The organism is Dulcicalothrix desertica PCC 7102 (genome assembly GCF_003991905.1).
GTDB classification, from domain to species: domain Bacteria; phylum Cyanobacteriota; class Cyanobacteriia; order Cyanobacteriales; family Nostocaceae; genus Dulcicalothrix; species Dulcicalothrix desertica.
On record NZ_RSCL01000017.1, the window covers coordinates 1 to 57671 of the forward strand.

Consider the following 57671-nt stretch of genomic DNA (forward strand, 5'->3'; position numbering starts at 1 on the left):
AGAATTAAGCTCAAAAGGGTTTATCCTACACCCCAAAACTAATGACATGGAACACTAGTGGCCTGTGTCATTAATTTTGGTGTGTTGATTAGCAACGGATCAGAGCGGATGTAACGGATAAGTTATTGGTTACAAACGCTCATCTAATTATTAAAAATCAACCATTCGTTACATCCTAGAATCATCCGTTGCCAATTTTCCTACACCCCAAAACTAATGACATGGAACACTAGGACTATAAGTCCCCAGGCTAAAAGCATAAGTCTTCTTATAGAGGACTATAGCAGCGATTTATAAAGGTATTTTTTGTTACTAACTATTGCAAGTTTAAGGATTTATGCTTAGAGGTGATTGAGATAACCCTTTTTTTGCAAAGGTGTTGTTTAATAAAAGTAATACGATTTGAACAGAACAGTTACCCATGCGCGTCTTACTGGTTGAGGACGAACCTGGCATTGCTCAATTTATTAGTCAGGGGTTGAACGAAGCGGGTTATGCAACAGATGTAGCAACTGATGGTGAGGAAGGACTTAATTATGCTTTGGTAGCAGAGTATGACATCATTATACTCGATATAATGTTGCCTAAAATTGACGGTCTACAGCTTTTGCGGAAATTGCGAACGCAAGGTCTTAAAACCCCTGTACTGCTATTAACCGCGCGCGATGCAATAGAAGACCGGGTTCAAGGTCTAGACGCTGGCGCCGATGACTACTTGTCTAAGCCTTTTGCTTTGAGCGAACTATTGGCGCGTTTGCGTGCTTTACTACGTCGTCCCCCAATGCAACAGGATACAGTACTGCGCGTTGGAGACTTGGAGATGGATGTTGCGACTAGGGAAGTACGCCGCGCGGGAAAAAGTATCAACCTCAGCCCCCGTGAGTTTACGTTGTTAGAGTATTTTATGCGTCACCCTCGTCAGGTACTTACTCGTAGCCAAATAACCGAACATACCTGGAATTTTGACTTTTACGAAAATTCCAATGTTATTGATGTTTATATTGGCTACTTGCGACGCAAGATAGACCACGGTTTCGATAAGCCCCTCCTGCACACAGTACGTGGTGTAGGATATTGCCTCAGCGCACATACTGCAAATGATTAATTTGAAGTGGCTGAATCATATTCCTGTACGTGTAAAATTAACTGCCTGGTATCTGCTGTTGTTGGCGCTGACTCTAAGCGGGTTCACGGGCTATTTGTATCTTCGACTTGAGCGTAAAATAATTAGCAAGGCGGATACTGCTTTGCAAATAGCAGGTTCTCAATCTTTGGTTTATTTAAAGGATGAGGGTAATGCTCTTGCTTTTGTGGACAAGCCAAGTTTACAAAATACTGCACAAGGTTTGGTAGAAGCTGGATTTGCTGTACGCCTGATTACTCCCCAAGGTAAAATTGTGGATGGTTTTGGCAAATACCAAGAAGTGCCTCTGTGGATACCAAATATCAGTGGATATACAAGGCTGGCAACAAGTAAAGCTGACTGGCGCCTAATTAGTCAACCAGTAATTCGTCAAGGTGAGATTATTGGCTGGTTGCAAATAGCAAAATCTCTTCAGGCATTGACAGAAATATCCCATGAATTACCTAGGGAAATGTTTTTTTCATTGCCATTGATACTGATTGTTGCTGCTTGTGGTGGTTTATTTCTCTCATCAAGAGCATTGCGACCTATCAGTCAAATTACCCGAACTGCCCAAGCTATTAGTGCTATTGACCTCGCCCAACGTTTAAACTACAAAGGGGCAAAAGATGAAGTGGGACAGTTGGCAACCACCTTTGACCAGATGTTAGAACGTTTACAAGCAGGTTTTGAGCGGGAACAACGATTTACGGCTGATGCAGCCCATGAATTACGTACTCCCCTGACGGTTATTAAGGGACGTATAGATGTAACTCGCAGTCGGGAGCGCACAACTGAAGAATACGAGCAAACCTTACAGGACTTAGAACAAGAGGTAGATCGGCTAATTAGACTTAGCAATGGTTTATTGTTACTAGCAAGGATTGACCGAGGACAGTTGCCTTTTGAGCCATTAGCTGTGGACTTAAACGACTTGTTGGAAGTGATTGTAGAACAAGTGCAACATGCTGCAGAATCACAACAAATTAAGTTGTTAAATAATTTGACCCCTGATTTGTGGGTGCAGGGTGACCCCGACCAGTTGATTAGTTTGTTTTTGAATTTGGTAGACAACGCTGTTAAATACACGCCACAAGGGGGTGTTGTTTGGGTGCGCTCCAATTTGTACTTAAATGTAGTGCAGGTGATGATAGTTAATACAGGGGTAGGTATTGCTCAATCGCATCTACCTCACTTATTTGAGCGGTTTTATCGGGCAGACTCAGCGCGTAACTCCGGAAAAAGCGGCGCCGGTTTGGGGTTAGCGATTGCTCACGAAATTGCTCGCTTGCATGGTGGTAATATTACTGCTGACAGCATTCCTAACAAAGAAACTACTTTTACCGTTACTCTACCAACTGCTCAAGTTAATATTGATAAGCTCTAATACCGCTTCGGGGCGCCTCTCATTGTTTTCTTAATCTCGTCTTGTAACTTGAAAATATAGCGAGTTGCAATGGAGTTAGACCATGAAAGTAAGTGAAATGAATTTGGATGCGGATTTATCACAGCAAATATCTGAACATATAATATCTGAAACTCAAGGTAGTGAATATATTATTGATTGCTATCCGTATGCAATGAAAGGATTTTTGTGGGGTCTTGTCTTCTCTGCTGTCCTTTGGATGGGAGTGATTGGCGTATTATTGCTAGTGTTTTAATAGTTGATAAATTGTAGGGAGCGCGTAGACAGATGCAACGACAGGCGCCGACCTACAATTATTTATTACTCTCATCGTATTCTTAAAAAGTCTCTCTAAGATGAAGTTGTGAGCCAATAAATCAAAGGTTAAATCATGAGGTTTAGTTATGACGATTAAGCAAACAATAATGGCTGCTTGTGGAATATTAGCTGTGATGCTTGGAGCCAATTGGTTTTTGAGAACTCAACCGGTTCAAGCTTCTACTGACGACACAGTACCTGCTATAACAATGGTTGAAGCCGTAGAAACTGTTCTTGCTGCTAACCCAGGTACTAAAGCAATTGATGTCAATTTAGAGCGTGAAAATAATAATTTGGCATGGGAAGTTGAACTAAACAATGATTTAGAAGTGTATATTGATGCCAACACAAAAGAAATTATTAAAACTGAGCAAGGCTGGGATTTGAAAGATGTTCCTTTCTTAGCAAACTGGATGCCTAATTAGCCTAATTAATTTATAACCCTGTAATTGGAGTTTACTCATGACTAGAGCTGTATCTACCCATCAAGTTCGGAAACAAGTTAGCCCAATGCAAGACAAGCTGCTTGCAAATTGGCATTCTTTACCTGTAGAAGAAACAGGAATGTCTCACTGCCGGACTGTTATGTAATGACTCTCACTTGGAAACTAAAAATGAGAAATGGGTAGTTGTTGGCGACCCTACTGAGGGAGCTTTGATTACCTCTGCTAATAAATCGGGGTTAATTAAGCCGCTTTTAGAACAACAAATGCCGAGACTGGATGCAATTCCTTTTGAGTCTGAGTTTCAGTACATGGCGACTTTGCACGCAACTCCAATGGGTAAGGCGATTTATATCAAAGGTTCACTAGAGGCAATAGCCAAGCGCTGCACCTTTATGTTAAATAGCAAGGGACAAATCAGACCTATTGACTGCGTCGAGACTTTAAATACCTCCTCTATCGAGCGGGAAGTCAATATTATGGCACGCCAAGGCTTACGGGTGTTGGCGTTGGCAAAGAAGCTTGCACCAAATGAGCAAACTACGGTAGATCATCCTGATATTGACAGTGGGTTGATTTTCTTAGGCTTGCAGGGGATGATTGACCCGCCACGCGAAAGTGCGATGAAAGCAGTGAAAGCCTGTCAAGAAGCAGGTATTCAGGTAAAGATGATTACCGGCGACCATGCTGTAACAGCGCAGGCAATTGCAACTCGTATGGACATCAGTAAAAATGGGTCAGTGCTGGCATTTACCGGCGCCGAACTTGCTCAAATGAACCACCAAGAACTCGCACAAGTTGCAGAAGATGGCGTTGTATTCGCGCGCGTAGCACCAGAACAAAAGCTGCGTTTAGTAGAAGCTTTACAATCAAAAGGTGAAATTGTCGCCATGACGGGGGATGGAGTTAACGATGCACCCGCCTTGAAACAAGCCGATATTGGTATTGCGATGGGTATGGCAGGAACGGAGGTAGCAAAGGAAGCTGCTGATATGCTACTTACTGATGACAACTTTGCCTCAATTAAAGCAGCCGTTATAGTTTATTTAAATACAAAGTACTGTATTTGGTTCTCTCATCGTTTTCTTAGAAAGCCTATTTAAGATGAAGATATAAGCAAATCGCACACTTGCCTAACTTCATTCAGGTTTAATTATGGTAATTAAGCAAGAAATTGTTGGCGCCGTTGGAGTAATAAGTTTGATTCTGGGAGGAAGTTTATGGCTGGAAACCAGACCTGCTCATGCTTCTCACCATGATAAAGTGCCTACTGTGACAATTACCCAAGCGATTGAAACAGTTCAAGCCGCTAACCCTGGTAAGACGGTGACTGACATCAGTTTAGAGCATGAAAATAATAAGTTGGCATGGGAAGCAGAACTCAACAATGGTTCAGAAGTTTACGTTGATGCTAACACAAGGCAAATCATTAAAACCGAAGAAGCTAGGAATTTAGTTGACTTTAGCTTCATCAAGGACTGGATAACTAATTAATTTTTCTCCCATTACCCATTACCTGTTTTTTCGCTTGCAGCTTTGGTTCTCAATTTCACCAACCTAATTAGAAGGTATGTTATGCAAGTAAAGACTGTGCAACCTCCCCTGCAATTTATTCCTCCTGTTTTTAATACATCAGTACTAAATACTAGTCAGAAAGTGCTTCCCTTTTGGTTGCGGTATCATCGGAAAATTAGCCACATTCAAGCTAATGATGTAGAACGTTTAGCAAAACTTTATCACCAATTTCAATCAGGCAAAACCCGTTTCCTTATCGCTTTTCGCCATCCAACTTTGGATGACCCTGCTTGCTTGCATTACTTGCTTGCCCATATTTTACCGCAAGAGGCTCACAAGCATGATATTCCACTACGCCACCCCACCCATGCCCACTTTATCTATGAACGTGGTATTCCTCTTTGGGCTGGTTCGTTTGCAGGTTGGTTTTTCTCTCGAATAGGCGCCACACCCATTCACCGAGGCAAAATTGACCTTGTGGGATTGCGTTCGGCACGGGATTTATTTGCTAATGGTTCTTTACCAATGGCAGCGGCGCCAGAAGGTACTCTTAATGGTTGCAGTGAGCGGATGAATTGCCTTGAACCTGGTGTTGCCCAACTTGGATTTTGGTGCAAGTCAGATTTGTTGAAGAAAGGAGAATTTGAGCAAGTGGTGATTTTGCCCGTTGGTATTAAGTACTACTATGTTCAACCTAATTGGGAAGCTCTGTCTATGCTAATAAGCCAGCTAGAAACAGATTGTGGGCTGACTATTGTAAGGGAGCCGACGAGATTAAAAACTAAGCAAAGTCGGGACAAAGTACTCACTTCGCGGTTAATTCGATTAAGCTATAACATATTATCTATGTTAGAAGACTTTTATACTCGCTTTTATCATCAACCTTTACCAGAAGTCGGTAGTTTAAATGAGCGGTTACATGCTGTTCAAAATGCAGCACTAAATACAGCAGAACGCTATTTTGGCTTACGACCTCTTGGCACTTTTATTGAGCGGCGCCATCGCATTGAACAAGCTGCTTGGGACTGGATTTATCGCGAAGATATTGACAAAAAGCAAGTTTTACCCGCAGTGGAAAATGGTATTGCTAATCACATTGTAGAAATGACCAACATCCACTTATGGCACATGCGTTTAGCTGAGAGCTTTTGGGGATTACTTACCGACTATGTTCAAGAAAAACCGACATTTGAACGCTTTGCTGAAAGCACTTTGCTGCTGTGGAATGTAGTTAATAATCTGAAAGGAGGTAAGGCAAAACAACCTTATTTGGGTCAGCGTTGGGTTGAAATTACCATAGGTGAAGAAATTTCTGTTTGCCAACGTTGGGATGAATACTGTAGTAATCGCCGTCAAGCTGTTAATAATTTAACGCAATACTTACAGAAAGCTTTAGAAAGTATCATATCTCCGACTTACCCAAATCCACAAAAAGTTTCTTTGGTAAGTTAACTTTTTACTAGCAAATTGTAAATAAACGAAAGTTTCATACTTTGAAGGAAAATACTTTATCAAGATTTATTACTAAATTGCTTGTGGTAGGTGTTACAATGAAATTTTTACGACGTTATTTTGAGCATAATTCCGAACCAAGTAGCGATATCTCCCCGGTTAAGCCTTCGGGTAACAACGAAACTAAAAAAAGGTTTTCTTGGCAAAAGACAGCTACTCATTTATCTTTAGTATTATTAGGAAGCGGCATTACCCTTTCAGGTGGCTATTTGTTAGCACGCAATCCAATATCACCACGACAACTTGCTTCTCAAGAAGTTTCTGTACCAAATAGTAAAACTGCTCAAGCTAACTTACCAGGTGTTGCTAATAACAACTTCGTTACTACTGCTGTAAACCAGGTTGGACCTGCTGTGGTCAGGATTGATGCTTCAAGAACTGTAACGAATCGTGTACCAGAGATTTTCAACGACCCATTGTTTCGTGATTTCTTTGGATTGGAGCCAATGCAACCGCGCAGACGAACGCAAAGCGGTACTGGTTCTGGTTTTATTGTTAGTTCCGATGGTCGTATTCTTACCAACGCCCATGTAGTTGACGGCGCCGAAACGGTGAGAGTCAGGTTGAAGGATGGACGCTCATTTGAGGGTAGGGTGTTAGGAACAGACCCAGTAACCGATGTCGCAGTTATCCAAATTCAAGCAAGAGGTCTACCAACTGTTCGGGTAGGTAACTCAGATCAACTTACACCAGGGGAATGGGCAATAGCTATTGGTAATCCTCTCGGTCTTGATAATTCTGTTACCACTGGTATAATAAGTGCCACAGGACGCTCTAGTAGTGCTGTTGGTGTTGCCGATAAACGTGTGAGATTTATTCAAACAGATGCTGCAATTAACCCTGGTAACTCTGGTGGTCCATTATTAAATCAACAGGGTGAAGTGATTGGCATAAATACAGCGATTATTCAAGGCGCCCAAGGATTAGGCTTTGCTATACCTATTAATACTGCTCAACGCATCGCCAATCAACTGATAGCTAACGGAAAGGTAGAACATTCTTTCCTGGGAATCCAAATGTTGACCATTACCCCAGAACTTAAACAAGAAATTAATAGTGACCCCAACCGTCTAATGAAGGTAGATACTGAAGCTGGTGTTTTAGTCGTCAGAGTTGTGCCTGATTCTCCCGCTGCTAGAGCCGGGTTACGTGCTGGCGATATTATTCAAAGGCTTAATGGTAACTCAGTAACAGACTCTCAAACAATACAACAAACTGTAGAAAATAGCTCTGTCGGTGAGAATTTACGCTTACAATTGCGGCGCCAGGGAAGAAATATGGACATATCTGTGCGGACTGGTGCAATTCCTTCAAATAGAGCAATGAACTAAATTACGTGCCTCAAAGCGCGCGTTCAATTTTTGATTTTTTAAACCTTTGTAGCTTTGCATTGAGGAAACTATGCCAATTCAATACAGAAAAATCGGTAATAGAAAGAAACTTCGCTTCACGAGACGCACTTTTATTCTATCCACAGCAGCAGTTGCTCTCGGTATCGCTTCATGTCAACCACAAGCGCAACAAACTCCAACAGGAGCGACAACCCCTGCTGCCTCTCCCGTTGCAGATGCTGGTGCTAGTATCACTCTTACTGGCGCTGGGGCAAGTTTTCCCGCTCCTTTGTATCAGCTTTGGTTTGCAGAGTACAACAAGAAAAATCCCAATGTGCTGATTAACTATCAATCTATTGGCAGTGGTGCTGGGATACAACAGTTCATTAAGGGTACAGTTGATTTTGCAGCGAGTGATGTGGCAATGACAAAGGAAGAAATTGCCAAGGTCGAACGAGGTGTTATTTTGCTACCGATGACAGCTGGCTCTATAGTAGTCGCTTACAACATCCCCGATGTCAAAACAGGTTTAAGGCTACCAAGAGATGTCTTTACCGATATATTTCTGGGTAATATCAAAAATTGGAATGATGCCAGAATTGCAAACGCGAATAAGGATATTAAATTACCAAACTTACCAATTAATGTTGTGCATCGCTCCGATGGTAGCGGTACCACCAGTGTTTTTACTGAACATCTGAGTGCTATTAGTCCCCAATGGAAAAGTAAAGTTGGCGCCGGTAGAAGTGTAAGCTGGCCAGCAGGTAGTGGTGCTAAGGGTAACGAAGGTGTAACCGCTCAAGTTCAACAAAACCAAGGCGCCATTGGTTATGTAGAGTATAGCTTTGCTAAAAAGAACAATCTTGCAATGGCTGCTTTACAAAATAAAGCTGGTAACTTCATTGTGCCAACACCAGAAGCTGCGACTAAAACATTGGCAGCAGTAGAATTACCTGAAAACTTAGTTGCTTTTATTACTGACCCAGAAGGCGCCGAGTCTTACCCCATCGTTACTTACACCTGGCTTTTGGCTTACGACAACTATGAAGACCGAAAGGAAGCTGAAACCCTCAAGAGTGTAATTGAATGGGCATTAACCGATGGGCAGAAATTCAGTGCAGAACTTGGATATATCCCCCTGCCGGAAAAAGTTGTGGAAAAAACAAAAGCTGCTGCTAATCGTATTGTCTCATAAATACGTGATTGGATTTTACATAGTTTGACGAGCAAAACCATTACTTCAAAAGCTGTTTTGGTAAATGATTGAATGATTCTCAATAATTCACTTATGTTTTATACCGTAAAGTATGGAGACACACTACCAAAAATAGCCGAACAATTTTATGGACAGCCCAGTATGTGGAGATTAATTTATGAAGCTAATCCAGATATTATTTTCATCACTCCTGGGATAACACTTTATATCCCCCTTCCTGAATCTATTAATGAGAAAGAAGTAGAGAAAAACCAAAACTTGTACAAACCTACAGAAAAGTAATAGTATGACTAAATCTCAGCACTCTATCAAAAATAATTTTGTGCGTTTCGGAGCAATTAGTGGAAGTTTATTAATTGGGTTAACATCATTTGTTATACCTATTTCCTTAGCACAAAGCGCCCAAGCTCAACAAGTGCATAAGTCTAATAATGATAATTTGTTTGTTATCCCACCTATGCCTGAAGGACTGCAAACTCCAAGCGCTACGGTTGTACCTGTAAATGGAAAAGTCAACGTGAAGCTGACTAACAAAACTAACGCTGCACTTACATACGAAGTCATTGGACATACCAACCAACGCACTCTTTTAGGGAAATCAACTGTCACCCTAAAAAACCTACCAGTTTCTGTAGCTATTAGCTTCCGGCGCCGGGATAAGGGACTGCTTACCGTTAAACCTCAAGGGGAAACAACACCTGGACTACTAGAAGTTAAGTTAGATGAAGGGACTTATTTTGGTAACGATAAAATTGCAATGCGAGTTGAAACAACAGGTGATGTTTTCTTGAACTAATTCTAGCAAATGAACCTTAAAAAAACCTGGCTGTATTCTTTAAACGGTTTATTAGCCATACCTTTATTGCTTTTGCTTAGTTCATTAATCCCTAAAAATTTGGGTATTAGGTCATTTACTAGGACTAGTCTTTCTTTTCTATTATTGATTCTTACATCAGTTGTTACTCTAGTTTCTTTTACGGGTGTATTATTATCTATATCTGTTACTTTATCTGTTACGCTAATTTTATATGCGATTATAGGAACAGTTATTACAGTTTACATAGGTCAAAGATTAATTATTATTAACTTCAACCAGCTTAAACAAGAAGCTAATTTTCGTTATGGTCTTATTCATGTTCGAGATAACGCCGAGTCTGTTGCCTTTTATCAAGGTGAAGCCCAAGAGTCAGTTCAATTAAAACAGCGGTTTATAGGCGCCATTCGTAACTTCGATTTGTTGATTAACTGGCAGCGAAATCTTGGCTTCTTTACCGTCAGTTACGATTACTTTGTTTCTGCGCTACCATATATTATTGTGGCGCCGATCTATTTTGCGGGTAATGCGGAATTTGGGAAATTTACCCAGGCAGCAATTGCATTTCAGCAAATTTTCCGAGCTTTATCTATTATAGTTAGCCAGTTTGAAAGTTTGACGGCTTTTGCAGCAGGAGTTGAGCGTCTGGATAGTTTGCATAGTGCTTTAAAAACACCATCTCCAAACGCAACAGGAATGACAACTATCGATATGACGGAAAACTCCAAATTAGCTTTACGTCAAGTTACTTTACTCACCCCCAATTATCAACGTACTTTAATTCGTGAACTCTCCGCCACCATCAACCGAGGAGAAGGAATGGTCATTGTCGGGCACAGTGGCAGCGGTAAAAGTTCTGTTTTACGTGCAATTGCAGGTTTATGGAATGCGGGAACAGGTCATATTATTCACCCTTCCTCGACAGATATGATGTTTTTGCCGCAACGTCCCTATATGGTACTGGGTTCTTTGCGAAGTCAGTTGCTCTATCCCAATACCGACCCTAATATCAGTGAAAGTAAATTGCATCAAGTTTTGGAAGAGGTAAATTTAAAAGACTTACCAGAACGAGTTGGAGGGTTTGATGCAGAACTCGACTGGGCAAACGTCCTATCCTTGGGAGAACAACAACGTCTTGCTTTTGCCCGTCTGTTACTAAGTGCTAGGAGCTATGCTATTTTAGATGAAGCAACGAGCGCGCTAGATATTAACAACGAACGGCGCCTGTATCAACAATTGAAAGCTACTGGAACTACTATAATTAGTGTTGGGCACCGCTCTAGCTTATTGCAGTATCATGAATATGTTTTAAAGCTGGATGGTGACTCTAATTGGCAGTTGATGCCAACCAGAGAATATAATTCTGCTGAAGTTTGTTAAATATTATCTATTTTTTGTGTTGTAGAGATGTGATTAATCACGTCTCTACATTTGTGTTTGTGGTTACAGAATAATTTAATACATAAACATTTCTAAAGGAAGAAGTCAGAGCGTAATTACTGAAACTATTCTTAAAAGAGCCTGTAAACTATTACATGCTGCAATATCTCAAGTTTGCTTTTGTCGGCTGTGGGGATTGACCCCCTATCTTATTATTTTATAGTTAGCAGGAGTTTGTTTAACAATTAATTGGTATAAAGTATGAATAATCAAACTACATGGAAATACGTATTTCAGTTAAAAGCTGTGATAAATTGGGTCGAATCTGTGTTTTTGTTATTATCAGACCAATGGATTCGTAAGTCACTTAATCTAGAACCTCTAGTAAATTCTGAATATTCACATCTATTTCTAGCATTAGTATTTGTTATTGGGATTGGCTATTGGTGGGTTGGTCAAGATATCTCTGAGAATTTCAGCATTGTAAAACTAGGAATTTACGCACAATATTCGGTTTTTTCTATCTTGGCTTATCATACTATTGTAGGCAATATTCACCCATTTTATTTGCTCCCAGGTGTTATTAACCTAATTTTCGCCATTTTATTCACCATATTTGTATATTCCTCTGCTTCACCTAAATCAGCTATATCAGAAGTAAAATAACCAGGTTAATTTAAAATGCCACTACAACATGGGCCTTGGACGATACAACAAACAAAAGTAAAGTACCACAATTCATTTATTAGCATTCGTGAAGACCAAGTGGTTCAGCCTAATAATATACCTGGAATGTACGCCATTGTTAAAATGAAACCAGGTGTTGCTATTTTGCCAATAGATAATGATAACAAAGTATATCTGACCAAACAATTTCGTTATGCACTGGGTAAAGAAAGTATTGAAGTTGTATCTGGTACAGTCGAGGAGAAAGAGCCAAGACAGTTAGCTGCACGAAGAAAACTAAGAGAAGAAATTGGCATTATCGCCTCAGAATTAATTGATTTAGGCGTAGTTGATTTAGATACATCGATTGTACGTTGCTGTGTGCATATGTTTTTAGCGAAGCAGCTAACAACAGTCGAAGCACATAAAGAAGGTACAGAAATAATAGAAAAATTTCATGTTCCTTTAGATACTGCTGTGCAAATGGTAATGGATAGTAAAATTACCCACGCTCTTAGTTGTGCATTGATTTTGAAAGCTGCCAAACGTTAACTATAAATACTTTTCTATTATTTATTTTGCTACACTATCGCCTGACAAAGAGGGCCATCTAACAGTCAGAATAGTACAATCAGATTCAGCCTCCCAGGTATGGGAAACACCTGGGCGCCACAAAACATAATCGCCTTCATGAGATAGTACAATTTCTCTATCTTCAAATTCCAGCCGAAACCGTCCATTTATTAAAATAGATAGCGTAGTGGCTTCATTGTTTACTGCCCATTGCGTTCTATTTTCGCCTGCTTTGTGAATAGCCCATTTCACCTCAAGTTCTTCAGTGTAACGAGCGTCATCCGGGTTGATAAAGTGACCAATAAACCAACCCCCACGACTTGCACCTTCTTTTTTCGCGTTACCAAAAATAACTTCATTCTGGCTCGATTGCATTACCGTAATCCAATTTTTTATATAAACAATTTTAAAAACAATTTTAAATTATTTGTTTTCGCTATTTACATAAAGAAACCTGGTTTCCACGCAAATCGTCATTTTTATTACATGCTATCAACAAAGAAACCAGGTTTCTAGGTAAAATTTTAGTACGCAACGCATCGATTGATTTACAGCCTGTAATTTCCCTGTTCTGTATTGTATAAATACTTACGTGCTTACCTTCGTTAAGTAATGTTAAGAGCCTCTGTAAATTAACTATAAAGACAGGAATAACTAATTACAATTGTCAATTTTTGATTCATGTGCTAATTTATAACATGCGTGGATTATATCGTATTCTGTAGTATTTGCTTCTATCGCAAGATAGATAATAAAATGGCACGCGAGATTTAAGAGGAGCGCAAAAACACTCTGTTTTAATAAGGCACCTGGTTTAAAGCGCTGAAGTAAGCTCCTTTACCCTCTTGCAATATTGGCTATAAATATGAATTCAGAAGTCAGAGACGAAATTTCATTTTTAACATGTCCTATAACCTTTGAGCAAAGTCATCAAAGGATATTAGCAGAAAGCGTACTTGTTGCAGAGAAGCTTCAAAAAATTTCTAAACCAGAAATTAGGTCTAGCCTTCGAGCATCAACTATTGAAGGTGTTTTCGCGACCCTGTTTTACAGCATTATTGGCGGCGTATTACTAAGTAATTTCTTGCTAGATTTGGGCGCCAGTCCGGTGTTTATTGGTTTGCTTGCTTCTATTCCTCAACTTCTAAACCTATTTCAACCACTAGGAGCTTATTTTGCAGATAAAAGTACTAGCAGAAGAAGGTGGTCGATAAGCATTTTCTTATCGTCGCGGTTGCTATGGTTGATTGTTGCGCTCGCTATTTTTTGCGGTAACGAGTTCCATCTGATTGACCATGTTCTGTTGGTACAGTTGACATTGGCAATTATATTACTGACTAATATCATTGAAGCTTTTGGTCGTGCTTCTTGTGTTAGTTGGATGGCTGCTTTAGTACCAGAGCGTTTGCGAGGACGATATTTTGGCTTTCGCAATAGTTCCATTAACTTAATGAATCTTTTGGCGGTACCGTTGTTGGGATTAGTGGTATCAAAATATCCTGGTGGAAGAGTGCAAGGCTTTGGGGTGGTCTTGATTATAGGAATTGTGTTTGCGCTAATCAGTCTGGGCTATCAATTTTTGATGACTGATGTAAATCCGATAGAAGAATCTTTATCAAGTAAAAATACAGTTCCGTTAGAAGGGTGGGAGACTGTTGCTAGCTTCCTCAAAGATACTAATTTTTTGAAATTTCTACTTTACTCTGGTTTATGGAGCTTTGCTGTTAATGTCAGCGCTCCTTTCTTTAACCTTTACCTACTGGAAAAACTGTCTATAGATGTTAGCGTGGTCACGATTTATAACAGTTTGGGAACAGGCGCCAATTTACTCATGTTAATTTTCTGGGGTAAGCTGGCCGACCGAGTTGGGAATCGTCCGCTTTTGGTAATGGTGGGAATTTTGGTAGCGCTAACACCTTTACTGTGGCTGTTTGGTGGGTGTAACGCAGTTTCTCTTTGGATTTGGTTCCCATTATTGCACTTGCTAGGTGGCGCCACTTGGGCGGCAATTGACTTGTGCAGCGGCAATCTTTTGATGGGAGTGGCGCAAAAAGCGAACAGGTCTATTTACTTTGCACTTGCAGCAGCAGTTCCGGGTGTCACTGGAGCAATGGGAATCATTGTTGGTGGTGTTAGCACAACTCTTGCTAGTACTGATGGTTGGGACGTGCTATTTTCTCTCTCTGCTGGTCTGCGGCTTTTTGCACTGCTACCATTGTTATTTATTTGGGAGCAGCGTTCTATACCTTTGGGTCAGCTTTGGCAAGTGCTATTTCCACATTCTAAAAGCCCGTTGCCATAAGTTGCTTGTCTCTACATATCAACGTTCTTGATAATCTTCTGAGGACATAGGGTCTAATTCCCATCTACCAGAATCACGTTCATCCAAAATATCGATTGTTTGAAGCGATACCCCGTCATCATAATCTAAACCAACAGCGGCGCCGAGTTCTTGAACAATGTTTTGATCGGGAGTCGCAACAGTTCCCCCTACTGCTTCGTCACCAACTGCTTCAGCCTGGTCCCAACGAGCATCGATATCACCTCCTGTTAGTTCTGGACTAGTCGATGTGTACTGCTCCATACGGTCATGCATGGTGCGTCCGCCAATTTCTAGCCCAGGTTCTACGGCAACACCCGTTCCAAATGATTCAGTTATTGCTTGGGGTAAATCTGAAATAATCTCTTTGTCTGTGTCTTCTACGGGTATATCAGAAACAAGGTCAATATCTTCGTCGATGGGTATATCTAAAATATTGCCCTCGACCCTTGTATTTAGTTTCTTGTCTGTTTTGCTAGTCGAGTCAGCCATAATGCTCCGAATCATCCAAATACCTATAAATGCAAAATATCTAAAAATGAAATCATTAAAATCCGCTTTGAGGATGAAAATTTATTAGTTGATATGAGTAAAGTTTAGGCGCCTACTAATATATTTCCGGTGTAACCAGCATGATTGTATTGTTCAAGGACTTGTTCAGCAATATTTTTCTCTTCTCCTGCTGCGACCAAAGCAACAGTCGCACCTCCAAATCCGGCGCCTGTTAACCTGGCACCAAAGACTCCCGGAGTTTTCTGCAATATATCGACTAATGTATCGAGCGCAGGTACAGAAACTTCGTAATCATCACGTAAGCTAGCGTGCGAAGCATTCATCAATTCCCCAAATTGTTGTAGAGACGAGACATGTCGCGTCTGTGTCTCGACATTTTGTAATGCCTCTAAAACACGATTATTTTCTGTTACAACATGACGCGCGCGTCGTCGCAACGGTTCTGGTAACGTTTCTACCAAGTTGACATCAGTAATATCTCGTAGAGCTTTCACTCCCAGTAATTGCGCTGCTTGTTCACACTCTGCACGTCGTTCGTTATATCCACTACCAGCTAAAGTACGAGGGACACCGCTCTCTATCACCACAATCTTGGCGCCTTCAGGCAAAGGTAAAATACGACGTTCCAAAGTACGGGTGTCTAAAAACAGCATGTGTTCAGTATCAGCCAGACTCGAAGCCATCTGATCCATAATCCCACATTGTACATGGGCATACTGAATTTCAGCCTTTTGTGCAAACTGGGCAATTTCTACATCATTGATAGGCAAATTAAAAAGTTGACGTATTCCTCTAAGAGTTGCTACCTCTAATGCTGCACTACTGGATAACCCCGAACCTAGGGGAACTGAGGATTTAACGTACAGATTTATAGGTGATATTGTATACCCAACTTCTTTTAAAACTTGAATACAACCAAAAATATACCTTGCATATTCCTCTTGCATCTCACCTGCTCTAAAAGACTCTTCTCTAATATCTACTCGCTCATCTAAATTTTCTGAATAGAAGTGGTACATTCTATCATCACTTAATCCAATTTGTACTATCGTTTGTTGAGGAATTGCTGTAGGCAGAACGAACCCGTCATTGTAATCAGTATGTTCACCAAGTAAGTTAACTCTTCCAGGCGCCAACGCTTCAACAGATGGTAATTTTTGATTAAATATTGTTTGAAAATTCATAGTTTCAATAGTAAATTTGTAAAAGAAATCATACTAAATATTAAACTTCTAAAACAAGTGGACGTAATCTTCCTTCTACTTCGACGCTAGGAAAGTTGGCATCATAAGTCAAATTCTCCAACTTCCCATCGGCACTAATTACAAAAGTATCCTCAATTTTTGCACCTGCGAGACTTGGATTCCACGCAACAGCAATGTTTTCTTTCAAAGTATCAGTTGTAGTGGGATTTGCGACAATTTCTCGCGCTAGGTATCCAGTCGTTCCTCCCTGATGATGTTCGCGGATTGCATTGGGAAAATTGTGTTGTTGATAAGCGTAGAATAAAGTTTGGTAAACCTCATTTAAAGCAGTTCCTGGTTTACACTTATTTAATGCTACGCTTTCAACTTCACGACAAACACGATGCAATTCGTTTTCTTGATGTGGAATTGTACCAAAAGAAACGAAACGGGTTAGATTTGCATACAAACCATACCCCCGCGCGCAAAATACCATCATTGCTTTGACTCCAATCGGTTCGTTTGTTGGTGTAGCGTGACGATATAGCGGTAAACGTCTTTCTCCTGCTACAAGTGTTAAAGCTGGATGTAACCCTCTTGCCCATAGCGCTTCTGCACCTGCACCCGCTAATTGATATTCTGTCCAAGTTGGTTTTGCTGCTTGTAGTACTTCTGTCATTGCTTCGCTTGCTTTGCATCCTACTTCGCGATAGCGCTCTAACTCAGTTGGCATCATTACTCTTTTATATTGTTGTAAAGATTCAGGTAATGGCTTTTGTGTTTCAGTCGGACGGTCGCTTAATACTTTTCCATCTCCAGTTGCATCACGTATAAATGACTTACGTGCGTTAGTATCTGCCCAAGGATAGATGTGTAATTTTAAGTTAGATGGTAATTCCTCGTCTTGTAAACGTTGTGCCTCAATTTCGTCTGTTAATACCCAAGCATCTTCAGGTGTTACCAATACAGATGCTATGCCAGTTTCAGCAGTAAGTAAAACTGTATTCGAGGCGCCAGCAGTTGCCCAAGCAAACCAGTCTGTACCAGATAAGTACACACCTTGGGCGCCAGTTTCTTTAAGAGTTTGGCGGATAAATTCGAGTTTGGTAGATACTTCGTCATTATACCGATTCATTTTTTTACACCCTTTTTACAAACGAGATAGTTCTTCGATATTTACGGAAACTGCTTGTAACTCTTTGGCTTTCTCTTCTGGAAGTGCATCATTAGCAAACATTCCCGCAGCAAGTTCCGTTCCTGCTAAATACTTAAGTCTTTCACTTGTGCGATATGGTGGATAAAACTCGGCGTGTAAATGCGCTTCGGGATGTGCTTTTCCATCTGTTGGTGCAGTGAACCAAGCCATTAAATAAGGAAACGGGCGCCCAAACAAGCCATCATATTTAAGCGTCACTGTTTTTAAAGCTTTAGCAAGTGACCACCGCTGTTCTGAACTTAGGTAATGAAAAGTGGAAACTGGTAAAATTGGTGCCAACCATACTTCATATGGATAGCGCGCGCATACTGGCACAAAGGCGATAGCGTGTTCATCTTGATAAATAATGCGTTTGTTATCAGCTATCTCTTTTTGTATCAAATCCGCTAATAATCCCTGTTGATGTTCCTCATAAAATCGCTGCTGCATTTGTTGCATTCGAGCGGGAACGGGAGGAACGAATGGATAAGCGTATATTTGACCGTGGGGATGGTGCAGTGTCACCCCTACTTCTACACCTTTGTTTTCAAAAGGTAGAACATACTGAATTTCTGCATTTGCACCAAGGCAACGTACACGTTCACCCCAAACTTGTAGTAGTAAATCTAAATGGTATAGTTCTAATGAACTTAAAGACGCTTTCGGGTCTTGAGTAAAAACTACTACTTCACAGGCGCCATTAGCAGGTAAAGTATCAACAATAGATTGTGGTGGGTTATGTGCCGTTAAATTTAAAGAAGGAAAGCGGTTATCAAATACTGCAACATCATAATTTCCTTCAGGAAGCTCTGTAGGAACTTTCTCATCTTTAGTCGGCGCCAAAGGATTATATTCTGGAGGTGGCATAAAAGTACGCCCTTGACGGTGACTTGCATAAGCTACCCATTCACCTCGTAATGGGTGCCAGCGTAGATGAGGGTTTGCTTGCACTGGTTCATTACTAGGACTTGGAGCAGTTATTTCCCCTTCAATTGGAAATCTACTATATAACGTTAAGTTACGACCATCAGGCTTTATCAGCTTTTGGGTATACATTTTTTCAATACAACTTTTACAATTTTCTATGCTTTTCTTGTGGAACGGGCATCCCTGCCCGTCCTATGTCTACTGTCTATTGTCTATATCTAAGTACCCTATAACTAGGTACCTTATATATGAGGCGGGCAAGGATGCCCGCTCCACAATACAAGCTCCACAATACAAAACAAATAGATAGTTTATTTTTTGGAAACTGATTGCTTACCATAAAAGTTGTATCTGAATTAGAGCAATAAATATCTCTATCAAACGATGTAGAGACGCGATATATAATTCTGTTCGCCTAATATCTGGTATTATATATTACTATTTTATCTAAGTGTAGTTCAATCCAACTACTGTTAAAAATCGATTTATAAATACGGTTATGCACTTTTAAACAACCTTGGTGCTTAATCAAAAGTCCTGATAAAAGCAATTCTCTTTCTTCTGGACTGTCAACTGCGGCAACTTCGACCTGTTGCAATACTTGTTTATAAATTTCTAGTAGTCGAGCAGGTTGGTGTTCACTTCTCAGGATGCGGTCGCGAATAGTTATTAGATGCTCTGGCTGGTCTTGGCATTCCCAATTATCTAAAATCGACTCCTGCACTAAGTTTTGAATCCATTCTGCTTCTTGATTTGTGGGAATAGGAGATGAAGAATTGCGAATCAGCTTACAAAGTTTTTGAGTTAGAAAAGGCTGACCATTTGTCCAAAGTAAAACTTCTTTCAGCACCACTTGTGGATTACTAACTTTCTGTGCTAATCCATGAAGCAAAGGTTGAGCTTCATGGTCTTTAAAACCTTCTAGCTGAATTGCTTGACCAATATTAAAAGGTGTTCTTTTATAATCTACTATAAATTCTGTTGGTGTTGCTACTCCTAATAGAACAAAGGTTAAACGCCGATATTCCAGATTAATGGTACGTTGGTTGTAGCAGAAGCGGATGAAAGCAAAAAAATCATTAACTGGAAAATTTGAACCTAAAATACTATCTATTTCATCTATAAAAATAAAAATTTTCTCACTTTTAACTTCCTGAAGTAGAATATCTTCGATAAATAGACTCAAGCACTGGACGGGTAATAAATCTTGGTGTGAATTCCACCATGCTTTAAAATTTACCTTTGAGAGCAATCCAAAACTTCGCCATAACTCTACCGCTAACCCTTTATACCATTGGTTAGGGGTTATATTTTCACTGCCAAAACGGGTTAAGTCTATTGCCCCACAGCTAAACTTCTCTTGCTGAAGATGGTGCATCATGCGTACCATGAGACTTGACTTACCCATTTGTCGCGCATTTAAAATGTAGCAAAATTCCCCAAGATTTAATGCCTTATAAAGGTGACGGTCTGCGGCACGCACTACATAAGTGGGAGCGTCCATTGGTAAACTGCCTCCAACTTGGTAATCGTAGGTCGAAGGCTGTTCTGCATTTCTGAGCAAATCGTTTTCAAATACTAGTTTGGCTTGGGTGTCTTTAAGCACTTCTAGTGTTTGCGAAAGTTCTTGGGTACGCTCAATAACTTTTTGTTCTAAAGTTTGGTTGGACTCGGCTAATGCGAGATGTGCTTGCTGCAAGTTTATACTAAGGGCAGTTTTCTCTTCGTAAAGTTGAGCATTTTTTAAAGAAATAGCTGCTTGAGAAGATAATAGTTTTAATACTTTTAATCTCTCAAGTGTAAATGCACCTTTACTTAGACTATTTTCTAAATAAAGTAAACCAATGAGTTGACCTTGATTGATAATAGGTACACATAAAATAGATTGTGGTTGATTATTGATAATGTAAGGGTCGTTTGTAAATCTTCCTTGATGGACTGCATCATTTAAAACTACATCCTCCTTAGTTATTTCTACGTAATTAATTAAGGATATGGGTAGCTGATAATTTTTATTTATCTCTGTTTGAATGACTATAAACTCATCTTTGTTTATATTACCTTGAGCGGCAGTAAGTAATCGTTCTTGCTTTTTCAACAGAATAAAACCAGTTTGGGCGCCTGCATTTTCAATGACTATTTTCATTAAGTTTACCAGCAGACTGTCTAGCATAATCTCGCTAGAAATAGTTTGCAAGGCTTTCATCACTGTATCGAAATCGAGTGCATTAGAACTTTTAGTTAGTGATGTAATCGTCGATATAATTGGAGTTGTTGCTTCTAACTTTCTATTGAGTAATTGTGGGTATTTTTTATCTAAATCTTTTACCTTGGCAGCGGCGCCCCAAATTAAATAATGATAGCGAGCATTCTGCATATAAGCTTCAGCAATAGTAGTTTTGCCCGCATCTAGATAAAACTTTGCCGCTAACTCGTAGGCAAGAGCTTCTTCATGAATATATTTATTTTCTTGGGCAAGAGCAATCGCTTTGTCATAACAATCTGCTGCCTTAATTTCTCGTCCTAAAATTCGATACCGCTCTGCCTCTATAAGAAAAAACTTGTTTAAATGGTTCATTGGGGCATGATGCGCCCATTTTTTTATTTTATTTTGGCTTGCTTGCATTTTTCGATATAATCGCTTTTGCTCTACTTTGGAGGCATTCGTATATATTGCAAGTTGAATAAGTGAAGTGTAAAAATGATATGCTGGAACACATAGAGTTCCGACTAAACCATCTAAATATTTTTCAGCTATAGCTGCGTATTCAAGAGCTAGTTGGTACTTTTCAAACAAGTAACAAAGCATCAACTTATCAAAGTATAGCTGAAAAATCATGTTTTGGTTATTCTTTGCCTCAAGTTGACTCAGTGAGGTTTCTTCTTCATTATAAACTTGACCAACTAAACGATATGGACAATCAGAATATCCCATTAGATTTAAAACAGTTTGCCAAGTCATTAATATACTTTCATAATATAGCTCCTGCTTAAATTTATGAATAAATTCGTTGAATTTTGCTATTTCTTGAGAAACAAACCCTAACTCATTACCTACATAATAGAAATAGAAAGAGTGATTAAATCCACAATAACTAGCATATTGTAAATCTCCTATTTCTATTGCGCTGAAATAACTCTCAAGTAGAGATGGTAATGTTTGCCTAACATGTGAGTGCCAATGTTTGACAAAGCCATTAACTATATAAGTTACTTTAGGTCTAATTTTTTGAGCATTGAACTTGTCTAACAATTCTAATGCCAAATTACCGAAGTCAGAGCCAGTTCTAATATTTCCTAATCTACCGCAAAGAATTAGACCGTAACACGCATACGTCATTGCTGATAAATTTGTATTACCGTACTTAATCGATAAATTTACTCCTTTAAAAATAACTATTGGTAACAAGTTAGGAGTAGCGAAGTAAGCAGCAGGAGTAATAGCTGATAGAATCCGCATTATTGCTAGTGCTATCTTGTCGCTCATTTGGGGCAAGTCAATTAAATCTTCGATTCGTTTTCCGAGTAATGCTAGCTTTGTTTCTAATAGGTAAAGTAAAATATCAATTTTGCTGGGTTGTTTCGGTAAACTCACTCCTAAAAGCTTCAATGCTATTAGTCCCGTATCGATTGCTTTTTGTATTTGATTTTGTGTACTGTAAGCAGAAATTTTAACTTCATAGACTTTCACCTTGTCGAGCGGTATACTAGTTTTTTGTAGTACGACTGAGGCTAATTCCTCCATTTGGTCGAACTGACCGCATAAGTAAGCTGCCTCCACTGCTTCTACATACAGTGCTAAGGTTAAGTCATAAAGTCTTTGCCAGCTTTCTCCCAACAAGTTTATTCCTACCATCAAGTATCTTAATGCCCCTTCATAGGCCGTCGATGCTTTTGCTTTTTTTCCTGCCTTGAGATTTAATTGAGCTAAATTGTCCTTTTCTATTTGCTGTATAATGCAATTGCAGCCTAAATTCAGGTGGTTAACTATATTAAAGATTTTCTGCTCTCGTTGGAATGGTGTGTTTTCTAAAAGCAATCGCCCTACTTGATAATGCACGGCTTGCTTTTGGGCGCCAGGAATTAATGAATAAGCTGCTTGCTGAATGCGGTCGTGGGCAAACTTGTATTCGACGTTAACATCTGTTGCCAAACCTTGAATATCAAAATCGATTAATTTATAAGTATCGCTTAAAGGCAAAATTAGACCTTCTGCTATTGCTTGCCACAAGTCAGATGCAGTTTCTCTAGGAGATTTTTTATAAACAATTGCCAAGGTTTCGAGGTTGAAAGAGTTGCCAATACAAGCAGCTAGCTTCAATACCTCTTGCGTTTGTTCTCCCAATTGCCGCACCCTGCTAGCCATTAGTTCAACAACATTATCAGTTATTTCGCTGATCTGTATTTGTGCTAAATTCCATTCCCAGGCGCCACTTTGATAGTCAAATTTAAATAACTGTGTACTATAAAGTAACTTTAAAAACTCATTGATAAAGAATGGATTACCATGAGTTTTATCAAGTACTAATTTTGCTAATGGTTTAACCTCTTCAGTAGAAGCATTAAGAGTATCAGCAATTAACTGCGTAATGTTGGGTAAACTTAAATTGGTAAGTAATATGTCATTAACAGTTGCTCCAAGCTTCTTTATTTCATCTATCGTCAACATCAATGGATGACTTACACTAACTTCGTTATCTCGATAGGCGCCGATAATCAAAAAATAGCGATTGCATGAAGCTGTCATTAACAGTTCAATCAATTTTAACGAAGCAATATCGCTCCATTGTAAATCATCTAAGAACAGAACAAGTGGGTGTTCTGCTTGGGTAAATACTTGGATGAAGTTTTGAAACACCAAATTAAAGCGATTTTGAGCTTCTGCTGGCGCCAGTTCTGGTACTGTTGGTTGTTGACCAACAATTAATTCCACTTCAGGTATCACATCAATTATCACTTGTCCGTTGGCGCCGAAAGCAGTTAACAGCTTTTCTCGCCAAGTATCAATTTTGACTTGGCTTTCTGTAAGTAATTGTTGAATTAAAGAACGAAACGCTTGAACGAACGAACTATAAGGAATATTTCTTTGAAATTGATCGAATTTACCCGAAGTAAAGTATCCCTGCTGCTTCGTAATTGGTTTATAAATTTCCTGCACTAGAGATGACTTGCCAATGCCAGAATATCCTGTCACCAGAATCATTTCATTACCCTGACTAACGCGCTCCATCGCAGCTAACAAAGTGTTAATTTCTTGCTCTCTTCCATAAAGCTTTTGGGGAATTTGAAAGCGTGAAACATCATGTTGACCCAGCTTGAAGGAGTTAATTTTCCCTGTATGCCATTGCCTTCTACATTCCTCCAAATCTGCCTTAATTCCATAAGCACTTTGGTAGCGGTCTTCGCCATTTTTTGCCATTAATTTTAGTAATATCTCAGAAATTACTACAGGAATGTCTATATTGTGATTGTGCGGCGCCACAGGTTGTTTAGCAATATGGCAATGCACCAATTCCAACGCATCTTGAGTAGGGAAGGGTAACGTGAGAGTTAGTAATTCGTAGAACGTGACTCCCAGCGAGTAAAAATCTGTGCGATAATCAATAGCGCGATTCATCCTTCCAGTTTGCTCTGGAGAAATATACGCGATGGTTCCCTCTAGTAAATTTGGATTGCGGAAAGTTGAAACTTCTTTGGGAAGAACTGTAGAAATGCCAAAGTCGATTAGTTTAAGTTGACCTGTTTTCTGATTCCAAACAATGTTAGATGGATTGATATCTTTATGTATAATATTTCGCTTGTGTACCTGACCGAGAATGTCAACAATTTCAATAGCAAGCGGTAGAAACTCGTTTAAAGTAAATTGTTTACCTTGCATTAATCTTGTCAGGGATTGACCACCAAAATCTTCTAATACCATCAGCCATTGGTGCCGCTCGCTTTCTAAGCTGTAGACATCTATGGTATTTCTTAAGCTAAGATTTTTAGTTATTTCATACTCGCGTTGGAACTGAGCTAGTATTTTTGGGCTAGGATAAGCGGGTTTGAGAATTTTGAGAATAACTTGCTGGTTATCTACTTTTCGCTGCGCGCGGTAAATCAACGAGCTTTCGCTTTCGTAAATTATTTCCCTACAATCATAACCTAAAATATCCATGTACTTTAATACTCTAAATTGTAGGGATGCAATTTCTAATCAATACTACTCAGTTAATAATTATAATCCCCCCAACCCCCCTTAATAAGGGGGGCTTAAACTAGCTCTTTTCCCCCAAAATGCAGAGCTTGAACTAGCTCTTTTCCCCCCTTATTAAGGGGGGTTAGGGGGGATCAGTCATGATATAAAAATTTTAAACGAGCAGTATTTCATTTTTATCATATCAAAATTTTGTTCATCAAAATATTACTTATTTTTTTAAATAATATAAATAAAATATATTTACTTTTCAATCGCTATATGCTTCTGGAAATATTGCCGATACAGATGACAACTAAGTGCGGCTTTATTTTCATATAACTTAATCACGCCCATACTTTTTAACTTATAAGCCAAAATTGGTTCTAATTGTACGGGTTGGGGGGAATTTATGACATGATCAAGAGCCAGAGCCAAGTTTGGCTGTTCTTGCAAAATAGCCCAAAGACGCTGTAAATGGTGGGAATAAATTCCGGTACATGTAGGAGCGGTTTCCAAAAGTTGTGCTAGATTGATTTCGCCAACACTAAGATGATAGATTGCTGTATGTATTAGTGAGGGGTGTCCTCCAACCATTGCCATCAAAAGCTTTGCTTCAAGGTCTTGCTTCCAGTTAAGTTTATAACGTTGGGCTAACTGCTGTACCTGTTCTAGATTGAACTCATTCAAAACAATTGGTAGTCCCACATTAAAAGGCGATTGGTTCAGCTTTAAGGGAATATATATCTCGGTTGACTTGACTATAATTATACGCAGCTTTTGCCATATCGGTAGCCTTTTAGCTTCTTCGTACCACGAGCGCAATAAAGGTAAAAAATCTTTGGCTACCGTAGGATACTCAAATATTTGATTCACCTCATCCAAAGCCAATACGATAGGAGAATTTATATGCTCTAGGAGATAATCTTGAAAATATAAGGTGCTGCTTAGTTTGCTGCCTAAGTCTTCATCCCAATATTCGTCTAGTTTTGTTTCGAGTTGCAACTGACGGGTGACACTAGCACATAACCAGCGCAAGAAGCGATTTGGTTCGCTCAAAATTGTTGAGTCAACTTGCTCAAGGTTTAAGCTAACTGTATGGTAATTGATGCTATTAGCATAGCCTAAAATTCTCAGCAGTAGTGAGGTTTTCCCCATTTCTCTAGGCGCCCTAATTCTGATTAAGGCGCCTCCTTTAATAATCTCTTGACAAATAATATCTTTTAGGGCAGAGTCTTCAATATAAAAAGGAGAGCCAAGAGGAACTGAGCCACTAGGGAAGCAAGGCAACATATCTTGGCTTACATTTTCAGAAGAGCTTGCAGGAAGTTGCTCATTGGGCAAAGTCTCCGCATTTAAACAAGCGGCATAGTTCTCTAACAAGAAACGACAATTTTTTTTGGTAACGCGCCTGTCAATAAGTGTAGACAGTCTTTGCCACAAAAGAGGCGCCACAACATTAGAAAGATATCCAGGGCTATAACCCCCCTCAGTAGCCATTTGGTTATAGCTCCAATCGTGCCAAATTCCCTGCAAAACCAAACGTTCTGCCGAATTAAGAGGGTGGCTTTGGATAGTAATTAGCCTGCTGTTAATAAGTTCAAGCAGAGAATCGAGATTCATGGAAGCCACAGGATATTTTAATTCCAGATATTTATATGAGATTTATATGAGATTTATATGAGATTTATATGAGATTGATGGATACGGCAATTGCTATAGTAAAGATAATTAAAAAATCATTAAGTTGATCTCGGACGAGCTACTCCCAGTTCAATCCTAATAATTTTAAGGTAAAAAAACATGTCTTGTGATGCAATCAAGGTAATTTATAGTATACAACCAGATTTACTGGTAGAGGCTGCTAACATCGCGGCTTTAGCATTCCCCGAAACTGAGTACAAGTTATTGTATCGACAAGCTAGCTGTTTAGATGCAGCTTTTATGTTTCCACCAAATCAATATAGCTTGTTGGCTCAAAAAATTGGTAGTAATAATTTATCTATAACTTTCAAAAAAGAAAAAAATATAGGCAAAAACGTTAATTTCAGTGTGTGCTTTTTCCCAAAAATTAATACGATGACCTTATCAGGGTACTACTCTAAAGGAATGGCTCATTTTATTTATACGCCATTTAATAATCATAATTGGTTGAATGGCAAAGGATATAAAATTAGTACTCCTGATTGTGTTGGAGAGAAATTCGAGTTTTTGGCGCCGAAGTTTTACGCATTTTTGGAAGAATTTTTTATTGGGTAAAGCTGAACACCTTTATTTAAAGTATGAAACTAGAATATGCCTGTAGTATAAACCAACGTTGTATTTTGATGGTACGTGCGGAGGCGGGAGCGATTGCACATCCTAATTTAGGTGAGGAAATATACACTGCTTGGGTAGAAACAATGGACTTAGCAAGTCCTAATCATGTTGATTTGAACGATTGGATTGATGTACTAACTGTTAAATATCAAGTTAGTCCAATCAGTCTGCGCGCGCTGTTTGAGGCAATTAGATTGATTATTAATTGGTATGGCCAGGCATGATGTAGAGACGCGATATATCGCGTCTCTACAATACGTATGATTTACATACAAATTAGGCTTTTACCTACAACCATCGCTACCGCAATAAGCAGTTTCTTGCACTAATGTTGACTCCAACCAGTTGGTTTTAGCTGCCGAGTATTGCTGGTCGTTACCAAGAGTTGCACTAGCAATTGCCTCAATTGGAATTTTGGGTGTACGGTCAATATATAACAACCCATTTGCTTCTTGGAATGTATCGGTAAGCTGGGTGTAGCAGAAACCACTAAACATTTCAACGCGATTTACTACTGTTAACAGCCCACTGTACCGCATTTGTAGCTCAGAAATATTTGAACTTCGAGCATATCCCCAGGTGCTATTAGTTTCATGTTCCTGGGTGTAAGCAATGCCACCAAATTCTGTTAACATTACTGGCTGCCCGTTGTGAGCATAGTTATCTAGAGTGAGAACTCTTCCTCCAGGACGTTCGCGGTTTAACAAGTCAGATAACTTAACTTCATCCCCATAACGTTTTGCCAAGGTCGTTGGGTTATTGTCATAGTCGTGAATAGCAAGAATATCTGTGTCGGTGCTTTCCCAACCATCGTTACCAATTACTGGACGAGTTGGGTCAAGGGTCTTGGTTAAGTGATACATTGACAAGACGTAATTTCGATGAGCTGCTGTATCTGTTAAATTAGGAACTCCCCAAGATTCATTGAACGGAACCCATGCCACAATACAAGGGTGACTAATATCTCGCTTAATAACTTCAGTCCATTCGCGCGTCATGCGTTCTACAGCTTTTGGTGTAAAGCGGTAAGCACTTGGCATTTCTTCCCAAACTAATAGACCTAGTACATCTGCCCAATATAAGAAACGGGGGTCTTCAACTTTTTGGTGCTTACGTACTCCATTGAAACCCATTGCTTTAACTAGTTCTACATCACGACGTAACGCTTCATCACTCGGCGCCGTCATTAATGACTCTTGCCAATATCCTTGGTCAAGAACCAAGCGTAAATAATAAGGGCGCCCATTGAGCATAAAGCGGTCACGCTGAATTCCTACCGCGCGCATTGCTGTGTAAGATTTTACTTCATCTAAAAGTTCATCCCCATCCCAGAGTTGAATGGAAGCATCAATTAAATTTGGTTTCTCTGGACTCCACAGCAGCTCGTTCCGGTAATCATCAATACCTGGGTCAGATAAAGCGATACGACGGTGGATTTCTCCCTTAAATACTGTATATGTATCGTTTACTAGAACATTATCACCGACGCTGAGTTTTACTTTGATTTGTAAATCGTTTTGGCGCTCACCTTGAATAAACGCTTCAAAACCAATTTCCCAGCGCTCCATGTGGGGTGTCCACTGGATGCTATCTATATAAGTGGCGCCTACACGTTCGAGCCAAACTGTTTGCCAAATACCACTCGTGCGAGGATACCAAATACTATGGGCGTCCAGTTGCCAGTCTTGTTTACCACGAGGTTTCGCTAAGTCGTGGGGGTCATCATGTGCCCAAACTGTTACTTTTGTGATGCCACTGTCTGTAAGCATGTCGGTGATATCAAAAGAGAAAGATGTATGTCCACCTTCATGCTCTCCCACGAACTCGTTGTTTACCCAAACGCGCGCACGATAGTCAACCGCACCAAAGTGTAATATTAGTCTTCCCTCGGAAGGAGGAGTTTGAAATTCCCTCTCATACCAGCAATTTGGATGAAAACCCGTATCAGCAATCCCACTTTTGATAGATTCAGGTGCGAACGGAACTTCGATATTATTAATCCACTGCTTGATATTATCCGGCTTCGTGCATTTCCCTTCATCGTCAAATGCGAATTTCCATTGACCATTTAGGCTTTGCCAATGCTGTCGCTGTAATTGCGGACGTGGATAAGCAGTTTGTCTTGGGTTGAAATTTATATTTTTATCGCTACTCGAAGTGAGCTTCACTTCTTGTTCATGCAATTCTAACAAGTTCATCACTATTTACTCCTAGTGGTGATAGAACAAATGTTTTAAATCTAGATAAGCGTGATTTCTTGGACAAAATCACGTTTTTCTGTTTTTACAAGCTTTAGTAGTCTGCCATGTCCATTTTGGTTTTGATTAACAACCGCAAAGGACGCTTCATAGCGCAAAGGAAGTGAAAAACTCGTTGATTGTTGGCTTTGAATGCTTTGTACGGCGGAGTACTAAGTGATGTTATTGAATACTACATTTATACAGCAGTGCCAAAAAATAAATTATCGAGTACGTGCGTGCTTAGAAGCGCTCGTGGCGCCAAGCCAAAAGTCGGCTTTTGTATTTTAACCCTTTTGAAGGGTCAATAGTTCCAAACCTGTAAGCCTCACTTACCCTGTATAGTAATTTATTTAATTGCTTAACTCGTGACATTATTACACACAAATACACGAATAGTTATCAAAATCTGAGAAAATTAAATTAAAATTTTGCTGCACTCATTTTTCCTTTGCCCAATTAATAATTGTATTGTGGGAAACACCCGTCTGCCGCTCTATTTCCCGAAATCCTATACCTCTATTGTGCAGTTCCAAACACTGTTGCTTGATATCATTGCTATAACCTGACGGCGAATAGCTTTCCAGAAATTGCTTTCCGCAGTCTTTACAAAGATACCGCTGTTTGCTATGCCGATGTCCGTTCTTGGAAAGGCGCCGGGAATTACAGTGTGGACATATCATTACCTTCATTACTTGATTGTGCAAATCATCCATCAACTCATCCCCAGCATAAGGACGTAGATAAGCAATCATTAACTCTTCAATTTGCTGAAAAATCTCTTCACGACGTGGTTCTGGGTTGCGAAGGGCGACTACAAGTAAAGCATTTGCAGCTTGAACACATATTTCGGCAACCAACTGACACTTTTCTAAGCTTAACTTTGGGTTACGTGCGTGTAGTAGCTTTGCCTGGAAATCTATACCTTGTTGCGTCAAACTATCATCGATGGTTTGGAACATCGCGTTAGAAGTAAAATACTGAATGAACAGTAACCGTGATGTAGGCTCGTCAAAGATTTCTTTGAATATCTTTAACATCGTTTTGATAAACGTTTCGAATGGCAGTTCGGCGATATTAAGGCTACTAAGTTTTGCCCAGGCAGTATGAACTCGTTCAAGATGACGCAGTTCTAAAGCTTGAAAAATAGCTAGTTTATCGGGAAAAAACTGATACACGGAACCGATAGCCGTTTGTGCGCGTAAAGCTATATTATTCATCGTCGCAGCATCAAACCCAACTTCATCAAATACTTCTACTGCTGCATCTAAAATTCGCTCAACACGTTCTTGACCACGCTTTTGCTTAGGTTGGCGCCTCATTTTAAGGTTTTCTTGGGGGTCTTGAGGAGGTAGGTTCATGTCATTAAATTTGATGAGTTGGTTTGCAACGGATACAACGGATAGGTTAATCTTTACAAACAAAAGTATGGTGCGTGGAGGCTACAAAATTTTAAAACGAAGCGCAGTACTGGCAGCCTTCACGCACCCTACTCATTTTTTGTGTAAGGTATTGACAAATGTGAGTCATTACTCATATTTTAAGAAAGAAGCACCGTAGCGTCATATTTTAAATCTTTTTTATTGCTCGTATTAAACACGGAGTAAATATTTATGCCGATGTTAGAAGGCGCCCCTTGGTTATTGGCACATAAATCAATGCTGCAAGTCAATAAGCCATTTAAGGTATCGTTGTATGGTAATGACTATGTACTATGGAAAGATGGTTTTGGTAATATCAATGCTTTACCTAATGCTTGTCCACATATGGGCGCCATGTTGAGTGAAGGATGGTGTGAGGTACAGGCAGATAAAACGAGTGTGGTAGTTTGTCCGTTTCATGCGCTGGAGTTTGATGGTGAAGGATGTACAGTTTTACCTGGTTCAAATAAAAAGACTTTACCGCAGTTGGCACCTTTAGAGTTAATTATCCAAGGTGATTTTATTTGGTCGTATGGAAATACTGAACCAAAACAGCCTATACCTAATATTTTAAATGAGATAGCCGCAGAGTATGAATTGATTGGATGTACAGCAGATACCAGCATTGAAACTAACTTAATGTCGCTGTTGCTAAACATGCACGACTACAATCACCAAAACGGTACGCATCGTTCATTATTCAAGATTCAAGAAGTCAATTTTGAAAAGTTTATAGATAATGGGCATCATTCACATGCTTACTTTAGTATGCCCGTTGCGCTTACCGATTTAAAAGAAAAACTCAGCAACCCTGGTTTATTCATGTTTCCCAAAGTACTTAATGCTCACCTTGAAAACTATTTTCCCTCACTTGCAGTACTTCATGGTGAAACAGGCGCCGGGAAATTCAAACAAATTCATGCGTTTATTCCAGAGTCACCAACAAAGTCACGCACTTATGCAATAATGTTTGGTCTAGCAAAAAACCCAATATTCAAATTGCTTAAATTCAAATTCCTAGATTTAGTCAAAGTCGTAATTGAACAAGACTCAGATATCTTAGGAAAAATTTATCCCAACACACCACAAAAAATAAAACTCAATAACGAAGTTGGCATGGACTGGGTACGACGTAACTATGATAACTACCCTCACATCGTCGAACCCAATTTATCTAAAAAATAAACCTCTTGTAGAACAGTCTTGTGGAACAGTCTTGTGGAACAGTCTAGTGGAACAGTCTTGTGGAACAGTCTTGTGGAACAGTCTTGTGGAACGGGCATCCCTGCCCGTCCTTTCCATCAAGGGACAGGCAAGGATGCCTATCCCACAAGAGAATGTAGCAAACATAACTAGTAAATCTATCCGTTAAATCCGTTAAATCCGTTGCCAATCTTCTTACAACCCTATTTAAACTCAACAATCAAAGTAATATAAATCACAAACATCATCTAAAAACACAACTAAAAATTTAACCGGAATGTTCAACTATCGCGTGAGGAGTTACTAGACAGATTTAGCTAATCGTAAATACTTATATACTATCTAGAGTGAGTTTAACACTTGCTGCGGATAGTATAGCCCACGTTTTTATTTACTTATAGATAATCGACCATATTTATAATAAGCAGCACAGGCGCCTTCATTAGAAACCATACAAGTACCGATTGGGTTTTCTGGTGTACAAGCGGTGCCAAAAACTTTACATTGCCAAGGTTTGAGAACTCCTTTGAGTATTTCTCCACATTGACAAGCTTTATGGTCGGCAACTTGATTGTTAGGAATAGCGAATTTTGCTTCGGTGTCAAAGCGTGCGTATTTAGGACGAATTTTTAAACCTGAACTAGGAATATAACCTAAACCTCGCCATTCAAATTCAAAGCGCACCTCAAATACTTCATTCATTGCTGTAATTGCTTGAATGTTTCCTTGTGTTTGTACAACACGACTGTATTGATTTTCTACTTCGCAGCGATTTTGTATTAATTGCTGTAGTAACATCCAAATTGATTGGAGAATGTCTACTGGCTCAAAGCCGGATATAACAATAGGTATATTATAGTCTTTAGCGATAAAATTATACGGGTTACAGCCAATTACCATGCTGACATGACCAGGTCCAACGAACCCATCTAGTTGTAAATCTGGGTTATCGAGTAAAGCTTGTAATGCCGGAATTACTAGTACGTGATTAGAAAATAAACTAAAATTATGAAGATTTTCTGAGAAAGCTTGCTTAATTGTGTAGGCAGTGCTAGGAGCAGTAGTTTCAAAACCAATACCAAAAAAAACAATTTCTTTATTAGGATTATCTCTGGCTATCTGTAAACTATCTAATGGTGAGTAGACCATACGAATATCGGCGCCTTCTGAAGAAGCTTGTAATAAACTACTCTTAGAGCCGGGAACCCGCATTGTATCACCAAAGGTTGTAAATATGACATTTGGGTGTTTAGCTATAGCTATAGCATCATCAAGTTTTCCTTTTGGCATTACGCATACTGGACAACCTGGGCCATGAATTAATTCGATTGTTTCTGGTAAAGCATCTTCAATACCATATTTAAAAATGGAATGCGTATGTCCACCACATACTTCCATAATTTTTATACGTCTGTTTAATTTTTTTGATAATGTTTCGATTTCACGGAGTAATATTTCTCCCTTTTGGGGTTCTCGGTATTCATCAACGTACTTCATATGATTTTGAGTTTTATATTAATTTAATAGTCTAAGTTGTTTGAACTTCGATATGATTAGCCTTAGCCAATTAATTGCTAAGTGCTGCTTGCGCGGCTGCTAGTTCTTGCAAGATTTGCAAGGTTTCAGCCGCTTCTTTCTCATTAATTCGATTCATTGCGAAGCCTACATGTACTAATACCCAATCTCCAACGCAGTCAGCAGGGGAGTGATTTTCGTCAACTATACAGGCAATATTTACTTGGCGCCTGACTCCACCAACATTAACAACAGCTAGTTTATTATTAGTATCAGTAATTTCAACTATTTGACCAGGAATTCCTAAACACATAAAGACCTTACTTACTCCTTCATTAATCGTGCAGCGGCAATTACTGCTTGTCCCAACGATATGCCACCATCGTTACAAGGTACTAAACTATGAGTAATGACTTTTGTATCAAATTTTGCTAATTTGTCTTGAAGCTGTTCTAACAAGATAGCATTTTGAAAAACTCCACCTGTTAAAGCAATTTGATTAAATTTATATTCCTGTTGTAGATGGTTTACCATCTGAATTACAATATTAATCAAACCTTGGTGGAATTTAGCAGCAATAACTTGGTTTGGTATATTTTGCTGCAAATCATCTAAAAGTTGAATCCACATGTCGCTCGAATCAATATAACTAATATTATTTGATTTTTCGATATCAAAACTATAGCTTAGTGATTCTTTATTATTACCAGCGTTAACTAGTGCTTCCATTTCAATTGCCGCTTGACCTTCGTAACTACATGTGTCGCGACAAATACCAATAGCAGCAGCAACAGCGTCGAACAGGCGCCCAACAGAAGAAGTTAGAGGTGAATTAATTTGTTTACTTATTAATTGATTAAGTAGTGATATAGGTTTAGTTTGTAAAAACTGGAATAATTCTAAGCTTCTATACTTAGACTCTAACTCTTGCCATTTTGTTACTAAGTGTGCATAAGTGTTACGCCAAGGTTGATGAATACTTAAGGCGCCTCCTATCATTGGAACAGGTTTGAATGTTGCGACTCGCGTAAATTCTCGATAGTCAGCTAAAATAAATTCTCCCCCCCAAAGTGTCCCATCTTCACCATAGCCTAAACCGTCGAAAGCAATACCCAAAATAGGCGCCGTATTTATATCTAAATTATTCTCTGCCATACAAGCAGCAACATGAGCATGATGATGCTGTACTTCAATTAACTGGTTACTAGCTGCTAATTGTTTGCCAAGCTTTGTAGATAAATACTCTGGGTGCAAATCTGTGGCAATTGCTTCTGGTTTATGCTCAAATAAGTTTAAATACAAATCAAGCGTTTTCTGGTAACTATTAAACGTTGCGACATTTTCTAAATCTCCTAAATGTTGTGAAATAATAGCTTTGCCGTGACGCAATAAACAGAAGGTGCTTTTTAACTCACCCCCCATCGCTAAAACTTGAGGTGAAGTAGCGAAACCAGAGGGTAAGTTAATAGAAGCAGGTGCATATCCTCGTGCGCGTCGAATAATTCGAGTTTTATTACCAACGACTCTAACCACCGAATCATCCACACGATTAACTATATCCCGGTTATGGAGAAGGAAATAATCGGCGATATGTCCTAATTTTTCGCGCGCTTCCTCATTATCAATACACTGCGGTTCATCAGATATATTGCCGCTAGTAAATACAATCGGACGATTCATCCGTTTGAGAATAAGATGATGTAAAGGAGTATATGGCAACATGAAACCAATAGTACTTGAGGAAGGCGCCACTAATGGTGAAACAAAATCCCCTTCTCCTTTATTAATTAAAACAATAGGCGCCTGGTGAGATAAAAGTAATTCACGTTCTTTGGCATTAGGAGTACAATATTTTTCAATAACAGTAATATCACGCGCCATCAACGCGAAGGGTTTGTGGTATCGTTGTTTTCGTTCGCGGAGTTTTTTAACTGCGGTTTCGCTTTTAGCATCGCACGCCAAATTAATTCCACCGAGACCCTTGATGGCGACAATTTCCCCTTTTTGTAACAAAGTGCAAACGGCATCAACTTCATCTAGCATTGAGAACATAGAAGCTGTAAAAGGTTTGCCATCAGCACGTTCTAACCATGCCTTTGGACCACAAACATGACAAGCTGTTGGTTGAGCATGAAAGCGACGATTTGTAATATCGTTGTATGACTCCATGCACTCTGGACACATCGCAAAGCTTGCCATGCTAGTGTTGTTACGGTCATAAGGTATAGAACGAATAATGCTTAGGCGTGGTCCACAATGGGTACAATTGGTAAAAGGATAACGAAACCAGCGACTATGAGGGTCGAAGATTTCGCTTTGACATTGTACGCAGGTGGCAGTATCGGGTGTAATTTCGGTATTAACTACATTATTAATACTTTTAGAAATTACAAAATCATCAAAGTTAAATTCACTATCAGATATATGTTGTGTGCGTGTTATTTCATTTATTTTTGCCAAGGTCGGGCATTCTTGCTGTAATTGGCGAACAAATTTTTCTAAAGATTCTTTACTTCCCAATGCGCGAATTACAACTCCTTCACCGTCGTTATAAACTTCACCGCGTAACCCATTCGCTACGGCAATACGATAAACTGTAGGACGAAACCCTACTCCTTGAACTGTACCCCGTACTCGTATTTCTTCATACATATAATAGGCGCCATAATAAGATACGATTATTACCAGAATCAGAAATCACAGCAATATCACCACATATATTAATGCCATAACACCAATTAACGCTGTTTCGTTTTGGTAATCCAAAGTCACCATTTTCTGATTTACTTTTAAAATCCTTTTGTCCCATTAATCCATCTGCATCTACCCCAGATGATGTAAAATTATTCCATCCCAACAATCGCGAATTTGCAGTATCAGCCACAATTAACCAATCACCAAAAGCATCAACACCATATGGCATACTGAGACTACTAGCATTAGGAAAATAAACACCTTGATTTAACTCAACAAAATCAAAGCTTTTTTGTCCTAAAACTACGCGACAAGGAGTATTATTTTCTGTTGGCATTCCTTCCCAAATCATAACGCGGTTATTACCAGCATCAGTCACAACTAAATTTTCTTGCCAAAATGTAATATCATGACACCAACGCATACTCGAAGCTGATGCAGTCCCACCACCATTCTCATTCCGAGAAAACATATCTGGTTGTCCTAAGACTAAATCAGCAGGTTGACCATTCTCACTTGGTAACTCATTCCAAACCAATACCCGACGATTACCAGTATCAGCAACAAACAACTTTCCTTGATGATAAAAAACACCGTAACACCAATTAAGAGTTTTTGCGTAAGCTTCTTGCTCATTTCTATTTGGTCGATTATCGGTAAAATTATTTTGCCCTAGTACAATATCTGCCGGCACATTGCTATCTTGTGGAATTTCCTTCCAAATTAAAACGCGATGGTTCCAAGCATCTGCTACAGCTAAACCGCCACCACAAACACAAATACCTGTCGGTACACTTAGTGTTGTGTTTCTTGGTGTACCTTTAGCATTTTGTCCTTCGTGAAAAAAATCAGGTTGTCCAATTACCCAGTCAGCAGGTTGACCATCTTGAGTTGGTAAGTTTCGCCATCCCAATAACCGATGGTGTCCTGTATCCGCAACCCATAAAGGGCCACTTTCTGATGTTAGACAGGCGCCACGCGGGGCGAACATAGATACTGCACTAGGCGCCAGTGGTACTGCAAATTCTTCACGTGTACCTAATATGATATCGGCGCCTAAATTTGAAAAGGGCAATTTTGGAATGAACATTACCTATACTGCAACAACTTTAGTAATTTCAGGACAGTATGCTTGAATAGTCTGCTCAATGCTTTGAGACAAAGTAAAATTAGAAGAGGGACAACTTTTACATGTTCCAATTAATCTGACTTCCACCACATTCGGTAATTTAATTGCTACCAATTCAACATCACCATTATGACTTTTTAAACTAGGACGGACTTCTTCAATAGCTGTTTGTAAACGTTTTTCAAGTGAAGGTAATGGTGGTTTAACTAATTCATGGTAAACTAGCACACCATATACTACTTCATCTTGAACAGCATTACGCAATGCCGACATTGATTGAAGCTTGACACTTTTAATTAAACGCGCAAGTGCTTCTTTATGTAATGTTTCAATTGCCCTTTTCAAGCCAACAGCAACACCACGCTCTCGTTCATCCCAATCAGCTATAATTGCCTCAAAGCGACTAATTTCCGTAACAAACTCTTCCAAATCACTTTGATATATCATTTTATTACATAAATTAATAGCTTTTACGCATCGACTCAGAATTGTAACAATATCGTAAGTTATGCTTGTTTTCAGTGTAGCTATTCCATTATTAAATAAAGTATATATTCTTACTTTAATTAAATTGTCAAAAGAAACTTGGGTTACAAATAAAAATTATAATTTGTTTGTGGAAATGGCGCCTCTATAAAAATAACCGTAAATATAACGATGTCAATTCAAGTTTAAGTAATTATAACTATATAAACAAGCAAATATAACAAAACCAATACAATATAAAAAATTGCGCTCAGATGAACAAAACTATTTTACGCTTTGTTCCCTATCGACATTGCAATCTCTATGTACCCCTTTCTCTGAAAGAATTACAACAAAGACTAACAAAATTGTCGATTAATGGAATTGTAGAGAAAAATTATGGCTTCCTGTTTGGCGGAAATATACTATATTCAATAACAATCATAAATGATAATTATTTCCAAATTGATGGACCTGTGGGATATAAGAGATTACGCCTTCTAACCCAAGGTCAAATAAATTGTGGCGCCTCAACAAATAATCAAGTCAATTTAGAACTCAAAATGCAGGTGGCCAATCAAGAAATATTGATGCTGACAAGAATTTGGCTGCTTTTTCTTTGTTTTTACATATATGCTAGTATTTTTATTGCAATTAAATTTGCTTTAATAGGTTTTATACATCTGATATTTTTATCTCTCATTTGGTATTTGTCAGTACAAATTAATATTCGAGTTGAGACTAACAAAATTATGAATATATTGAGACATCAATTGAAATCTTAATAATGATGGCGCCATTTCATTATTAAATAAAGTACCTTGAATTACTTTTAATAGAATTACCAAAAATCACTTTAGCTACAAAAATTCACAACATTGGAAGCAATAACACTTTAGTGGCGCCATACTATCAGGGCGGGAGCAAAGAAACCTGGTTTCTACGCATTCATTGTCGTTTTTATTACAATTTATCGACATAGAAACCAGGTTTCTCTAACTACTGGACTGGCGCCAGTATCTAAATTGGTAGGTTACAAAAATAACAGAGGGAAGCTAATTAAATTAACCTATACCCCCCCTCCCCTAGCTTTGTCTTTAAAAAACTACTAGTACACCTTAAAGTATTGATATACAAAGCTGCAACAATACCGAACAAAATACCGAACAGTACACTAAAAATACCGAACAAAATCAAATCGCTCAAGATTGTTCGGTTTCTTGTTCGGAATCTGAAATGCTACCTACGCAATGAATACAGCAGATACCGAACAAATTGGACGATAAAGACAAGGGGGGGTATCCATAATTTCAGCAATCACAATATTGAGTATTTAAAATATCAATTTAATTATATAAATATACGTATAAAAGCCAAGTGAAACATCGGCGCCGAATATTGAGCCATCAAAGCCAAATAACGAATCATCACACCTCGGAGGTAGCAATATGTTTTCAAAGTGTCAACACTTTTTAGTCATCAATGCTTGGACTAATAGCCGTAATGCTTACAATTGGTGTTGCTATCAGCCTTTAGGGCGTTTAATGTGGTGAGTAACAAGTGTTGATATTTTATGTTTTATGCCTACCATTAAAAACCGAATTACATTTCAGGCTAGCGACGAAGTAAAGGACGCTCTCGAAGAGTGCGCCGATAACAGGGAACAGTCTGTAAGTGCCTTAATTGTGGGAATCTTGCGAGAGTACCTTATTAAGGAGGGGTATATAGAGAACCCAAAAAAGCGAATGGTAACAGCAACCCGTTACAAAACTTAACTAAAAATAGTTTGACTTCTGTTCCCCACAGTGACAAAGATAATGGTAATGTAAAAATTATTGTCACGTTCCCCACAGGAGGGGATATGGTAAAATTGGCGCCTGTAAGTAGGTCATCCGATGGAGTAGAACAAATTAAGGTGTTTCTCAAAGCAGAGGAACGCGAACAACTCAGGCAGATGTGTCAAGAAAAGGGCATTACAATGACACACCTAGCTCGACAGCTTTTAGTCGCTTGGGCTAGCGTGCAAAACGATAACCAATCAAAAGCATCTTAACCGCAGTTTCCCCACTATGGGCACTGCGGTATAGGTGCAGCAAAGAATCTCCCTAGGAATCAATCTAGATACCATCCCACTGCGATAGTATGTGATAGCTGGGAGTTATTAAACTTTTGTAAATATTGGAAGACTGGGACAAAGATAAAGTACCCAGTGAATAAAATAAAAATCATTCTAATCATATGAAGAATCTAGTACAAAGTCAACCAGAACAAATTAACTCATCAACTGCTAACAAGCCTCAGTACCCTATCCTGTGGGTGTCTAATGTTATAGATGCATCCAACAGTCACCTCAGTAATCTTTTTGACATCAGAGGCTTTGAAGAGATTGGTGATTACACTGCGATTGATGCACAACACTATATTGTGGATGTTGGCGCCAGTGAAGAAATTATCAAGGCTATTGCTTGGACAATAGGGGAATGCAGTATATGGCACTGCGAGTCTAAGTTACCTCTTTCATATCTGGCGCCGGACCACGCCACATCTATTGAGGTATTTGACAATATTTTCAATCACTCAAAACCGATTGAAGATTGGTTGAAAGCAACCAACCAAGAGTTTAATAAATTACAACATCAGGATGCGGTTAATCTTGCACAAGTAGCAATTAGGTTGTTGAAAGGCTCTCAAAAGACTACGGAGCTTGATATTCTAAGGAGAAGGTGTAATGAAAATCCTTTTAATTGGAACAATCTCATGAAAGAGCTAGAGAGCGAATTTCAAGAAGAGTTAGAACGTAGGTATATTGCTGCTAAACAGCAAACCAGGCGAGATAGATTAAGACTTGAGTTATTAACACTATCTGAAGAAACCGATATTCTTGCTTGGGATGACACGCTTAACGATATTGCTCAAAGATACGGTAAGAAGGTGTCTAGACTTGAGTCAATGCTCGTTCAGCTTATTGATTCCACATCAAAGCCAAAAGCTAGACACCTCACATCTTCAGAATTTCATGCAACCCAAACTTCGGACGTTGAATGGCTAATACCTGGATTAATGCCAGCAACGGGTGTAACTCTGATGGTCGCTAATCCGGGTGTAGGTAAAACAACACTTGGTTATGACCTTGCCGCTTCGGTCATTTACAACGAAAAGTTTTTAGATGAAAAACCTCTAAAAACTGGAAAAGTAATATTTGTAAATAGTTTCGGTGAAATGTCCGATAACGAGATGCTGTCTTCATTCATTGATCGGCGTATAGGTGTATCAGATAAATATGAATTGTTGCTTGATTGGGATATGACGCAATTGCCAAAGCTTGAAAAAATGATTGAGGAGTTGCAACCGACACTTATAGTGATTGATAGCTATAGAGGCATTACAGGTTACTTACCTAACTTCGATGAAAATAACTCGAAAGCAGGATTGCCTATTCGACGATTACAAGGCTTGTGCAATAGATACAAAACAGCAATGCTTGTAATTCACCATAACAAGAAGTCTCAAGAATATGCAGAAATAGCAAAATCAGCGGGTAACTTTTCTATCGCCGCTAGTAGTAGCGCTGTATGGCAACTAGATAAAGACTTGGTTAGTAACACTATCAAACTATCAACAGCTAAGATACGTGGTGCCGAACGCAGGGAACTTAAAATAACCCTAGATGGATTTGACAGACATTTTGATGTAATTAGCGACAGTGCAAAGCAGAACGAACAACAGACTAAAGCCATCAAATCTAAAATAATTAGCCTTTTAAGCTTAAATCCAGATGACGCAATGCCATTAAAGGATATACCTGGATTGATTGAAGAAAGCTATGATTCTACTCGTATAACAATAGACAGATTAATTAAAGAGGGTATTGTCTCTAAATTCTTAGGTGGCAAAGATAACAGAGAGAAGCTCGTTAAATTAACTCATACTCCCCCCTCCCCTTACTCGGTCTTGAAAACTACTAGTAGTACACATCAAAGTAATGATATACAAGCTTTTGACAATACCGAACAAAATACCGAACAGTACGCTATAAATACCGAACAAAATCAAATTGTTCAACATTGTTCGGTTCCTTGTCCGGAATCTGAAGTTCAGCCCACGCAACCAATACAGCAGATGACAAACAATCTTGAAAACGAAGACAAGGGGGAGGGCGCCAACAATTTCAGCAATCATGATACTGAGTCTTTAGAACATGATACCTACCAAGTAAATACACGTAATTGTTCAAGTGAAACTTCGGTGCCGAAAGTTCCTTCATCAAAGGCGCCAACCCAAACTAATAAGGCAACCCACGAAACAATAAAAACGGATAGTGATAAATCACTTGATATTTTTCCAGTAGGAGCAAAAGTAAAGTCAAAACATCCTGGTTATCAAAAAGATAAGATAGGCAAGGTGATTGTGAATAAGAATGATGTGCCTACTCCTGGTGTTGCGCGTGTTCAGTGGTATACCCCTGAAGGTTATAAAGCTGAGGTGACAACAACCAATACCTGTGCTTTAAAACTAACTGATGATTCGTAGTGAGTCGCGCCTGTCATCGCACACGCATTGAAGATTTTTCCTATGAGGGAAAGCAAAGAGCAGGAGATGTTTGGCTGCTACCTGCGGGTATTTCAGGGTATTTTCGTTGGGACGACCCAGGAGAGTTATTGATGTTTATCTTCGACCCGCAATTTCTTCGACAAGTGAGCCTAGAAACAAAGTGTCTTAACCCCGATAAAGTGGAGCTTCGCCCAACGCTATACAAACAGGATTCAACGCTAAAAGCCTTAGCGCGCTCGTTTCACCATGAAATGCAACACAATCTTTTGGGTGGCAAACTTTATATAGAACCCTTAGCAAATCAGCTTGCAATTCATTTGCTATGAGAATACTGTGTTTTGGGCGCCTAAAGTGCAGACTCCCAAAGGTGGACTTTCTCAAAAGAAGCTTAATCAAGTCATTGATTACATTCAAATAAATCTATATCAAGAGTTAAGACTTGCTACAATTGCTCAAGAAATTGGTATAAATCAATCTTACTTCTGCACACTATTCAAGCAATCTACAGGTATAACACCCTATCAGTATACATTACTACAAAGAATTGAACGAGCAAAACAGTTACTAAAACAACCTAATATAACGATAGTAGATGTAGCAATTCAGTCTGGATTTGCAAACAAAAGTCACTTTACCAAACACTTTAGTCAATTTACAGGGGTTACTCCCAAAGTCTATCAAGAGCAAGCCTGATGTAAGATATTAGACATTATTATAAGTAGTTAAAAAAATTGTCAGTTTGATATGAAGCTCAAATGCTGCCTGGAGCCATTGCCTATTCACGTGCTTACAATTTGCTTAAAATAAAGCTGATAAATAAATTTATGTAATATTCTACCTTGCTTGCACCATTACTTGCTAAAATATTAGTTGTATAACTAAAGTACGATAGAAATAGTGTATGTATAAAGTTACAATGCATAGACGTGCGCGAATAGCGTTAGATACTCTTTCTACAGAAGAAAAGAATAATTTGACACAAGCTTTAAATAATTTAGATATTTCGGCTATAGGTAACGCGGTAGCAGAAAATATTAAAAGAATGGATACAGAAGAACCTTTATATTTCCTAAAAGTTGATTCTGAGCTTAGAGCAATCATACAAATTAATTCACCCGAAGAGATAGAAGTTATGGATATTTTCACACAAGAAAGGTTAAAATTATTTTCTACAGCTAAAAAATAATTTTAAGTTTGAGTATGAAAGAGTTTGCAAAAGTAAACTTTGACCCTGTGATTTGTCGTTTTCAACTAGAGGAATTTAAAGAGTTACTACAACAAAAACAATCACTATCTGAAAAAAATGATATTTTACCTTTCTTTCGAGAAAGGACTCAATTGTCTGTATTTCTTGGCTCGTACCATAAAAATATAGAAAGGTTGAACCGTGTTGCATTTGAGTATGATATTTTTGGAGATTTTGCAGCGGATTTAGTAGTTGGAGATTCGAGAAAAAAATCTTATTGCTTTATTGAATTTGAGGATGCAAGGTTGAACAGTGTTTTCGTCAGCAAACCAGGGAGGTATTGTCCTGAATGGTCGCCAAGATTTGAAAAAGGTTTCAGCCAAATTATTGATTGGTTTTGGAAAATAGATGACTTAGAAAGAACAGATGACTTTGAGAATCGATTTGGCAGTAGAAGGATTGACTACATAGGAATGTTGGTTATTGGTAGAAATGATTACTTGGAACCTAGAGACAAAAAAAGATTAGTTTGGCGCCAAGAACACTTAGTTTTAAACTCAAAACATGTCTACTGCTTAACTTTTGACGATTTATATAATGATTTACTGTTTCGTATTAATAAGTATTACCGAATAGAAACTGATGGTTAACTTTCGGGAGAGGCGCCTTTCTTTTCGCCTCTCAAAAGCTTACAATAAATGCTATCTAAATTTGAACGTTTTTTATCAGGTAAGATTAATTACGCTTCAGTTTCCATAAGCGTATAATACTACCACGATTACCTTCACCACTTGCAAGTAATTTTCCATCTGGACTAAATGCTAAAGCTTCTATTTCTTGCTGATGAGCTTTAAAACTATGAACTTCTTCCATTTTGTTTATATCCCAAATTTTGATTGTGCCATCATGATGACCACTTGCTAAAATCGCTTCTTTGGGATGAAAAGCCAAAGTTAAAACAATTTCAGGCACTGATAGTGTCTGAATCTCATTATGTTCTTGAACATTCCACAGTCTTAGCGTTAAATCCCAACCTCCACTAGCTAATATTTTATCGTCTGGGCTAAATGCAATTGCCTTGATATAATCTGTGTGACCAGTAAGATTACAAATCAAATTTTTAGTATGTAAGTTCCACAATGCAATTTCTTGGTTATACCTAGCCGCTAAGATTTTTCCTTGTGAACTTAGTGCCATTAAATAGCTATATCTAGAATCTAATATTGAAAAACTTAGCTCTTGTCCAGTTTCCAAATTCCATAGCTGAACAGCTTGTTCATCAAAACGTCTTGCAAGTACCTTTCTGTCTGCGCTAATTGCAATATGAGCCTCACAAGAATAGCCTCCATCACCTGAAAAGTTGTAATCACTACCATTTTTTCGGCTTGAGTTTACATTTTTACGTTCAAAATTACCACAGAAATCGCTAGTTACTAAAATTTGATGTGATTTGTTGTCAGTATCAGTAAAAGCAACATAAGGGTAATAGCTAGTAAAAGATTGTAAGTAACCATATATTTCCTTTCTGGTTTCTATTTGCCACACCTTTGTATCTTCAGCACTTTTACTGGCTAGAAGTTTACTATCTGGGCTAAAAGATAAAGACTGAACAGCTGCTTTATGTCCATCAAAAATATAGATTTTATTTCCAGTTTGTTTATCTATCAGTTCAATTTGTCCATTTGTGTCGGGTGCGCTTCTAGCAATAAAGCAACCATTGGGGCTATATGCTTGAGTTTGAATACCACTTGAGTAACCTTTGAGAGTACGTGTTTCATGACCAATATCATGTAGTTCAAAGGGTTCTCCTGTACCTACTACTCCTACACCTTTTCCATTGGAATCAAACACAAGAGAGGTAAAATTAGCAGAATGATGTTTGAGGTTACTTATTAAATCTCCTGTAAATGGATTCCATAATTTTAATTCGTTGACGTAGAAGCTATGATATATAGTTTGACCATTAGAACTAAAAGCCACCGATACAACTGCTTCTCTTGGAATATTTATCTTATTTATTTCCTGGCTAGAATGTAAATCTATAATAACAATTTTTCTATAATTATTGTAATAAGCAAATAAATTCCCATCTTGGCTAAATGTAAAATATTTTCCTAGCCCGTCTTTAAATTCTATATGCAAACTGTGTTCTATGATTTGATTGTCAAGTTTCCCCAATATAGCTAATTCTATATTTGCCTGTTTTGCATCATCAATTTCTGCTCCCCGTAAGTCAGTTTGGGTTAAATTAGCTCCATCTAATTCTGCTTTGGTTAAATCAGCTTTTTGCAAGTTGGCGCCTGTAAGGTCAGAAAATTGCAATTTACACTCGTACAAATAAGCTTGTTTAAGACTTGCTTTTTTTAGATTTGCTTTTCGTACTCTGGCTCCTGAAAGGCTCACTTTATCTAAAATACATTCTTCCAGATTAGCTGCTGTAAGTTCAACATCTCCTAATTTTGCTTCTTGAAGATTAGCTTGAAATAATTGGATACGAGGCATATAAGCAGAATATAGATTACTTTTGATTAAAGTTGCTGCATTTAAATTTGCGGCATCTAGTTTTGCTTTTTTTAAATTTGCTTCATTTAAATTTGCTTGCCTCAAATCAGCACATTGTAAATCTGCCCTTTCTAGATTAGCTCCACTTAGATTTCCGTTGTTAAGTTTTGTACCCACAAGTTTTGCTTTACGCAAATTTGCATTACTTAGGTTAATTCCTGATAAGTCAAGTTGACTGAGGTCAGCATTCTCTAAATTAAGTTGAGCAAACTCACGTTTTCCACACTGGTATGCTTCTAAAAGGTTTTTCACTGATTCTGTAATAATTGAATTATTTAAGTTGTTTTCTAGCATATAAGAATTTTTTGTAGCTAATTATGAATTTAGATTTTAAATCGTAATTTTCAACTTATCTTTTTAATGAATGTTTGGCAGCAGCACAAACTAATTGATTACTATCATGTGTGAGTTTCTTAAGAGTTTCTAAAGAAGTATTTAAATTTTGAGCAACAGCAAAACGTTCAAGCCAGGAAATCGATAAACTTTTTTTTTGTAGTATTTCTTGAGAGATTTGGGGTTGAAGTAATGCAATATAAGTAACTATATATGATTTATAGTTTGTGTAGTAATTTATGACTAAATTTAAACAACTTGGATTATTAAATATAAAATATGGATTGATTTTTAAATAATCTGCTGCGTATTCTCCGCAAAGAATGCGTTGTATAGAATCTTTAGACAAATTAGGATTTATCATTGCTTTCTCGCGAAGTTCGTTTTCTCTATTTTTAGCAAACTCTTCAAGAACTACAGTCGAAGTATTTAGATTTTGCGTTACTGCTAGACGGACTTTATATTGTTTATCATTGGCTAAGTCAGCAAGGCTTTCTACAGGAGTATTGGGATTTTTAGCAACAGCTTCACGCACTTGATACTCACCAGTTTGAGCTAGTTGTGTTAGTAGATCGGTAGGTAAATCAACTCGACTAGCAAGGAAGGTGCGAGCGGTTTGTTCTCCCTCTTGTATTAGTCTTTGCAAAATTGTTTCTAGAGAACTAGTACTTTCTTCTGCCAAAATATCCAAAATACTATCTTTTTCTGCACGTTCATACTGCTTTGACATTTGATAGCCAATAGTGTCCAATACCGATGTATCTCTTGCTAAATTCTTAAAAATAGTCTTTATTGGTGTGTTTGGATTGCGTGCTATTTCCCATCGAACGCTCCAAGAGTCATCGTCAGCTAATTGTTCTAAAATGTTGGTTGGTGTATTATAATTTTGAGCAACAGCTTTACGAATTTTTTCGTGAGGACTTTTAGAGAACTCTGAAAGCCATTCAGGTAAAGCGTTAGGATGTTCTGCAACGACTAAGGGTTGTTTTTCTATAAATTTTTGTAAGATAAAGTGTGATGTATTCTTATAACTCAGAAAATCCACATCATACTCACACTGTTTTGCTTTAAATGTCCTAGTTGCTATTTGTGCAGTTCTTGTATCTGTGCCGTTTATTAGTTCTTGTATAAAACTTAGGGATGTATTTGGGTTTTGAGCAACTTTTTCCCTAGAAATACTATAGTTTTCTTCTGCTATGCTCTCTAAAATATCTGAAGGTGTATTTGGATTACCTGCAAGTCCAGAACGAACACTTCCTAATCCAGGGACTGCTTGACAGTCATTTATTAGTTGCAATAAAACATCTGTAGGTATATGACAGTTTCTAGCGACATCATAGCGTATTCGTGAATTTTGATGGCAGGCTAATTGCTTTAAAATATTAGGAGAGGTAGCAGGAGAATTTGCTAATGTACTGCATAAATCTCCATAACCCGAATTTTTCACCCAATATTCGATAATATAATGTGGAATATGGCAAATCTGAGCTAAAACAGCAAGGACATTAAGAATATTACGTTCGTCTCTGTAAGGCAAAGACATATTTCCTTGAATAACTTCTCTTGCTTTTTCTTCATATCCTGTTAACTCTCCAGCAAAGTTGACGTGCAAACGAGCAGATTCTGCAACTTGGGCATCTCGGCTTTGAGTTAATCGTTCTAAAACCTTTTTGGATGTTTGAATATTATTCGCTAGTGCCAATTGTACTTCCACATCAGCTTTGTGTGCTGCTTGCTCTAAGATAAACTGTGGCACATTATCCAGCCTCAAAATACTTCGTAGTGTAGGCAGGGGAATTTCTGCAACCAAGTTAGGATTTTCTAGTAACAACAGTGAAAATACGGGGTTTTCTACTAACTGCGTTGGAAATTCGGCGCCCAATCTTAAAAGTACATCTGCTGGAGTATTGGGATTTGCTGCAACTGCTCTGCGAGTATCTTTGTCTTGAGAGCGTGCTAATTCTTGCAGAAGTTCAGGGTCGGTGCTTACATCTTCTGCTGCTATTCTTGCTTGCTCTAAATTATTGGCAAGATTCGCGTTTACAAGCTGAGGAGTAGTTTTTTCATCCATTTTTGGAGTTAGATTGCAAGGTGGATGCTAGCCTGGTTAGTGTTTATAGTAAGTTCAGCACACGGTAATAATTGCCACTCACTTCTTAACGCACGTGCAAGCTCTAATCATCTATACTATTGCTCTTTTTGCCTAACAGTCACCTTGGTAAACACGTAAATACGCTCTGACTCTTAAGCTAGCGTAGCTCAAGCAATTTATAAGTAATTACCGCTAAAGCACGCTATAAGTTTTTCGTAATTACGGCGCCTCTTAAACGCTTAGTACAAATGCTATCTAAATGCCGCTTTCAAATCTAATTGATTTAAAAAAGCTTCTAGCTCTAATTTAATTACAACTTCGCCTGATAAACAACCATTATATTTTACTTCATACACACCTTCACTTACTTCTCGAAAATGTATTATTTTACCTGCGCGTTTTGCATTGGATAGTTTTTGCACTTCGGGTGGCGTTATTTCTATTACATGGCGCCGTTCTAATGGAGTAAGTACTTCCCAAGCTTGATATTTATATTGGCTGTGAGTATTGAGTGCTTCGCTAATCTCCTGCCAAGTATGTGCTGTAGTCAATGTCTCAACCAAAATGTCTACGGGTGTTTTTTCGGCTACAGATAAGGAAGGTGAAGTTAATATCTGATAATTTTCTATTTCGTCATCTTGTTCTGGTTCTGGCTCATTCCAAGCATCTTGAACTAAGTTATTTTCATTCTCTAAACCATTGACTGGCGCCTCGGACAAATAGATAGTAGCTTCTCCAACCTCTTCATCTTGCTCCCATAAGTCTAAGAACTCTTCTTCTCTCATACCCAACTCCGAAGTGTAAACCAATTGCCCATCCTGACGCGCTTTTCTTAATGCTACAGCATCTCTAATAATTTCCTGAAAAGTTAGACCTTCGGCATCAGCCATTGCTTGAAGGGTTATTCCGGTAAGTTCATCTGTTTCATGAATAGGAGGTATTTGTGCAAATCTACCACCCTCTGGGATTCGACGCCAAATACTATTTTTATCTTCTTGCTTTGTTTGTCTTGGCTTTCGGCAATTAGCGATGAGTCCACGCACTGCATCTTGGGTAATTTTCGGTAGTGTCGAAAGCCGCTTGATAACTGACTGATATTTTTTGACGTTTCCAGCTAGTTGGAAAATTGTGCGGGGTTCAATTAAAGCAAGTTCATGGGCTTGATAATTTTGAAAAGCATCTGCTACCTTGAGGTAACGCTTTTCTTCGCCTTTCCATCCAAATTTACTTAACAACTGCTTGAACTCTATTTTCGTAAGCAATACTTTTTGTTCGGCAAGCCAAAAAGCAAAGTCTAATAAACGCGCTGTAGCACCAAATATATTGGCGCCAGGAGTTACCGCACGGTCTGTAATAAAAGATAGATATTCGTAGAACTCGGTCTCGATATTCGAGAGAAAGTTAAAATCGGAGGTGCCGAAACCCTGAATCTGTGTCATCATGGCTGTATAGTTTTTTGATTGGGTGTCTACTTAATCCTTAGAGGACTATTGTGGACACTTTGTTTTTCGTTTGCTTGATATTCGATGCATAACCATCTAATCAAGCGCAGAGCTACATGTCTGTTACACCAATGGTATAACAATTACGTACATAAGTCAACAATTTTGCGCCAAATGATTAAAATTAAGAAGTGGAGTAAAAATTGTTTATTTAAGGATTTATGAAAAAGCAAGAGATGATGAAGCTAGATGAACGCATTGCAATCAGAATCGACAAGCAAACGAAAGATGAATTTATGCGGCGCCTGGAGGAAGAAGGGAAAAACGCCTCCGATATTATACTGAAGTGGATAAAATCTTATGTAGCTTCTGAACCAAAGGCAGAAGTAGATTTGCAGAAAATCAGCGAGGAATTGGAAAGCTTAAAGCGGCAAGTAGCTGATTTGGAAAGGCTTAAGCAGGAAGTTGCGATGATGCGTAGCGAATTTATTGCAAAATCAGCAGCCTGAAAAATATATTAATGGCTAGTAATTTTATTGCGATTGATGGCACAGGGAATATATTTGTGGGTAATAACGCTACTTTGGTAGTTATATGAGCCAAAAATGTGCCATTGTTTTTGAAGAAAAGCCTGATAGTGTATTTACAGACGCTATTCAAGAAGGAATTAATCAGTTTAACCAAGAGCAAGCTGGAGACTATAACTATAAAAAGTTGTGTCTGTCACTTCGAGATGCTGAACAGAAAATAGTCGGTGGGTTGGTTGGAGAAACGTACTGGGAATGCTTTTATATTGAACTTTTTTGGATTAGCGAGCCATACCGTAAAGATGGGTATGGGAGTACTATTTTACAAATGGCTGAGGATGAAGCGCGCAGCAGGGGTGTAAAACAGGTTTTTCTCAATACTTTTAGCTTTCAGGCGTCTGATTTTTACCAAAAATATGGTTATCGAGTGTTTGGCGAGTTACCAAATTTTCCACCTGGTCATAAGTGTTATTTCTTAACCAAGAACTTGTAAATGCTGTTGGTTGAGGGACAAAACCCAATATTTCCAATACTTTAGTTAGGTCTTGTTCCTCGACACCAACGGGAGCGCCAACAATTACCGCATGTTAAAACTTGACAGGGAATGATTTAAATCCTTTAAATGCAATAGTTTGACGCTTTGAGATTGGTTGGTTATTAGCGTCAAAACTTATATTGGGCATTCTTCTAAGTAACGTTTCAAAACAAATTGTCAGTTCCATACGAGCCAAAACGGCGCCTAAACAAAAATGTATACCTTTACTAAAACCTAAATGCTCGTTATTTGTGCGTGTAATATCAAATACATCAGGTGAATCAAACTTTTGAGGGTCACGATTTGCGGCACCGAGACCTATGGCAACAATATGACCTTGAGGAATCGTTTTGCCACTGATAGTCACATCTTCTTTAGCAATGCGGAAAATTATTGGTACGGGAGGGTCAAACCGCATCATTTCTTCAACAGCATACCCAACTAGTTGAGGACTAGATTTAAGCTTATCTAATTGTTCTGGGTTAGTTAATAAAGCATTAATACCGTTAGGTATCAAATCAGCAGTAGTTACCAGACCAGCACATAAGATTAAGATACATAAGCTGGGAAGTTCATCAAGATTGAAGCCGTTTTCTTCATAAGCAGTTACCAGCAAACTAATCATATCATCTGTTTTATTACGTTTACGTTCCTCAATCATATGATTGATGTACTCTGTAAATAAAACAGCCGACTTATCCGCTCTTAATGCTAATTCTACAACCTCTTCTCCATTTGGGGCGCCCCAGAAAGTTGCTATATCAATTGCCCATTGTTGAAATTCAGCTCTTTGATGTTCAGGTACACCCATAATTTTAGCTATCATGAGTGATGGCAAGGGTAAGGACAAATCTTGAACTACATCCATACAACCTCGTGCTTGCACTTTATCTAACAAACTATTAGTTGTTTCATGAATTATTTCACGCCAACCTTCTAACGCACGAGTTGTAAACCCACTTAGTGATACTTTCCGCATTCTCGTATGTTCAGGTGGGTCTTTATCTACCATCATCCCACCTAATAACTTCATAATATTTTTAATCGCGTCTTTATCAAGATTTAATAGTTTACTGGCGTATAATGCTCGCTTATCTGAACTCAATCGTAAATCGCAAACTGCCGCTTCCACATCTTGATAACGACTCAAAAACCAAAACCCCCCTTCCTCAAAGTAGTAAACAGGCGCCTCGGTTCGCAGCTTTTCGTATAATGGATAAGGGTTTAGCAAAGCTTCTCGTGACAGTAAGTTGTAAACTCTTTTTTCTGAAGCTAATGTCATATTTCGCCGTTTCAAGTTGGTTTTGAATAATTTTTATTAATTTACTACCTTGGCAGTATCTAAGCAATTACCTTTAGATAGTTACATCAAATAAATATTTATGGTATTTTATATTATTTTTAAATAATAATTAAATTTTTGCTTTCACTTTCATAAAGATAAAGTGATAGGTTTATGAAAACTTTTAAGAATTTTTCTACTTAATATTATATTATATTGATTGGTAAATATTTTTCAATGAATAACATTGTTGAGAATCTATCCAATAAGGTCTAAGAGGAAGCGAGTTCCGCGTAGCGGAACGTAAACGGAGTTTTCCCGCTTTCTTAGAATCTAGCGTTTCAAGCTATATACACCAGATGCTTCTACCTGGGCATGACATAGAATGACACTTTTCAAACAACCTCTAAATATCTCTTGTGGGATAGTAGGAATGAAGCCAACAATATATCAATACGCAGGTATTATTAATCTGTTTATTTACCTGGTGCGATATAAGTAGACTGATATCTTGTGGGATAGGCGTCCTCGCCTGTCCATTGTTAAATCGATTATTAGGGGCGGGCAGGGATGCCCGCTCTACAAGATGTTTCACAAAATATTACAGATACTGGTGTCTAAAACTTGCCATTACGTATGAGGGGTGCCATAATGTAGGGGTCAAGTGCAGTAGGGGTATAAGCAAGTAGGGGTTAAGCCCCTCGAAGACAGGCGAAATAAGTAATTGGCGATGCATAGCGCCTTAATTTATAAATGATACCGTGATTTACACTGAACTTCAACGGTGGTTAAGTAAGAATTTCAGTGTAATCACGTATTCACTTTAGTCTTATTACTGCTCATAATATCAACCATAGCAGTTCGGTGAAAACCGAGGCTAGAATTCCTCCCTGACAAGTCGAAAAGCCTATCTGAATATGGGCAAAAGTTAAGTTAGAGAGAAAAATCCGGTGGGTAAAGCTCAGGAAATTAAAGGTAAAAAAATTAGTAAATTTCCTTACCTGTATTTTTTTGGCTATCTCGCATAAAATTTTTCTTGACCTTATCTTTTGCCCTTTATTTAAAGTCGTCAGTACTTACATTACCCTCCAAAAAAGTAAGGTTTAAGCAATCTTGTGTGCCGTGGTCGCACTCTCCACAAAATTAGATTTATAAAAGGATTGAGAATATGCAAAATAATGACTTTAACGCTTCGGGCAATGGAAGCGTCAATGGTAATGGCAACGATAACGGTAATGGTAAGTCTAAACAGGCGCCTCCATCATCCAACTCTAGTAATATGCCGTCTTTAGGTATGGGTGAGTCGCGTGGAACCGGGGATATGACTTCCGTGCAGATGAATGCTGACTCTTTTAGTGCGATGCAAAAGGTTCTTGTAGAGTTACGAGTATCTAGAACACAAGGTATAGTCGGTGCATCTGAGAATGTTGGCGCCAGTATTGACAGTTTTCGACTCGACACTGCATATGAACCAGTTCCAGTTGCTCCATCTAGCAACGTTGTTGCAAGTATTATGGCTGCTAACGAAGAGACTTACATTATTCGCGGTGAAGTCGAAGAACGTAGACTTGCTGAACTCGAAGCTCAACCAAGTGTTGTTAAAGTTTATAAAGATACGCCTATTGCTCCATTCAATCAGTCGGTTTTGGAAAAGACTACCTACGATTTAGTCAAACCGATGGATGGTAAAGGTAATTGTCCTGTTGGTACTTGTGACTGTTCACCGACTACAGCAAAAGGTACTATTGCAGATGTAGCAAAATATTTTGGTGTAGACCAAATTTGGGCTGCTGGATTTAGAGGTCAAGGTATTGTAGTTGGTGTTGTTGATGGTGGTATTACTGCCGAAGGGCGCCCGGTTGACCCATTTGAAGGTATTCGTCGCATTCCAAATGTAATTGGTGGTCCTGCACAAGATTGGGGAACGAAAGCGCGTTCTTGGGGTGAACACGGTAACATGTGTGCCACAGATATTCTCGGTATGGCGCCTGAAGCAAAGTTATATGATTGCCGCATTGCTGGTGGTGATTCTATATCTAACGCACTGTCTGTATTTCAATGGGCAATTAACCAACATCGTATTGATGGTACACCACATATTCTTTCCAATAGCTGGGGTATATATCAAAAAAGCTGGGATGAATTCTACGCGACCAACGCAGACCATCCGTTCACTCGCAAGGTTGTAGAAGCAATCAACGAAGGAATTATTATGCTGTTTGCAGCAGGGAACTGTGGTGGCACTTGTCCAGCAGACCGTTGCGGTGGTGATATTGGTTCTGGTAAAAGTATTTGGGGCGCCAATGGACATCCTTTAGTAATGACAGTTGGTGCTGTTAATAAAGACGAACAATTTGTGGGTTACAGTAGCCAAGGCCCAGCTACACTTGACCCTAACAAACCAGATTTCTGTTCAGTTACACATTTCCGAGGTTATTTTGGCAGCGATAACGGTACTTCAGCGGCTTGTCCAATTGCTGCTGGCGTGGCAGCATTATTCACACAAGCAAAACCAGGCATCACCCAAGAGGAAATGAAAGACCTCTTTAAGCAGACTGCAAAGAATATTGGTGAACCTGGTTTCGACCAAAATACTGGTGCAGGTATTCTTCAACCCAAAGTTGCTTTTGACAAATTAAATCCCCAATTACCTCGTTGGAGCGAATGGGAAAGCTTGGGTGGAAATGCCTTCTCTGCACCTGCTGCTGTGTCTTTAGGTGAAAAACGTCTTAATATTTTTGCTATCGGTGGTGATAGTGCCGTCTACGAAAAAACTTGGGATGGTACGACTTGGAGTGAGTGGGAAAGTCTAAGTGGGTTTAGCTTATCGGCGCCTACTTCAATATCACCAGCACCTAACCGCATCGATACATTTACTATCGGTAAACAACGCCAAATACAGCGTTTATCTTGTAGTGATACAAGTTGGGGCGCCTGCGAATGGGAAAATTTAGGTGGTTTCTGTAAGCAAGGTGTCGCTGTCTCAGGTTGGGGTACACGTCAAGATGTATTTACTGTAGGTGCAGATAACGCTGTTTACCAAATGACTTGGGATGGTAGCACTTGGAGTAACTGGACGAGTTTAGGCGGACTTGCACTATCGGCGCCCTCCTCTGTATCTTGGGGTGAAAATAGAATTGACTTATTTGTACGCAGTGGCGACCATGCTATTTACCATAAATACTGGAATGGTCAAGTATGGAGTGATTGGGTATCTTTGGGTGGTTTATGGTTATATGCTCCGAGTGTCACTTCATGGGGCGCCAACCGTTTAGATGTGTTCGCAGTTGGTACAGATAACGCAGTTTACCGTAAATACTCAGATGGCGTAACTTGGAGTTCCTGGGAAAATATCGGTGGTACAGCTATCTCGGCGCCTGCTGCAACTTCACAAGGCAGCAATAAACTTGATGTGTTTATCGTTGGTGGCAATAACGCTGTTTACAAAAAATCACTCTCCTAAAGAAGAAATAAAGAAACCGGGTTTCTAGGACTTAGTTAAAGTTTATACGCGATGGATGACGCGACATATAAAAAATGTCGCGCTTTTTTTATTGCTTTAAAAAGTTAATAACGTTTTGAGCAATTACTTCATTGCCATCTTTGGTAATTGTTTTTAATTCACTCGGTTGCTGAAATTCTTGGTTAAGAAAATCCCAGTCTCCTTCAAAAAATTCTTGTGGTGAGAGAATTTTATGCTGGTTGTAATTTTTAATACCTTCGAGTATGTAGGCAGCTTCAGCAAAGTTATCGCGCGTGATTGTGGTTATAGGCATATTAAGTTTGCTTGCTTCGGCAAATGTTCCGTAACCAGGTTTAGAAATAACTTGACCACAAACTGGCATAATATCTACTGGACGGTATTTACGGTCTGTAATTTTGATTATATTTGGTAATTCCGGCGCCGAATCATCGAAGGTGATAAATTGCCAGTCGGGAAATTTATTGAGGTTCTGGTAAGGAATTTCTTGTAAACCTAAACCACCAAATGTAAGTAACGCAGTTTTTTCTTTGGGAGTAGTAATTTTCCATTTTTGACTAATTTCTTCAGCTTTGTAATGGGGAGAACCACCAGTTAAACCTACATCGGTAATGTTAGAAAACATTGACATTGGTTCGTGGAAAGGAAGACGAAAAGTGCGCTGGCATTTGCTATAACATTCACCTATCCAGTCAGCAATGGCAATAAATTCTCCACCCCAGTCACGATATATAAAATCCCAACCAAAGTTTGTCATCATCCAACAAGGTATATTAGCCGCACTTGCAATTGGCGCCGCAAGAAAGGGTACATCTGCCAAAATTAAATTAACGCGGTTTTGGCGAATAAAGTTTACTTCCGAGGCAATTATTGAATTTTGCTTTTTCTTAATTTCTACTAACTTAGACAACGTTGCATCCTTGTCCATCGTTAAACTATCAGCTTGCACCACACCTAAATCGTATGCACGCGGACGATGTATAAATTCTCCCTGTATATAACATTCTAATAACCATCGCGGCGCCGTAGTCACCAAAATCAGCAAAACATCAGGAAACAGTTTTTGAATAGTAGCAGCAACAGCAGCAGTACGTGTTGCATGACCAAAACCATGATTCGTAATAGCAATATATATAGTAGAACGTTCCATAACAATACCGTATAAAATACCGTAAAACACCGTAGGGGCAGGTTAACCAAGATTTATAACCTATCACAACAACCTCGTAAACCTGCCCCAACCCACACAAATTACCCCAACCCATACAAATCAAACACAAAATTCCCGAACCACCGCTACCAAATCATCAATTTCCGATTCCAGAGTAAAATAATGTACACAAGCACGCACACAATCAGGATTAGCAATAGTCCGAGTTAAAATATTATGTTGTGTCTCTAGATAATTAACTAATTTCTGGTGTTGCATGTTTGTTAGTTGAAATGACACTAAACCGCTTTGTGGTGGAGAGGTTAGCAAGCATTTGACTTCAGGTAGTGATTGTAATTTTTGCCACAAATACTCGCTATTTTTCAATATTTGCTCATAACGTTCCTGAATACTTCCCCACTGCTCATGAACTACCATTGCCTCCCGTAACCCTGCAAGTAGCGGTATATCAGAAGTTGCCACCTCAAAACTTCGTCCATCTGGTTGCCAGTCTTGCGGTTGTCCCTGTGTATCTGTTATTACACTACGCCATCCCACAAAAGTGGGTAACAAATTTTTTCTAACTTCTTCCCGCACATACAACCCACCCAACCCAGCGGCGCCACACATCCATTTATGACCAGTAAAAGCATAAAAATCTACTCCTAATTGATTCAAATCTAAAGGCATCGAACCAAACGACTGTGCCGCATCCACTAACAACAACGCTTTATTCGCTCGACATAATTGAGATATTTTATCAACTGCTAAAACCTCACCCGTATTCCACAATATATGACTAATAGCTAGCAAACGAGTATTAGGACGAAGGTGTTGTGCTATTACATCAACAGGATTATCTGCTGCAAGAATTGGACAAGTTGTAATTTCTACTTGAAAACGGCGCCTAATAGCTTGAGCAATTGCAATCACAGCA

General features: G+C 38.8%; 49 protein-coding genes and 1 pseudogene (1 of these 50 running past the window's edge). 30 read left to right on the forward strand and 20 right to left on the reverse strand.

The annotated features are described in order from the left end of the window. Window positions 1-421 precede the first annotated feature (421 nt). The 15 genes and pseudogenes from DSM106972_RS31015 to DSM106972_RS31080 all read left to right on the forward strand — a co-directional run bounded on the left by DSM106972_RS31015 (window position 422) and on the right by DSM106972_RS31080 (window position 12275). On the forward strand, window positions 422-1105 hold the full coding sequence (locus tag DSM106972_RS31015; RefSeq protein ID WP_127084312.1) for a response regulator transcription factor: 684 nt from the start codon (window positions 422-424) through the stop codon (window positions 1103-1105). Further along, window positions 1098-2510, forward strand: coding sequence for a sensor histidine kinase (locus DSM106972_RS31020; protein WP_127084313.1), 1413 nt, complete (start codon window positions 1098-1100; stop codon window positions 2508-2510). The genes DSM106972_RS31015 and DSM106972_RS31020 overlap by 8 nt, the downstream gene beginning before the upstream one ends. An 82-nt stretch (window positions 2511-2592) precedes the next feature. Further along, on the forward strand, window positions 2593-2784 hold the full coding sequence (locus DSM106972_RS31025) for a hypothetical protein (protein ID WP_127084314.1): 192 nt from the start codon (window positions 2593-2595) through the stop codon (window positions 2782-2784). Between the two features lie 148 nt (window positions 2785-2932). Then, a complete protein-coding gene (locus DSM106972_RS31030; RefSeq protein ID WP_127084315.1) occupies window positions 2933-3271 on the forward strand; it encodes a PepSY domain-containing protein in 339 nt (112 codons plus the stop codon). Between the two features lie 37 nt (window positions 3272-3308). After that, window positions 3309-3437: a hypothetical protein gene (locus DSM106972_RS55040; RefSeq protein ID WP_267901180.1), complete on the forward strand. Its 129-nt coding sequence runs from the start codon at window positions 3309-3311 to the stop codon at window positions 3435-3437. After that, window positions 3406-4362: pseudogene (locus DSM106972_RS31035) on the forward strand (HAD-IC family P-type ATPase); the annotation flags it as partial. The gene DSM106972_RS55040 and the pseudogene DSM106972_RS31035, both read left to right, overlap by 32 nt. 82 nt (window positions 4363-4444) lie before the next feature. After that, the gene (locus tag DSM106972_RS31040) at window positions 4445-4783 is read left to right on the forward strand and encodes a PepSY domain-containing protein (protein ID WP_127084316.1); all 339 of its coding nucleotides are present in this window, start codon (window positions 4445-4447) and stop codon (window positions 4781-4783) included. Between the two features lie 81 nt (window positions 4784-4864). Beyond that, window positions 4865-6256, forward strand: coding sequence for a lysophospholipid acyltransferase family protein (locus DSM106972_RS31045; RefSeq protein WP_127084317.1), 1392 nt, complete (start codon window positions 4865-4867; stop codon window positions 6254-6256). 98 nt (window positions 6257-6354) lie between these two features. Next, on the forward strand, window positions 6355-7647 hold the full coding sequence (locus DSM106972_RS31050; protein WP_127084318.1) for an HhoA/HhoB/HtrA family serine endopeptidase: 1293 nt from the start codon (window positions 6355-6357) through the stop codon (window positions 7645-7647). Between the two features lie 70 nt (window positions 7648-7717). After that, on the forward strand, window positions 7718-8842 hold the full coding sequence (gene pstS / locus DSM106972_RS31055; RefSeq protein ID WP_127084319.1) for a phosphate ABC transporter substrate-binding protein PstS: 1125 nt from the start codon (window positions 7718-7720) through the stop codon (window positions 8840-8842). Window positions 8843-8935: 93 nt separating this feature from the next. Further along, window positions 8936-9145 (forward strand): LysM peptidoglycan-binding domain-containing protein, encoded by a 210-nt coding sequence (locus DSM106972_RS31060; RefSeq protein WP_201800806.1) that lies wholly within the window; start codon window positions 8936-8938, stop codon window positions 9143-9145. A 4-nt stretch (window positions 9146-9149) separates the two neighbouring features. Next, window positions 9150-9659: a hypothetical protein gene (locus DSM106972_RS31065; protein WP_127084321.1), complete on the forward strand. Its 510-nt coding sequence runs from the start codon at window positions 9150-9152 to the stop codon at window positions 9657-9659. 9 nt (window positions 9660-9668) lie between these two features. Beyond that, window positions 9669-11057 (forward strand): ABC transporter ATP-binding protein/permease, encoded by a 1389-nt coding sequence (locus DSM106972_RS31070; RefSeq protein ID WP_127084322.1) that lies wholly within the window; start codon window positions 9669-9671, stop codon window positions 11055-11057. Window positions 11058-11318: 261 nt separating this feature from the next. Then, window positions 11319-11723, forward strand: a complete 405-nt coding sequence (locus DSM106972_RS31075) for a hypothetical protein (RefSeq protein ID WP_127084323.1) — start codon at window positions 11319-11321, stop codon at window positions 11721-11723. A 15-nt stretch (window positions 11724-11738) separates the two neighbouring features. Continuing rightward, a complete protein-coding gene (locus DSM106972_RS31080) occupies window positions 11739-12275 on the forward strand; it encodes an NUDIX domain-containing protein (RefSeq protein ID WP_127084324.1) in 537 nt (178 codons plus the stop codon). Window positions 12276-12296: 21 nt separating this feature from the next. Here the strand turns inward: DSM106972_RS31080 and DSM106972_RS31085 are convergent, their stop codons facing one another. Then, window positions 12297-12671 (reverse strand): cupin domain-containing protein, encoded by a 375-nt coding sequence (locus DSM106972_RS31085; RefSeq protein WP_127084325.1) that lies wholly within the window; start codon window positions 12669-12671, stop codon window positions 12297-12299. A 490-nt stretch (window positions 12672-13161) separates the two neighbouring features. Here DSM106972_RS31085 and DSM106972_RS31090 point away from each other — a divergent pair, with 490 nt between their 5' ends. Further along, window positions 13162-14598 carry an MFS transporter gene (locus tag DSM106972_RS31090; protein ID WP_127084326.1) on the forward strand — a complete coding sequence of 479 codons (1437 nt, stop codon included), beginning with the start codon at window positions 13162-13164 and terminating at the stop codon, window positions 14596-14598. Window positions 14599-14616: 18 nt separating this feature from the next. Here the strand turns inward: DSM106972_RS31090 and DSM106972_RS31095 are convergent, their stop codons facing one another. From DSM106972_RS31095 to DSM106972_RS31120, 6 genes are all read right to left on the reverse strand, one after another. Beyond that, window positions 14617-15123, reverse strand: coding sequence for a DUF6335 family protein (locus DSM106972_RS31095; protein WP_325052230.1), 507 nt, complete (start codon window positions 15121-15123; stop codon window positions 14617-14619). A gap of 89 nt (window positions 15124-15212) precedes the next feature. Next, a complete protein-coding gene (gene galK / locus DSM106972_RS31100; protein ID WP_127084327.1) occupies window positions 15213-16313 on the reverse strand; it encodes a galactokinase in 1101 nt (366 codons plus the stop codon). 40 nt (window positions 16314-16353) lie between these two features. Further along, on the reverse strand, window positions 16354-17448 hold the full coding sequence (locus DSM106972_RS31105; protein WP_127084328.1) for a M24 family metallopeptidase: 1095 nt from the start codon (window positions 17446-17448) through the stop codon (window positions 16354-16356). Window positions 17449-17463: 15 nt separating this feature from the next. Further along, a complete protein-coding gene (galT, locus tag DSM106972_RS31110; protein WP_127084329.1) occupies window positions 17464-18564 on the reverse strand; it encodes a galactose-1-phosphate uridylyltransferase in 1101 nt (366 codons plus the stop codon). Between the two features lie 286 nt (window positions 18565-18850). Then, window positions 18851-24592, reverse strand: coding sequence for an AAA family ATPase (locus DSM106972_RS31115; RefSeq protein ID WP_127084330.1), 5742 nt, complete (start codon window positions 24590-24592; stop codon window positions 18851-18853). A 282-nt stretch (window positions 24593-24874) separates the two neighbouring features. Beyond that, the gene (locus tag DSM106972_RS31120) at window positions 24875-26233 is read right to left on the reverse strand and encodes an AAA-like domain-containing protein (protein ID WP_127084331.1); all 1359 of its coding nucleotides are present in this window, start codon (window positions 26231-26233) and stop codon (window positions 24875-24877) included. A 180-nt stretch (window positions 26234-26413) separates the two neighbouring features. Here DSM106972_RS31120 and DSM106972_RS31125 point away from each other — a divergent pair, with 180 nt between their 5' ends. Beyond that, window positions 26414-26869, forward strand: coding sequence for a hypothetical protein (locus tag DSM106972_RS31125; RefSeq protein ID WP_127084332.1), 456 nt, complete (start codon window positions 26414-26416; stop codon window positions 26867-26869). Between the two features lie 23 nt (window positions 26870-26892). Then, window positions 26893-27153, forward strand: coding sequence for a hypothetical protein (locus DSM106972_RS31130; protein ID WP_127084333.1), 261 nt, complete (start codon window positions 26893-26895; stop codon window positions 27151-27153). Between the two features lie 60 nt (window positions 27154-27213). On the opposite strand, the gene DSM106972_RS31135 is transcribed toward DSM106972_RS31130, so the two are convergent. After that, window positions 27214-29127: a glycoside hydrolase family 2 protein gene (locus tag DSM106972_RS31135; RefSeq protein WP_127084334.1), complete on the reverse strand. Its 1914-nt coding sequence runs from the start codon at window positions 29125-29127 to the stop codon at window positions 27214-27216. 479 nt (window positions 29128-29606) lie between these two features. Beyond that, window positions 29607-30527 carry a TetR/AcrR family transcriptional regulator gene (locus tag DSM106972_RS31140; RefSeq protein WP_201800807.1) on the reverse strand — a complete coding sequence of 307 codons (921 nt, stop codon included), beginning with the start codon at window positions 30525-30527 and terminating at the stop codon, window positions 29607-29609. A gap of 252 nt (window positions 30528-30779) precedes the next feature. Between DSM106972_RS31140 and DSM106972_RS31145 the strand changes: the two genes are divergently transcribed. Then, window positions 30780-31772: a Rieske 2Fe-2S domain-containing protein gene (locus DSM106972_RS31145; RefSeq protein ID WP_127084335.1), complete on the forward strand. Its 993-nt coding sequence runs from the start codon at window positions 30780-30782 to the stop codon at window positions 31770-31772. 405 nt (window positions 31773-32177) lie between these two features. Here DSM106972_RS31145 and hypD read toward each other — a convergent pair whose 3' ends face one another. The 5 genes from hypD to DSM106972_RS31170 all read right to left on the reverse strand — a co-directional run bounded on the left by hypD (window position 32178) and on the right by DSM106972_RS31170 (window position 37575). Beyond that, complete coding sequence (hypD, locus tag DSM106972_RS31150) at window positions 32178-33287, reverse strand: hydrogenase formation protein HypD (protein ID WP_127084336.1); 1110 nt, start codon at window positions 33285-33287, stop codon at window positions 32178-32180. A 70-nt stretch (window positions 33288-33357) separates the two neighbouring features. Continuing rightward, entirely contained in the window at window positions 33358-33618 is a 261-nt protein-coding gene (locus tag DSM106972_RS31155) for a HypC/HybG/HupF family hydrogenase formation chaperone (protein ID WP_073620823.1), read from the reverse strand. Window positions 33619-33629: 11 nt separating this feature from the next. Next, window positions 33630-35957: a carbamoyltransferase HypF gene (gene hypF, locus DSM106972_RS31160; protein WP_127084337.1), complete on the reverse strand. Its 2328-nt coding sequence runs from the start codon at window positions 35955-35957 to the stop codon at window positions 33630-33632. Next, window positions 35950-37089 carry an NHL repeat-containing protein gene (locus tag DSM106972_RS31165; protein WP_127084338.1) on the reverse strand — a complete coding sequence of 380 codons (1140 nt, stop codon included), beginning with the start codon at window positions 37087-37089 and terminating at the stop codon, window positions 35950-35952. Before DSM106972_RS31165 ends, hypF begins: the two co-directional genes overlap by 8 nt. A gap of 3 nt (window positions 37090-37092) precedes the next feature. Next, window positions 37093-37575 (reverse strand): NifU family protein, encoded by a 483-nt coding sequence (locus tag DSM106972_RS31170; RefSeq protein WP_127084339.1) that lies wholly within the window; start codon window positions 37573-37575, stop codon window positions 37093-37095. Between the two features lie 293 nt (window positions 37576-37868). Here DSM106972_RS31170 and DSM106972_RS31175 point away from each other — a divergent pair, with 293 nt between their 5' ends. The 8 genes from DSM106972_RS31175 (at window position 37869) to DSM106972_RS31210 (ending at window position 43980) form a co-directional block, all read left to right on the forward strand. Then, window positions 37869-38378: a hypothetical protein gene (locus DSM106972_RS31175; RefSeq protein WP_127084340.1), complete on the forward strand. Its 510-nt coding sequence runs from the start codon at window positions 37869-37871 to the stop codon at window positions 38376-38378. Between the two features lie 795 nt (window positions 38379-39173). Next, window positions 39174-39368, forward strand: coding sequence for a ribbon-helix-helix domain-containing protein (locus DSM106972_RS55920; protein ID WP_127084341.1), 195 nt, complete (start codon window positions 39174-39176; stop codon window positions 39366-39368). An 11-nt stretch (window positions 39369-39379) separates the two neighbouring features. Then, window positions 39380-39646 carry a RepB family protein gene (locus DSM106972_RS31185; RefSeq protein WP_127084342.1) on the forward strand — a complete coding sequence of 89 codons (267 nt, stop codon included), beginning with the start codon at window positions 39380-39382 and terminating at the stop codon, window positions 39644-39646. Between the two features lie 185 nt (window positions 39647-39831). After that, window positions 39832-42123 (forward strand): AAA family ATPase, encoded by a 2292-nt coding sequence (locus DSM106972_RS31190; protein ID WP_127084343.1) that lies wholly within the window; start codon window positions 39832-39834, stop codon window positions 42121-42123. After that, window positions 42123-42470, forward strand: coding sequence for a peptide deformylase (locus DSM106972_RS31195; RefSeq protein ID WP_127084344.1), 348 nt, complete (start codon window positions 42123-42125; stop codon window positions 42468-42470). Before DSM106972_RS31190 ends, DSM106972_RS31195 begins: the two co-directional genes overlap by 1 nt. Next, window positions 42451-42837, forward strand: a complete 387-nt coding sequence (locus tag DSM106972_RS31200) for a helix-turn-helix domain-containing protein (protein WP_186538391.1) — start codon at window positions 42451-42453, stop codon at window positions 42835-42837. Before DSM106972_RS31195 ends, DSM106972_RS31200 begins: the two co-directional genes overlap by 20 nt. Before the next feature lie 208 nt (window positions 42838-43045). Continuing rightward, on the forward strand, window positions 43046-43330 hold the full coding sequence (locus DSM106972_RS31205) for a hypothetical protein (protein WP_127084346.1): 285 nt from the start codon (window positions 43046-43048) through the stop codon (window positions 43328-43330). Window positions 43331-43344: 14 nt separating this feature from the next. After that, on the forward strand, window positions 43345-43980 hold the full coding sequence (locus tag DSM106972_RS31210; RefSeq protein ID WP_127084347.1) for a Shedu immune nuclease family protein: 636 nt from the start codon (window positions 43345-43347) through the stop codon (window positions 43978-43980). 85 nt (window positions 43981-44065) lie between these two features. On the opposite strand, the gene DSM106972_RS31215 is transcribed toward DSM106972_RS31210, so the two are convergent. The 3 genes from DSM106972_RS31215 to DSM106972_RS31225 all read right to left on the reverse strand — a co-directional run bounded on the left by DSM106972_RS31215 (window position 44066) and on the right by DSM106972_RS31225 (window position 49759). Continuing rightward, complete coding sequence (locus DSM106972_RS31215) at window positions 44066-46186, reverse strand: WD40 repeat domain-containing protein (protein WP_127084348.1); 2121 nt, start codon at window positions 46184-46186, stop codon at window positions 44066-44068. 55 nt (window positions 46187-46241) lie between these two features. After that, window positions 46242-48296: a hypothetical protein gene (locus DSM106972_RS31220; RefSeq protein ID WP_127084349.1), complete on the reverse strand. Its 2055-nt coding sequence runs from the start codon at window positions 48294-48296 to the stop codon at window positions 46242-46244. A gap of 272 nt (window positions 48297-48568) precedes the next feature. Beyond that, on the reverse strand, window positions 48569-49759 hold the full coding sequence (locus tag DSM106972_RS31225; RefSeq protein WP_127084350.1) for an Alr2735 family protein: 1191 nt from the start codon (window positions 49757-49759) through the stop codon (window positions 48569-48571). Window positions 49760-49980: 221 nt separating this feature from the next. Between DSM106972_RS31225 and DSM106972_RS31230 the strand changes: the two genes are divergently transcribed. Both DSM106972_RS31230 and DSM106972_RS31235 read left to right on the forward strand, forming a co-directional pair. Next, a complete protein-coding gene (locus DSM106972_RS31230) occupies window positions 49981-50268 on the forward strand; it encodes a hypothetical protein (RefSeq protein ID WP_127084351.1) in 288 nt (95 codons plus the stop codon). 85 nt (window positions 50269-50353) lie between these two features. Further along, window positions 50354-50779: a GNAT family N-acetyltransferase gene (locus tag DSM106972_RS31235; protein ID WP_127084352.1), complete on the forward strand. Its 426-nt coding sequence runs from the start codon at window positions 50354-50356 to the stop codon at window positions 50777-50779. 94 nt (window positions 50780-50873) lie between these two features. Here the strand turns inward: DSM106972_RS31235 and DSM106972_RS31240 are convergent, their stop codons facing one another. Then, entirely contained in the window at window positions 50874-52103 is a 1230-nt protein-coding gene (locus tag DSM106972_RS31240) for a cytochrome P450 (protein ID WP_127084353.1), read from the reverse strand. A 1168-nt stretch (window positions 52104-53271) separates the two neighbouring features. On the opposite strand from DSM106972_RS31240, the gene DSM106972_RS31245 reads away from it, so the two are divergent. Beyond that, the gene (locus tag DSM106972_RS31245) at window positions 53272-55566 is read left to right on the forward strand and encodes a DUF8189 domain-containing protein (protein ID WP_127084354.1); all 2295 of its coding nucleotides are present in this window, start codon (window positions 53272-53274) and stop codon (window positions 55564-55566) included. 88 nt (window positions 55567-55654) lie between these two features. Here the strand turns inward: DSM106972_RS31245 and DSM106972_RS31250 are convergent, their stop codons facing one another. Together DSM106972_RS31250 and DSM106972_RS31255 are read right to left on the reverse strand one after the other, a co-directional pair. Further along, window positions 55655-56734 carry a glycosyl transferase gene (locus DSM106972_RS31250; RefSeq protein WP_127084355.1) on the reverse strand — a complete coding sequence of 360 codons (1080 nt, stop codon included), beginning with the start codon at window positions 56732-56734 and terminating at the stop codon, window positions 55655-55657. Between the two features lie 120 nt (window positions 56735-56854). Then, window positions 56855-57671: the 3' portion of an aminotransferase class V-fold PLP-dependent enzyme gene (locus DSM106972_RS31255; protein ID WP_127084356.1), read on the reverse strand. It continues 338 nt past the right edge of the window; only the last 817 of its 1155 coding nucleotides appear in the window; its start codon lies off the right edge, out of view; it ends in the stop codon at window positions 56855-56857.

Bases quoted from the DNA above. Each gene is read 5' to 3' on its own strand.
- DSM106972_RS31015 (WP_127084312.1), top strand. From the start codon at position 422: ATGCGCGTCTTACTGGTTGAGGACGAACCTGGCATTGCTCAATTTATT.
- DSM106972_RS31020 (WP_127084313.1), top strand. From the start codon at position 1,098: ATGATTAATTTGAAGTGGCTGAATCATATTCCTGTACGTGTAAAATTA.
- DSM106972_RS31025 (WP_127084314.1), top strand. From the start codon at position 2,593: ATGAAAGTAAGTGAAATGAATTTGGATGCGGATTTATCACAGCAAATA.
- DSM106972_RS31030 (WP_127084315.1), top strand. From the start codon at position 2,933: ATGACGATTAAGCAAACAATAATGGCTGCTTGTGGAATATTAGCTGTG.
- DSM106972_RS55040 (WP_267901180.1), top strand. From the start codon at position 3,309: ATGACTAGAGCTGTATCTACCCATCAAGTTCGGAAACAAGTTAGCCCA.
- DSM106972_RS31040 (WP_127084316.1), top strand. From the start codon at position 4,445: ATGGTAATTAAGCAAGAAATTGTTGGCGCCGTTGGAGTAATAAGTTTG.
- DSM106972_RS31045 (WP_127084317.1), top strand. From the start codon at position 4,865: ATGCAAGTAAAGACTGTGCAACCTCCCCTGCAATTTATTCCTCCTGTT.
- DSM106972_RS31050 (WP_127084318.1), top strand. From the start codon at position 6,355: ATGAAATTTTTACGACGTTATTTTGAGCATAATTCCGAACCAAGTAGC.
- pstS (WP_127084319.1), top strand. From the start codon at position 7,718: ATGCCAATTCAATACAGAAAAATCGGTAATAGAAAGAAACTTCGCTTC.
- DSM106972_RS31060 (WP_201800806.1), top strand. From the start codon at position 8,936: ATGTTTTATACCGTAAAGTATGGAGACACACTACCAAAAATAGCCGAA.
- DSM106972_RS31065 (WP_127084321.1), top strand. From the start codon at position 9,150: ATGACTAAATCTCAGCACTCTATCAAAAATAATTTTGTGCGTTTCGGA.
- DSM106972_RS31070 (WP_127084322.1), top strand. From the start codon at position 9,669: ATGAACCTTAAAAAAACCTGGCTGTATTCTTTAAACGGTTTATTAGCC.
- DSM106972_RS31075 (WP_127084323.1), top strand. From the start codon at position 11,319: ATGAATAATCAAACTACATGGAAATACGTATTTCAGTTAAAAGCTGTG.
- DSM106972_RS31080 (WP_127084324.1), top strand. From the start codon at position 11,739: ATGCCACTACAACATGGGCCTTGGACGATACAACAAACAAAAGTAAAG.
- DSM106972_RS31085 (WP_127084325.1), bottom strand. From the start codon at position 12,671: ATGCAATCGAGCCAGAATGAAGTTATTTTTGGTAACGCGAAAAAAGAA.
- DSM106972_RS31090 (WP_127084326.1), top strand. From the start codon at position 13,162: ATGAATTCAGAAGTCAGAGACGAAATTTCATTTTTAACATGTCCTATA.
- DSM106972_RS31095 (WP_325052230.1), bottom strand. From the start codon at position 15,123: ATGATTCGGAGCATTATGGCTGACTCGACTAGCAAAACAGACAAGAAA.
- galK (WP_127084327.1), bottom strand. From the start codon at position 16,313: ATGAATTTTCAAACAATATTTAATCAAAAATTACCATCTGTTGAAGCG.
- DSM106972_RS31105 (WP_127084328.1), bottom strand. From the start codon at position 17,448: ATGAATCGGTATAATGACGAAGTATCTACCAAACTCGAATTTATCCGC.
- galT (WP_127084329.1), bottom strand. From the start codon at position 18,564: ATGTATACCCAAAAGCTGATAAAGCCTGATGGTCGTAACTTAACGTTA.
- DSM106972_RS31115 (WP_127084330.1), bottom strand. From the start codon at position 24,592: ATGGATATTTTAGGTTATGATTGTAGGGAAATAATTTACGAAAGCGAA.
- DSM106972_RS31120 (WP_127084331.1), bottom strand. From the start codon at position 26,233: ATGAATCTCGATTCTCTGCTTGAACTTATTAACAGCAGGCTAATTACT.
- DSM106972_RS31125 (WP_127084332.1), top strand. From the start codon at position 26,414: ATGTCTTGTGATGCAATCAAGGTAATTTATAGTATACAACCAGATTTA.
- DSM106972_RS31130 (WP_127084333.1), top strand. From the start codon at position 26,893: ATGAAACTAGAATATGCCTGTAGTATAAACCAACGTTGTATTTTGATG.
- DSM106972_RS31135 (WP_127084334.1), bottom strand. From the start codon at position 29,127: ATGAACTTGTTAGAATTGCATGAACAAGAAGTGAAGCTCACTTCGAGT.
- DSM106972_RS31140 (WP_201800807.1), bottom strand. From the start codon at position 30,527: ATGAACCTACCTCCTCAAGACCCCCAAGAAAACCTTAAAATGAGGCGC.
- DSM106972_RS31145 (WP_127084335.1), top strand. From the start codon at position 30,780: ATGCCGATGTTAGAAGGCGCCCCTTGGTTATTGGCACATAAATCAATG.
- hypD (WP_127084336.1), bottom strand. From the start codon at position 33,287: ATGAAGTACGTTGATGAATACCGAGAACCCCAAAAGGGAGAAATATTA.
- DSM106972_RS31155 (WP_073620823.1), bottom strand. From the start codon at position 33,618: ATGTGTTTAGGAATTCCTGGTCAAATAGTTGAAATTACTGATACTAAT.
- hypF (WP_127084337.1), bottom strand. From the start codon at position 35,957: ATGTATGAAGAAATACGAGTACGGGGTACAGTTCAAGGAGTAGGGTTT.
- DSM106972_RS31165 (WP_127084338.1), bottom strand. From the start codon at position 37,089: ATGTTCATTCCAAAATTGCCCTTTTCAAATTTAGGCGCCGATATCATA.
- DSM106972_RS31170 (WP_127084339.1), bottom strand. From the start codon at position 37,575: ATGATATATCAAAGTGATTTGGAAGAGTTTGTTACGGAAATTAGTCGC.
- DSM106972_RS31175 (WP_127084340.1), top strand. From the start codon at position 37,869: ATGAACAAAACTATTTTACGCTTTGTTCCCTATCGACATTGCAATCTC.
- DSM106972_RS55920 (WP_127084341.1), top strand. From the start codon at position 39,174: ATGCCTACCATTAAAAACCGAATTACATTTCAGGCTAGCGACGAAGTA.
- DSM106972_RS31190 (WP_127084343.1), top strand. From the start codon at position 39,832: ATGAAGAATCTAGTACAAAGTCAACCAGAACAAATTAACTCATCAACT.
- DSM106972_RS31205 (WP_127084346.1), top strand. From the start codon at position 43,046: ATGTATAAAGTTACAATGCATAGACGTGCGCGAATAGCGTTAGATACT.
- DSM106972_RS31210 (WP_127084347.1), top strand. From the start codon at position 43,345: ATGAAAGAGTTTGCAAAAGTAAACTTTGACCCTGTGATTTGTCGTTTT.
- DSM106972_RS31215 (WP_127084348.1), bottom strand. From the start codon at position 46,186: ATGCTAGAAAACAACTTAAATAATTCAATTATTACAGAATCAGTGAAA.
- DSM106972_RS31220 (WP_127084349.1), bottom strand. From the start codon at position 48,296: ATGGATGAAAAAACTACTCCTCAGCTTGTAAACGCGAATCTTGCCAAT.
- DSM106972_RS31225 (WP_127084350.1), bottom strand. From the start codon at position 49,759: ATGATGACACAGATTCAGGGTTTCGGCACCTCCGATTTTAACTTTCTC.
- DSM106972_RS31230 (WP_127084351.1), top strand. From the start codon at position 49,981: ATGAAAAAGCAAGAGATGATGAAGCTAGATGAACGCATTGCAATCAGA.
- DSM106972_RS31235 (WP_127084352.1), top strand. From the start codon at position 50,354: ATGAGCCAAAAATGTGCCATTGTTTTTGAAGAAAAGCCTGATAGTGTA.
- DSM106972_RS31240 (WP_127084353.1), bottom strand. From the start codon at position 52,103: ATGACATTAGCTTCAGAAAAAAGAGTTTACAACTTACTGTCACGAGAA.
- DSM106972_RS31245 (WP_127084354.1), top strand. From the start codon at position 53,272: ATGCAAAATAATGACTTTAACGCTTCGGGCAATGGAAGCGTCAATGGT.
- DSM106972_RS31250 (WP_127084355.1), bottom strand. From the start codon at position 56,734: ATGGAACGTTCTACTATATATATTGCTATTACGAATCATGGTTTTGGT.